Source organism: Pseudomonas syringae group sp. 243L2, from assembly GCF_032587875.1.
GTDB classification, from domain to species: domain Bacteria; phylum Pseudomonadota; class Gammaproteobacteria; order Pseudomonadales; family Pseudomonadaceae; genus Aquipseudomonas; species Aquipseudomonas amygdali.
On sequence record NZ_JAWHPL010000021.1, the window covers coordinates 721,952 to 778,054 of the forward strand.

The 56,103-nt window shown below is 58.7% G+C and carries 57 protein-coding genes and 1 rRNA gene (1 of these 58 running past the window's edge); 15 read left to right on the forward strand and 43 right to left on the reverse strand.

Annotated elements, in window-relative coordinates:
• Positions 1-78: 78 nt before the first annotated feature.
• A 16S ribosomal RNA gene (locus RYB66_RS16185) occupies positions 79-1,617 on the reverse strand.
• A gap of 506 nt (positions 1,618-2,123) precedes the next feature.
• A complete protein-coding gene (tyrS, locus tag RYB66_RS16190) occupies positions 2,124-3,335 on the reverse strand; it encodes a tyrosine--tRNA ligase (RefSeq protein ID WP_010194979.1) in 1,212 nt (403 codons plus the stop codon).
• Between the two features lie 201 nt (positions 3,336-3,536).
• On the opposite strand from tyrS, the gene RYB66_RS16195 reads away from it, so the two are divergent.
• Together RYB66_RS16195 and RYB66_RS16200 are read left to right on the forward strand one after the other, a co-directional pair.
• Positions 3,537-4,955 (forward strand): peptidoglycan DD-metalloendopeptidase family protein, encoded by a 1,419-nt coding sequence (locus RYB66_RS16195; protein WP_005743959.1) that lies wholly within the window; start codon positions 3,537-3,539, stop codon positions 4,953-4,955.
• 3 nt (positions 4,956-4,958) lie between these two features.
• Positions 4,959-6,053: an anhydro-N-acetylmuramic acid kinase gene (locus RYB66_RS16200; protein WP_004663838.1), complete on the forward strand. Its 1,095-nt coding sequence runs from the start codon at positions 4,959-4,961 to the stop codon at positions 6,051-6,053.
• A gap of 62 nt (positions 6,054-6,115) precedes the next feature.
• Here the strand turns inward: RYB66_RS16200 and erpA are convergent, their stop codons facing one another.
• Positions 6,116-6,466, reverse strand: a complete 351-nt coding sequence (erpA, locus tag RYB66_RS16205) for an iron-sulfur cluster insertion protein ErpA (protein WP_002551953.1) — start codon at positions 6,464-6,466, stop codon at positions 6,116-6,118.
• A gap of 99 nt (positions 6,467-6,565) precedes the next feature.
• A complete protein-coding gene (argC, locus tag RYB66_RS16210) occupies positions 6,566-7,600 on the reverse strand; it encodes an N-acetyl-gamma-glutamyl-phosphate reductase (protein WP_004663836.1) in 1,035 nt (344 codons plus the stop codon).
• Between the two features lie 133 nt (positions 7,601-7,733).
• Here argC and hemJ point away from each other — a divergent pair, with 133 nt between their 5' ends.
• From hemJ to coq7, 5 genes are all read left to right on the forward strand, one after another.
• Positions 7,734-8,162, forward strand: coding sequence for a protoporphyrinogen oxidase HemJ (hemJ, locus tag RYB66_RS16215; RefSeq protein WP_004660765.1), 429 nt, complete (start codon positions 7,734-7,736; stop codon positions 8,160-8,162).
• Positions 8,163-8,270: 108 nt separating this feature from the next.
• Positions 8,271-9,179, forward strand: coding sequence for a DUF805 domain-containing protein (locus tag RYB66_RS16220; RefSeq protein ID WP_005743960.1), 909 nt, complete (start codon positions 8,271-8,273; stop codon positions 9,177-9,179).
• A 63-nt stretch (positions 9,180-9,242) separates the two neighbouring features.
• Positions 9,243-10,019, forward strand: coding sequence for an SDR family NAD(P)-dependent oxidoreductase (locus tag RYB66_RS16225; RefSeq protein WP_005743961.1), 777 nt, complete (start codon positions 9,243-9,245; stop codon positions 10,017-10,019).
• Positions 10,020-10,122: 103 nt separating this feature from the next.
• Entirely contained in the window at positions 10,123-10,461 is a 339-nt protein-coding gene (locus RYB66_RS16230) for a histidine triad nucleotide-binding protein (protein ID WP_005758042.1), read from the forward strand.
• Between the two features lie 122 nt (positions 10,462-10,583).
• Entirely contained in the window at positions 10,584-11,231 is a 648-nt protein-coding gene (coq7, locus tag RYB66_RS16235) for a 2-polyprenyl-3-methyl-6-methoxy-1,4-benzoquinone monooxygenase (RefSeq protein WP_004660761.1), read from the forward strand.
• Between the two features lie 76 nt (positions 11,232-11,307).
• Here coq7 and speD read toward each other — a convergent pair whose 3' ends face one another.
• Both speD and RYB66_RS16245 read right to left on the reverse strand, forming a co-directional pair.
• Positions 11,308-12,102: an adenosylmethionine decarboxylase gene (gene speD, locus RYB66_RS16240; protein ID WP_002551946.1), complete on the reverse strand. Its 795-nt coding sequence runs from the start codon at positions 12,100-12,102 to the stop codon at positions 11,308-11,310.
• A gap of 242 nt (positions 12,103-12,344) precedes the next feature.
• On the reverse strand, positions 12,345-12,767 hold the full coding sequence (locus tag RYB66_RS16245) for an OsmC family protein (protein ID WP_005743963.1): 423 nt from the start codon (positions 12,765-12,767) through the stop codon (positions 12,345-12,347).
• Positions 12,768-12,976: 209 nt separating this feature from the next.
• On the opposite strand from RYB66_RS16245, the gene crp reads away from it, so the two are divergent.
• Positions 12,977-13,621 (forward strand): cAMP-activated global transcriptional regulator CRP, encoded by a 645-nt coding sequence (crp, locus tag RYB66_RS16250; RefSeq protein ID WP_005743964.1) that lies wholly within the window; start codon positions 12,977-12,979, stop codon positions 13,619-13,621.
• 11 nt (positions 13,622-13,632) lie between these two features.
• Here the strand turns inward: crp and RYB66_RS16255 are convergent, their stop codons facing one another.
• From RYB66_RS16255 to RYB66_RS16375, 25 genes are all read right to left on the reverse strand, one after another.
• Positions 13,633-14,328: a lipoyl protein ligase domain-containing protein gene (locus RYB66_RS16255; protein ID WP_316894850.1), complete on the reverse strand. Its 696-nt coding sequence runs from the start codon at positions 14,326-14,328 to the stop codon at positions 13,633-13,635.
• A 29-nt stretch (positions 14,329-14,357) separates the two neighbouring features.
• The gene (gene trpC / locus RYB66_RS16260; RefSeq protein ID WP_005781013.1) at positions 14,358-15,194 is read right to left on the reverse strand and encodes an indole-3-glycerol phosphate synthase TrpC; all 837 of its coding nucleotides are present in this window, start codon (positions 15,192-15,194) and stop codon (positions 14,358-14,360) included.
• Positions 15,191-16,240: an anthranilate phosphoribosyltransferase gene (gene trpD / locus RYB66_RS16265; RefSeq protein WP_316895002.1), complete on the reverse strand. Its 1,050-nt coding sequence runs from the start codon at positions 16,238-16,240 to the stop codon at positions 15,191-15,193. The genes trpC and trpD overlap by 4 nt, the downstream gene beginning before the upstream one ends.
• Positions 16,241-16,261: 21 nt before the next feature.
• Positions 16,262-16,861, reverse strand: a complete 600-nt coding sequence (locus RYB66_RS16270; RefSeq protein WP_002551940.1) for an aminodeoxychorismate/anthranilate synthase component II — start codon at positions 16,859-16,861, stop codon at positions 16,262-16,264.
• Between the two features lie 412 nt (positions 16,862-17,273).
• Positions 17,274-17,783: a lysis system i-spanin subunit Rz gene (locus RYB66_RS16275; protein ID WP_005743966.1), complete on the reverse strand. Its 510-nt coding sequence runs from the start codon at positions 17,781-17,783 to the stop codon at positions 17,274-17,276.
• Positions 17,780-18,325, reverse strand: a complete 546-nt coding sequence (locus tag RYB66_RS16280; protein WP_057404118.1) for a glycoside hydrolase family 19 protein — start codon at positions 18,323-18,325, stop codon at positions 17,780-17,782. Before RYB66_RS16280 ends, RYB66_RS16275 begins: the two co-directional genes overlap by 4 nt.
• Before the next feature lie 112 nt (positions 18,326-18,437).
• Positions 18,438-18,983, reverse strand: coding sequence for a hypothetical protein (locus RYB66_RS16285; RefSeq protein WP_057404119.1), 546 nt, complete (start codon positions 18,981-18,983; stop codon positions 18,438-18,440).
• A gap of 10 nt (positions 18,984-18,993) precedes the next feature.
• Positions 18,994-20,868, reverse strand: coding sequence for a hypothetical protein (locus RYB66_RS16290; RefSeq protein ID WP_057403246.1), 1,875 nt, complete (start codon positions 20,866-20,868; stop codon positions 18,994-18,996).
• 10 nt (positions 20,869-20,878) lie between these two features.
• A complete protein-coding gene (locus RYB66_RS16295; protein ID WP_010439013.1) occupies positions 20,879-21,478 on the reverse strand; it encodes a YmfQ family protein in 600 nt (199 codons plus the stop codon).
• On the reverse strand, positions 21,466-22,506 hold the full coding sequence (locus tag RYB66_RS16300) for a baseplate J/gp47 family protein (protein WP_003372716.1): 1,041 nt from the start codon (positions 22,504-22,506) through the stop codon (positions 21,466-21,468). Before RYB66_RS16300 ends, RYB66_RS16295 begins: the two co-directional genes overlap by 13 nt.
• A complete protein-coding gene (locus RYB66_RS16305; RefSeq protein WP_004663819.1) occupies positions 22,496-22,894 on the reverse strand; it encodes a phage GP46 family protein in 399 nt (132 codons plus the stop codon). The genes RYB66_RS16300 and RYB66_RS16305 overlap by 11 nt, the downstream gene beginning before the upstream one ends.
• Complete coding sequence (locus tag RYB66_RS16310; protein ID WP_004660748.1) at positions 22,891-23,403, reverse strand: phage baseplate assembly protein V; 513 nt, start codon at positions 23,401-23,403, stop codon at positions 22,891-22,893. The genes RYB66_RS16305 and RYB66_RS16310 overlap by 4 nt, the downstream gene beginning before the upstream one ends.
• Positions 23,400-24,527 carry a phage baseplate assembly protein gene (locus tag RYB66_RS16315; protein WP_004660747.1) on the reverse strand — a complete coding sequence of 376 codons (1,128 nt, stop codon included), beginning with the start codon at positions 24,525-24,527 and terminating at the stop codon, positions 23,400-23,402. Before RYB66_RS16315 ends, RYB66_RS16310 begins: the two co-directional genes overlap by 4 nt.
• A gap of 3 nt (positions 24,528-24,530) precedes the next feature.
• Complete coding sequence (locus RYB66_RS16320) at positions 24,531-25,916, reverse strand: DNA circularization N-terminal domain-containing protein (RefSeq protein ID WP_316894855.1); 1,386 nt, start codon at positions 25,914-25,916, stop codon at positions 24,531-24,533.
• Positions 25,913-28,072: a phage tail tape measure protein gene (locus RYB66_RS16325; RefSeq protein WP_316894857.1), complete on the reverse strand. Its 2,160-nt coding sequence runs from the start codon at positions 28,070-28,072 to the stop codon at positions 25,913-25,915. Before RYB66_RS16325 ends, RYB66_RS16320 begins: the two co-directional genes overlap by 4 nt.
• Before the next feature lie 130 nt (positions 28,073-28,202).
• Entirely contained in the window at positions 28,203-28,499 is a 297-nt protein-coding gene (locus tag RYB66_RS16330) for a phage tail assembly protein (RefSeq protein WP_003316280.1), read from the reverse strand.
• Positions 28,496-28,843, reverse strand: coding sequence for a phage tail tube protein (locus tag RYB66_RS16335; protein ID WP_003316279.1), 348 nt, complete (start codon positions 28,841-28,843; stop codon positions 28,496-28,498). The genes RYB66_RS16330 and RYB66_RS16335 overlap by 4 nt, the downstream gene beginning before the upstream one ends.
• Before the next feature lie 60 nt (positions 28,844-28,903).
• Positions 28,904-30,400 carry a phage tail sheath subtilisin-like domain-containing protein gene (locus tag RYB66_RS16340; RefSeq protein WP_316894859.1) on the reverse strand — a complete coding sequence of 499 codons (1,497 nt, stop codon included), beginning with the start codon at positions 30,398-30,400 and terminating at the stop codon, positions 28,904-28,906.
• Positions 30,401-30,418: 18 nt separating this feature from the next.
• Positions 30,419-30,607, reverse strand: a complete 189-nt coding sequence (locus RYB66_RS16345) for a DUF2635 domain-containing protein (protein WP_005781028.1) — start codon at positions 30,605-30,607, stop codon at positions 30,419-30,421.
• Positions 30,604-31,194, reverse strand: coding sequence for a hypothetical protein (locus tag RYB66_RS16350; protein WP_005743983.1), 591 nt, complete (start codon positions 31,192-31,194; stop codon positions 30,604-30,606). The genes RYB66_RS16345 and RYB66_RS16350 overlap by 4 nt, the downstream gene beginning before the upstream one ends.
• 46 nt (positions 31,195-31,240) lie before the next feature.
• Complete coding sequence (locus RYB66_RS16355; RefSeq protein ID WP_003372736.1) at positions 31,241-31,579, reverse strand: hypothetical protein; 339 nt, start codon at positions 31,577-31,579, stop codon at positions 31,241-31,243.
• Complete coding sequence (locus tag RYB66_RS16360; RefSeq protein WP_003411734.1) at positions 31,560-31,949, reverse strand: hypothetical protein; 390 nt, start codon at positions 31,947-31,949, stop codon at positions 31,560-31,562. Before RYB66_RS16360 ends, RYB66_RS16355 begins: the two co-directional genes overlap by 20 nt.
• Before the next feature lie 122 nt (positions 31,950-32,071).
• Positions 32,072-33,244 carry a cellulase family glycosylhydrolase gene (locus RYB66_RS16365; RefSeq protein ID WP_316894861.1) on the reverse strand — a complete coding sequence of 391 codons (1,173 nt, stop codon included), beginning with the start codon at positions 33,242-33,244 and terminating at the stop codon, positions 32,072-32,074.
• Positions 33,245-33,246: 2 nt separating this feature from the next.
• Positions 33,247-33,441, reverse strand: coding sequence for a Com family DNA-binding transcriptional regulator (locus tag RYB66_RS16370; RefSeq protein WP_004644430.1), 195 nt, complete (start codon positions 33,439-33,441; stop codon positions 33,247-33,249).
• 272 nt (positions 33,442-33,713) lie between these two features.
• Positions 33,714-34,157 (reverse strand): hypothetical protein, encoded by a 444-nt coding sequence (locus tag RYB66_RS16375; RefSeq protein ID WP_004642425.1) that lies wholly within the window; start codon positions 34,155-34,157, stop codon positions 33,714-33,716.
• Positions 34,158-34,346: 189 nt separating this feature from the next.
• Here RYB66_RS16375 and RYB66_RS16380 point away from each other — a divergent pair, with 189 nt between their 5' ends.
• The 4 genes from RYB66_RS16380 (at position 34,347) to estP (ending at position 37,753) form a co-directional block, all read left to right on the forward strand.
• On the forward strand, positions 34,347-34,958 hold the full coding sequence (locus RYB66_RS16380; protein ID WP_316895004.1) for a LexA family transcriptional regulator: 612 nt from the start codon (positions 34,347-34,349) through the stop codon (positions 34,956-34,958).
• A 154-nt stretch (positions 34,959-35,112) separates the two neighbouring features.
• A complete protein-coding gene (locus tag RYB66_RS16385; RefSeq protein WP_005743988.1) occupies positions 35,113-35,361 on the forward strand; it encodes a DUF1654 domain-containing protein in 249 nt (82 codons plus the stop codon).
• A 121-nt stretch (positions 35,362-35,482) separates the two neighbouring features.
• The gene (locus RYB66_RS16390; protein WP_003316268.1) at positions 35,483-35,725 is read left to right on the forward strand and encodes a pyocin activator PrtN family protein; all 243 of its coding nucleotides are present in this window, start codon (positions 35,483-35,485) and stop codon (positions 35,723-35,725) included.
• 105 nt (positions 35,726-35,830) lie between these two features.
• Positions 35,831-37,753, forward strand: coding sequence for an esterase EstP (gene estP / locus RYB66_RS16395; RefSeq protein WP_316894865.1), 1,923 nt, complete (start codon positions 35,831-35,833; stop codon positions 37,751-37,753).
• 494 nt (positions 37,754-38,247) lie between these two features.
• Here the strand turns inward: estP and trpE are convergent, their stop codons facing one another.
• From trpE to RYB66_RS16440, 9 genes are all read right to left on the reverse strand, one after another.
• The gene (gene trpE, locus RYB66_RS16400; protein ID WP_005743990.1) at positions 38,248-39,729 is read right to left on the reverse strand and encodes an anthranilate synthase component I; all 1,482 of its coding nucleotides are present in this window, start codon (positions 39,727-39,729) and stop codon (positions 38,248-38,250) included.
• Positions 39,730-39,798: 69 nt separating this feature from the next.
• Positions 39,799-40,617, reverse strand: coding sequence for a phosphoglycolate phosphatase (locus tag RYB66_RS16405; protein ID WP_004667099.1), 819 nt, complete (start codon positions 40,615-40,617; stop codon positions 39,799-39,801).
• The gene (gene rpe / locus RYB66_RS16410) at positions 40,614-41,288 is read right to left on the reverse strand and encodes a ribulose-phosphate 3-epimerase (protein ID WP_005733270.1); all 675 of its coding nucleotides are present in this window, start codon (positions 41,286-41,288) and stop codon (positions 40,614-40,616) included. The genes RYB66_RS16405 and rpe overlap by 4 nt, the downstream gene beginning before the upstream one ends.
• Positions 41,289-41,414: 126 nt before the next feature.
• Complete coding sequence (locus RYB66_RS16415; RefSeq protein WP_002551902.1) at positions 41,415-42,236, reverse strand: ABC transporter permease; 822 nt, start codon at positions 42,234-42,236, stop codon at positions 41,415-41,417.
• Between the two features lie 11 nt (positions 42,237-42,247).
• Entirely contained in the window at positions 42,248-43,495 is a 1,248-nt protein-coding gene (locus RYB66_RS16420; RefSeq protein WP_005743992.1) for an ABC transporter permease, read from the reverse strand.
• 77 nt (positions 43,496-43,572) lie between these two features.
• Positions 43,573-44,607 (reverse strand): polyamine ABC transporter substrate-binding protein, encoded by a 1,035-nt coding sequence (locus RYB66_RS16425; protein WP_002551900.1) that lies wholly within the window; start codon positions 44,605-44,607, stop codon positions 43,573-43,575.
• A gap of 82 nt (positions 44,608-44,689) precedes the next feature.
• Entirely contained in the window at positions 44,690-45,814 is a 1,125-nt protein-coding gene (locus tag RYB66_RS16430) for an ABC transporter ATP-binding protein (RefSeq protein WP_005733265.1), read from the reverse strand.
• A 315-nt stretch (positions 45,815-46,129) separates the two neighbouring features.
• Positions 46,130-46,759, reverse strand: coding sequence for a response regulator transcription factor (locus tag RYB66_RS16435; protein ID WP_004660136.1), 630 nt, complete (start codon positions 46,757-46,759; stop codon positions 46,130-46,132).
• Complete coding sequence (locus tag RYB66_RS16440) at positions 46,756-48,804, reverse strand: histidine kinase (RefSeq protein ID WP_316894866.1); 2,049 nt, start codon at positions 48,802-48,804, stop codon at positions 46,756-46,758. Before RYB66_RS16440 ends, RYB66_RS16435 begins: the two co-directional genes overlap by 4 nt.
• Positions 48,805-48,882: 78 nt before the next feature.
• On the opposite strand from RYB66_RS16440, the gene RYB66_RS16445 reads away from it, so the two are divergent.
• Positions 48,883-49,869 (forward strand): alpha/beta hydrolase family protein, encoded by a 987-nt coding sequence (locus RYB66_RS16445; protein WP_005743997.1) that lies wholly within the window; start codon positions 48,883-48,885, stop codon positions 49,867-49,869.
• A gap of 33 nt (positions 49,870-49,902) precedes the next feature.
• Here RYB66_RS16445 and RYB66_RS16450 read toward each other — a convergent pair whose 3' ends face one another.
• From RYB66_RS16450 to RYB66_RS16460, 3 genes are all read right to left on the reverse strand, one after another.
• Positions 49,903-50,670: a TerB family tellurite resistance protein gene (locus tag RYB66_RS16450; RefSeq protein WP_004660130.1), complete on the reverse strand. Its 768-nt coding sequence runs from the start codon at positions 50,668-50,670 to the stop codon at positions 49,903-49,905.
• Positions 50,671-51,342 (reverse strand): N-acetylmuramate alpha-1-phosphate uridylyltransferase MurU, encoded by a 672-nt coding sequence (murU, locus tag RYB66_RS16455; protein ID WP_057404125.1) that lies wholly within the window; start codon positions 51,340-51,342, stop codon positions 50,671-50,673. It abuts the gene before it with no gap.
• 64 nt (positions 51,343-51,406) lie between these two features.
• Positions 51,407-52,432 carry an aminoglycoside phosphotransferase family protein gene (locus tag RYB66_RS16460; protein ID WP_005743999.1) on the reverse strand — a complete coding sequence of 342 codons (1,026 nt, stop codon included), beginning with the start codon at positions 52,430-52,432 and terminating at the stop codon, positions 51,407-51,409.
• Between the two features lie 129 nt (positions 52,433-52,561).
• Here RYB66_RS16460 and RYB66_RS16465 point away from each other — a divergent pair, with 129 nt between their 5' ends.
• Positions 52,562-55,342: an LPS-assembly protein LptD gene (locus RYB66_RS16465; RefSeq protein ID WP_005744000.1), complete on the forward strand. Its 2,781-nt coding sequence runs from the start codon at positions 52,562-52,564 to the stop codon at positions 55,340-55,342.
• Positions 55,323-56,103 carry the 5' portion of a peptidylprolyl isomerase gene (locus RYB66_RS16470; RefSeq protein WP_002551891.1) on the forward strand. 542 nt of this gene lie beyond the right edge of the window, so only the first 781 of its 1,323 coding nucleotides appear in the window; its start codon is at positions 55,323-55,325; its stop codon lies off the right edge, out of view. The genes RYB66_RS16465 and RYB66_RS16470 overlap by 20 nt, the downstream gene beginning before the upstream one ends.

The window sequence follows — 56,103 nt, forward strand, 5'->3', positions numbered from 1 at the left end:
GGGGCGCTGCTTCTAATCGTCTTCTTCAATGAATCAAGCAATTCGTGTGGGTGCTTATGGTGCAGCTGAGTCGTCGATTAAGGAGGTGATCCAGCCGCAGGTTCCCCTACGGCTACCTTGTTACGACTTCACCCCAGTCATGAATCACACCGTGGTAACCGTCCCCCCGAAGGTTAGACTAGCTACTTCTGGTGCAACCCACTCCCATGGTGTGACGGGCGGTGTGTACAAGGCCCGGGAACGTATTCACCGCGACATTCTGATTCGCGATTACTAGCGATTCCGACTTCACGCAGTCGAGTTGCAGACTGCGATCCGGACTACGATCGGTTTTGTGAGATTAGCTCCACCTCGCGGCTTGGCAACCCTCTGTACCGACCATTGTAGCACGTGTGTAGCCCAGGCCGTAAGGGCCATGATGACTTGACGTCATCCCCACCTTCCTCCGGTTTGTCACCGGCAGTCTCCTTAGAGTGCCCACCATAACGTGCTGGTAACTAAGGACAAGGGTTGCGCTCGTTACGGGACTTAACCCAACATCTCACGACACGAGCTGACGACAGCCATGCAGCACCTGTCTCAATGTTCCCGAAGGCACCAATCCATCTCTGGAAAGTTCATTGGATGTCAAGGCCTGGTAAGGTTCTTCGCGTTGCTTCGAATTAAACCACATGCTCCACCGCTTGTGCGGGCCCCCGTCAATTCATTTGAGTTTTAACCTTGCGGCCGTACTCCCCAGGCGGTCAACTTAATGCGTTAGCTGCGCCACTAAGAGCTCAAGGCTCCCAACGGCTAGTTGACATCGTTTACGGCGTGGACTACCAGGGTATCTAATCCTGTTTGCTCCCCACGCTTTCGCACCTCAGTGTCAGTATCAGTCCAGGTGGTCGCCTTCGCCACTGGTGTTCCTTCCTATATCTACGCATTTCACCGCTACACAGGAAATTCCACCACCCTCTACCATACTCTAGCTTGCCAGTTTTGGATGCAGTTCCCAGGTTGAGCCCGGGGATTTCACATTCAACTTAACAAACCACCTACGCGCGCTTTACGCCCAGTAATTCCGATTAACGCTTGCACCCTCTGTATTACCGCGGCTGCTGGCACAGAGTTAGCCGGTGCTTATTCTGTCGGTAACGTCAAAACAATCACGTATTAGGTAACTGCCCTTCCTCCCAACTTAAAGTGCTTTACAATCCGAAGACCTTCTTCACACACGCGGCATGGCTGGATCAGGCTTTCGCCCATTGTCCAATATTCCCCACTGCTGCCTCCCGTAGGAGTCTGGACCGTGTCTCAGTTCCAGTGTGACTGATCATCCTCTCAGACCAGTTACGGATCGTCGCCTTGGTGAGCCATTACCTCACCAACTAGCTAATCCGACCTAGGCTCATCTGATAGCGCAAGGCCCGAAGGTCCCCTGCTTTCTCCCGTAGGACGTATGCGGTATTAGCGTCCGTTTCCGAGCGTTATCCCCCACTACCAGGCAGATTCCTAGGCATTACTCACCCGTCCGCCGCTCGCCACCAGGTACAAGTACCCGTGCTGCCGCTCGACTTGCATGTGTTAGGCCTGCCGCCAGCGTTCAATCTGAGCCATGATCAAACTCTTCAGTTCAAACATCTAACTGGGTTTTGAGAAAACCCTAAACTTGGCTCAGCAATCGTTGGTTACATCTTTGATTTCTCGCGGAGTAACTTGGGTTGCTGATAATCTGTTGACTTCAGTCTGACACCACAAGCACCCACACGAATTGCTTGATTCAGTTGTTAAAGAGCGGGTGGTTAAGAGCTTTCGTCTCAACCGAGGCGCGCATTCTACAGCGTCTCTTGTATCTGTCAAGCGGTTATTTTAAGAAGCTTTCAAAGTTTCCTTTGCAACTTCAACCACTTGCGCTTCGATCAACTCTGCAGTTGCTCATCAGCGGGAGGCGAATTCTACAGCGTTACAACCGCGTGTCAAACTCTTTTTTCTCACCGCTGTCGTTCACTGCAGACTCGACCTCCTTCCTCGCTGACTCTTCACTTCAAACCCTTGTAAACCATTGATCTACAAGGCTTTTTCGTTTCCGTCTGCGCCGGAAGTGGGGCGAATTATAGACAGATCGCAGAGGGCGTCAACCGTTATTTTGAACTTTCTTCAGAAACCAGGGTAACGCGACCGAAAGCCTTCTTACCGGCCTGGCAGACGTGAGTTGCACCTAGCTTGAATACAAAGCCGCGATCCACCACCTCACCATCTATACGCACACCACCAGATGCCAGCAGATCGCGAGCGACCGCAGCGTTCTTTACCAGCCCTGCTTTATTAAGGACGGCCGAGATCGGCATATCCTCTATAGCAGCCACGGAGATCTCCGGCAGATCGTCTGGCAACTCGCCTTCCTTCATACGGTTGCCCGCAGAACGATGCGCATTGGCGGCAGCCTCTTCACCATGGAAACGGGCGACCAGCTCTTCGGCCAGCTTGATTTTGATATCACGCGGATTGGCACCCGCTTCACAATCAGCCTTCAAGCCATTGATCTCTTCCATCGAACGGAAGCTCAGCAGCTCGAAGTAGCGCCACATCAGCGAATCCGGAATCGATACCAGCTTGCTGTACATAATGCCCGGCGCTTCCTGAATACCAACGTAGTTGCCCAGCGACTTGGACATCTTCTTCACGCCATCCAGGCCTTCCAGCAGCGGCATGGTCAGAATGCATTGCGGCTCCTGCCCATAAGCGCGCTGAAGCTCGCGCCCCATCAGCAGGTTGAATTTCTGATCAGTACCACCCAGTTCGACGTCAGCCTTCAAGGCCACAGAGTCGTAACCCTGCACCAGCGGGTAAAGGAATTCGTGGATGGCGATGGACTGGTTGCTTTTATAGCGCTTGTCGAAATCGTCACGCTCAAGCATACGGGCGACCGTGTACTGCGAAGACAATCGAATGAAGTCAGCCGGGCTCAGCCTGTCCATCCAGGTGGAGTTGAACGCCACTTCGGTTTTGGCCGGATCGAGAATCTTGAAAACCTGAGACTTGTAGGTTTCGGCGTAGTCGAGAACCTGCTCACGGGTGAGCGGCGGACGCGTGGCGCTTTTGCCGCTCGGATCGCCGATCATGCCGGTGAAATCACCGATCAGGAAGATGATCTGATGCCCCAGGTCCTGAAACTGGCGCAGCTTATTAATAAGCACCGTGTGTCCAAGGTGCAGATCGGGCGCTGTCGGGTCGAAACCAGCCTTGATACGCAGTGGCTGGCCACGCTTCAGCTTCTCGACCAGTTCGGCCTCGACCAGGAGTTCATCTGCACCGCGCTTGATCAGCGCCAGCTGCTCTTCAACCGACTTCATTTCAGCCCCCAATTCAAAGGGAACCAACCTTACAAGATCAGAGCCCAATTACAAGTTTTGCCCAGCGTTCGCCTGCGAATCAGTGACTGATACGCGGGAAGGGTTGCTTCGAGCAGGTTTTGGTTATATTTTATACAGTTATTTCATCTTCATCATGTCATTCATCTTTTCCATTTCACCTTTTTCAAAGTCAAATTACCTATGAAAGACACACCGCCTAAAGCGCCCCCGCTTTATCCGAAGAGTCACCTGCTCGCTGCAAGCGGCATTGCCGCATTGTTGAGCCTGGCTCTCCTGGTTTTCCCTTCCAGCGAAGTTGAAGCCAAACGAACGAACCTTTCCCTTGATCTGGAGATGCCGGATCAGGACGTACAAGACCAAGACGCTCCAGACGCTGCTCAAGCCACACCTGAAACCACTGAATCGCCATTTGCCCAGATCGACAATGCCGATGACCAGGCTCAAGACACCGCCACAGCACAGTCTGACGCAGAAAAGCCGGCACCAGCCAAAGACCCTAACCATCGGGAAGTGATCGTCAGCAAGGGCGACACGCTTTCGACTCTGTTCGAAAAAGTCGGGCTGCCAGCCGCTACCGTTCATGAAGTACTGGCCAGCGACAAGCAGGCCAAACAGTTCACCAAGCTGCAGAACGGGCAAACCCTGCAGTTCGAACTATCGCCGGACGGCCAGCTCAAGCAACTGCATACCAAACTCAGCGAGCTCGAGACCATCAGCCTCTCGAAATCGGCTTCCGGCTTCGTTTTCAATCGCGAGATCAGCAAGCCCAATGTGCGCAATGCGTATGTGCATGGCGTGATCAACAGCTCACTTTCGCAATCCGCGCAGCGTGCTGGCCTGACTCATAGCATGACAATGGACATGGCCAACATCTTCGGCTACGACATCGACTTCGCGCAGGACATCCGCAAGGGTGACGAGTTTGACGTGGTGTATGAGCAGAAAGTGGTCAACGGCAAAAGCGTCGGCACAGGCAATATCCTTTCCGCTCGCTTTACAAACCGCGGCAAGACCTACACCGCCGTTCGTTACACCAACAAGCAAGGCAATACCAATTACTACACTGCTGACGGCAACAGCATGCGCAAGGCATTCATCCGCACCCCGGTAGACTTTGCCCGCATCAGCTCCATGTTTTCGATGGGTCGCAAACACCCTATCCTCAACAAGATCCGTGCGCACAAGGGCGTCGACTATGCGGCGCCACGCGGTACGCCGATCAAGGCAACCGGCGACGGCAAGGTTCTGCTCGCTGGCCGTCGCGGCGGTTACGGCAATACCGTCATCATCCAGCACGGCGATACCTACCGCACTCTGTACGGTCACATGCAAGGCTTTGCCAAAGGCATACAAACCGGCGGAACCGTTAAGCAAGGTCAGGTAATCGGCTATATTGGAACTACCGGCTTGTCTACCGGCCCGCACTTGCACTATGAATTTCAGGTCAATGGCGTTCACGTAGACCCGCTGGGCCAGAAGCTTCCGATGGCGGATCCGATCGCCAAATCCGAAAAACAGCGGTTCATGCAACAAAGCCAGCCGTTGATGGCGCGCATGGATCAGGAAAAGGCCACCACGCTGGCCTCGAATAAAAGGTAATCCATGGACTTCTTCTATATAGGTGTGATGTCCGGCAGCAGTCTCGATGGGATTGATATCGCCCTTTTGAAGCAGGATGACCGCTCAAGGCTTCTGGCTACTCACTACATCCCGATGCCGGAAGATCTGCATGCCGAACTGCTGGGGCTTTGCTCCAGTGGCGTCGATGAGCTTGCACGTGCAGCAATCGCCGAGCAGAAGTGGTGCAGGCTGGTCGCACAGGGCGTGCAGACCTTGCTGGAAGATCAAAACATGGTGCCTGCTCAGATTCGCGCCATTGGCAGCCACGGCCAGACTATTCGTCATGAACCTGCGCGCGGCTACAGCATTCAGATCGGCAACCCGGCGCTGCTGGCAGAGCTGACAGAAATCACCGTGGTAAGCGATTTTCGTCGTCGCGACATCGCCGCAGGCGGACAGGGTGCGCCGCTCGTGCCCGCCTTCCACGAAGCACTGTTCGACGATAACAAAGACCACCGCGCTGTATTGAACATCGGCGGCTTCAGCAATCTGAGCCTGATCGAATCCGATCGCCCGGTCGAAGGCTTCGATTGCGGTCCAGGTAACGTGCTGCTGGATGCCTGGATACAATCCCAGCGCCATGAAAGCTACGACAAGGACGGGGAATGGGCGGCGAGCGGCGAGGTTGATCAAGCGCTTCTCCAGAAACTGCTCAGCGATCAGTTTTTCCTGACCAAAGGCCCAAAAAGCACCGGTCGGGAAGTGTTCAACCTGGGTTGGGTGCACCATCATCTGTTCCAGCTGCCAACGTTGACACCTGAAGACGTGCAAGCCACGCTGCTGGAACTGACTGCATTGACCATCACAGAGTCCCTGCAATCGGCACAAGCGATCACCAAGGAGCTTCTGGTCTGTGGCGGCGGCGCACATAACAAGGCGCTGATGAAACGCCTTGCAGAGCTATTGCCTGACACCGAGGTCAGCAGTACCGAGAAGTTTGGCGTGGACCCTGACTGGGTTGAGGCCATGGCATTTGCCTGGCTGGCTCATTGCTGCCTCGAAGGCGTACCGGCCAACCGCCCAACGGTAACCGGCGCTAAAGGCAGACGTGTTCTGGGCGCGATCTACCCCGCCTGACGTCGTGCCTGAACGCAAAACGCCGCTCAATGAGCGGCGTTTTTGTTTACAACAAGCTTCAATCAGATCGAGAACGACGAGCCACAACCACAGGTCGTGGAAGCATTCGGGTTTTTGATCACGAATCGCGAACCCTCAAGTCCTTCCTGATAATCGACCTCTGCGCCAGCCAGGTACTGGAAGCTCATCGGATCGACAACCAGACTTACGCCCTCGCGCTCGACGATAGTGTCATCGTCGGCCACGTCTTCATCAAACGTAAAACCATACTGAAAACCTGAACAACCGCCACCTGTAACGAATACACGCAGTTTGAGACGATCATTGCCCTCTTCGTCGACCAGGGTTTTCACCTTGTGCGCTGCATTCGGAGTGAACTCCAAAGCGGTAGGCGTGAAGGATTCGACACTCATGTCAGATATCTCCCGGCGTTAGCCGTCGTAATGCGTAATGACGGCATTATCCGCTTCTCCTAGAAAATCGGTCAACTATTTGCTGGACGGCGGCAGTGCTTACGGCATCATGCCCGCGTGAGACAAACCGGCGCGCTCATCAAGACCAAACAGGATGTTCATATTCTGAACCGCCTGACCTGACGCGCCTTTGACCAGATTGTCGATAACCGACAGCACGACAACCAGATCGCCGCCCTGCGGACGGTGCACCGCGATGCGGCAAACGTTGGCTCCGCGCACACTGCGGGTCTCGGGATGGCTGCCAGCGGGCATTACATCCACAAAAGGCTCGTCGGCGTAGCGCTTCTCGAACAGCGCTTGCAGGTCCACCGAACGATCAGCGACTGTCGCATAGAGGGTGGAATGAATGCCACGAATCATCGGCACCAGATGCGGAACAAACGTCAGGCCGATATCACCGCCCGCAGCGCGACGCAGGCCCTGAGTGATTTCAGGCAGGTGACGATGGCCCTTCACGGCGTAGGCCTTGAAGCTTTCATTGGCTTCCGAATACAGAGAACCAATGCTCAGGCCACGTCCGGCACCGCTCACGCCGGATTTGCAGTCGGCAATAAGGCGAGTGTTGTCGGCAATGCCCGCCTCAAGCAACGGCAGGAAACCCAATTGTGTGGCTGTCGGATAGCAACCCGGCACGGCGATGAGCCGAGCATTCTTGATCTGTTCGCGATTGACTTCCGGCAATCCGTAAACCGCATCCTGCAGCAGCTGCGGAGCACCGTGCGGCTGGCCATACCATTTGGCCCACTCGACCGGGTCCTGCAGACGGAAGTCGGCAGACAGGTCGATCACCTTGGTGCCTGCCGCAAGCAGTTCACCGGCCAGTGCATGAGCGACACCGTGGGGCGTGGCGAAGAACACCACGTCACAGGCACCCAGGGTTTTCACGTCAGGTACGCTGAAAGCCAGGCCGTCGTAGTGCCCGCGCAGGTTCGGGTACATCTCGGCGACTGGCATGCCGGCCTCCGAGCGCGAGGTAATGACCACTACTTCTGCCTGCGGATGCTGTGCCAACAGACGCAGCAGCTCGACCCCGGTGTAACCCGTGCCGCCGACAATACCGACCTTGACCATAACCTGCCCTCAACGAAACAACTGGAAAGCGGTCGATAATAGGAGCCTATCGCCTCTGCGACAACCGACAACGTGACGTACGGACGCACAAGACACTACTATTCGGCCACCGTGAACCTGGGAATAATCAAAAATGCTCTATCTATGGGTCAAAGCGCTGCATGTCATTTCAATGGTCTGCTGGTTTGCAGCCCTGTTCTATCTACCAAGACTGTTCGTCTATCACTCGATGAGTGAGGACACGGTCAGCCGCGAGCGCTTCATGGTGATGGAACGCAAGCTCTACCGAGGCATCATGACCCCGGCGATGATCGCAACGCTGGTCTTCGGCGGCTGGCTGATCAGCTTTGACGTCAGCGGCTATTTCAGTCAGGGCTGGATGCACGCGAAGCTGGCACTGGTGTTCCTGCTGATCGGCTATCACCATGTCTGTGGCGCACAGGTCAAACGCTTTGCCCGTGGAGAGAATGGCCGCAGCCATGTGTTCTATCGCTGGTTCAACGAGATTCCTGTGCTGATCCTGATCGCTATCGTCATTCTGGTCATCGTCAAACCCTTCTGACCGGAAAGCATTCGGCCTCTCCAGTAACACACCAGGGCGCTCGGCTTTACGCAATGTGTAACGCAAGCGCCCGGTACTGTCCCCAACCACAAGACAAGGAAGCCCTGTATGGCCGATTCCCTCTTCAAGATTGTATTTGAAGGACAGGTGCGTGAAGGCGTCGAGCTTGATACCGCGAAGGCCAACCTTGCGGGGTTGTTCAAAAGTGAAGCTCGCGCAGTGCAAAAGTTGTTCAACGGCCAGCCCGTTGCGCTCAAGCGCGGGCTGACCCATACGGATGCTGAGCGCTACCTGAAGGCACTTAATGACGCAGGCGTCGAAGCACGCATCGAACCTGACAGCGACATCAGCCTGAGCCTCAATGAAATAGCCAGCGCGCCGCCACAAAAACCCGCGCATCTGGAAATATCGCCCTATGCGCCGCCCAAAGCACAGGTTGGCGGTGATCAGCCAGAGCATTCGACTCTAAAAGTCCTGAGCATAAATGGGCGCATCGGGCGTTTGCGCTATCTGGCCTGGAGCCTGGTATTGAGCGCAGCGGCACTGGCGCTGGTTGCCGTGTGCCTGCTGACGATGAACGAGTCACTGGTCGCTGGCGGGCTGCTGAGCGCAGTGGTGCTCGTAGTGTTTGCAGTCATCGGTGCACAGATCGGTATACAACGGCTGCACGACCTGGGCTGGTCGGGCTGGCTTTTACTGCTGACGATGGTGCCCTTCATAGGCAGTGTCTTCCCGTTCCTCATGGTCCTGCTGCCGGGTACAAAAGGCCCCAATCAGTTCGGCCCACCGCCACCGCCGAACTCGAAAGGCGTAAAGACGCTGGCCGTTCTGTGGTTGTTGCTGCTACCGATTATTCTGATCGGCCTCACTGCCGGAGGCGCAGGAATGCTGCGCGACGAGCTGGAATTGCAGACCGACGAGTACGAGCAATCCCTCCCGTACGACGATGAACAAGACCAGGACAGTGCCTTGATCGTGCCGGTGGATGTCAACAAAGAGCTCAAAGAAACACAGTGACACGTAATAGACTGCTCACGGTTCGGCAGACTGCCGGGCGCAATATGCTCAATGGAGAAATGCATGACCCGTTACGCCCTGATCACCGGCGCGTCCAGCGGCATAGGCCTGGCGATGGCCGAAGCGCTGGCACGCCGTGGTCGCAGCCTGATTCTGGTCGCCCGTCAGCGCGACCTGCTGGAAACAATTGCACTGGAATTGACTCAGCGTTTTGGCGTGGAAGTGCTGTTTCGTGCATGCGACCTGGGCGAACCGCTGCGACTCTCGGGCTTCCTGCTGGAGCTGGAAGACGGCGCGCATCAGATTGACCTGCTGGTCAATGCAGCGGGCATCGGCACGTGCGGACCTTTTCTGGCGCAGGACTGGAGCGCCGAGCAGGACCTGATCGACCTGAACATCCTCGCTCTGACGCGCCTGTGCCATACGGTCGGCAACCTCATGGCCATTCAGGGTGGTGGGCAGATACTCAATGTCGCCTCGGTGGCGGCGTTCCAGCCAGGGCCGTGGATGAGCACCTACTACGCGAGCAAAGCGTATGTGCTGCATTTTTCCGAGGGGCTGCGCGAGGAAGTGAAGAAGGCCGGGGTGAAGGTCTCGGTGTTGTGCCCCGGCCCGACCCGAACGGCTTTTTTCCGTACCGCGCAGTTGCAGGTCAATGTCGACAACCTGATGAGCCCCGAAGAAGTGGCCCTGTATACCGTTCGCGCACTGGCAAAGGACCGTGCAGTGATCATCCCCGGCTTCAGCACCCGTCTATGGACGCTCAGCCCGCGCCTGGTCTCGCGCTGGCTGGCCCGCCAGATCAGCGGCTACATCAACAGGAAGTACTGCCCACGCTGACAGACAAACGACTGGGCGAGCGGCGTCTCGCTCAGTACACTCAGGCGCACTGCTGCACAGCGATACCCTGCGACGACCATCAACCGACAAGGAGCAAACGGCTGTGGAAACTTTGTTTACCAAGATCATCAATCGGGAAATTCCGGCGAAGATCATCTACGAAGATGACCAGGTACTGGCTTTTCACGACATCGCCCCACAGGCACCCGTGCATTTTCTGGTTATCCCGAAAAAGCCCATTCGGACCCTGAACGATCTGACCGAAGAAGACAAAGGCCTGGCGGGGCATATCCTGTTCACAGCGCAGCGTCTGGCTATTGAACTGGGTTGTGAAGAAGGCTTCCGCGTGGTCATGAACTGCAATGATCTGGGCGGACAGACCGTTTATCACATTCACATGCATGTACTCGGTCAGCGTCAGATGAACTGGCCGCCGGGCTGATCCCGCGTTTCCGGGCTTTGCAGCCGGTCAGCGGCCGTTATGTTCGCTGGCCGGTCGACACAAGCCCCTGCTGCCTGCGGCCGATTCGGGTAAACTGCCCACATGATCTTCCGGAGGTGCCCATGGCTACCGAACGTCACTATTCCCCCCTCGACCGTCTGCTACTGCAAGCCGATAGCGCAATGCGCACATTGCTGCCATTGAGCGCACATCCGCAGCGCCCCTCCCCTGCGGTTGTCCAGCCCGATCACAAGATGAGCGACGTCGACACACGCCACGTTGCAGGCCTGATGCGCATCAACCATACCGGTGAAGTCTGCGCCCAGGCGCTGTACCAGGGGCAGGCGCTGACAGCGAAGCTGCCCAAGGTGCGCAAGGCGATGGAGCATGCGGCTGAAGAGGAAATCGATCACCTTGTGTGGTGTGAACAGCGCATTCATCAGCTTGGCAGCCATACCAGCGTGCTGAACCCGCTGTTCTACGGCCTGTCCTTCGGGATCGGTGCGGTAGCCGGCGTTATCAGCGACCGGGTCAGCCTGGGTTTCGTCGCGGCGACAGAGGATCAGGTCTGCAAACACTTGAGTGAGCACCTTGAGCAATTGCCGAGCGAAGACGGAAAGTCGCGGGCCATTCTGGAACAGATGCTTAATGATGAAGAACACCATGCCGAGTCAGCGCTGGAAGCAGGCGGCTTTCGCTTCCCGGCACCGGTCAAGTTTGGCATGAGCATATTGGCCAAGGTAATGACCAAGTCGACTTATCGCATCTGACGACGCATCAGGACGGATAAGGACGAATAAAAAAGGCGCCTGCATCAGGCGCCTTTTTAATGTCCGAAATCCGGGCTTATACGGCTACGTTACGGCCGTAGAAGATTTCCAGCATTTCGTGTTTGACCTTGGCGGTCACTTGTTCGCGCTGCTCGGCAGACAAGTTGCTGGTCGCGTCGCCGAACAGGTAGTTATCCAGTTCGAACTGCTTGAGCAGCATCTTGGTGTGGAACAGGTTTTCCTGATACACGTTCACGTCGGTCATCTGGTAACCGTTGCGCGTGTCTTCGGACAGGTAATTCTGGATCGAGTTGATTTCATGATCGATGAAGTGCTTCTTGCCTTCCACGTCACGGGTAAAGCCGCGCACGCGATAATCGACGGTCACAATATCCGACTCGAACTTGTGAATCAGGTAATTCAACGCCTTGAGCGGTGAAATAACGCCACAGGTCGACACATCGATATCCACGCGGAACGTGGCGATGCCATCTACCGGGTGAATTTCCGGGTAGGTATGGACCGTGATGTGGCTCTTGTCCAGGTGCGCCAGGATGGTTTCCGGCAGTGGACCTGGCGACTCTTCGATCTGGCTTTCGGTAGGCGTCACCGGCTGCTCGGAGATCAGAATGGTCACACTGGCACCTTGTGGATCGTAATCCTGACGTGCAATGTTCAGGATGTTGGCACCAATGATATCGACAACATCAGTCAGAATCCGCGTCAGGCGTTCTGCGTCGTACACACTGTTGATGTATTCGACATACGCCTGCTGGTCCTGCGGGGTTTCCGCATAGCAGATGTCATAAATGTTGAAGCTCAAGGTCTTTGTCAGGTTATTGAACCCGTGGAGCTTGAGTTTGCTTTTCACCGTTAAAAACTCTCTATATGGGTGCGGCGCCAGCCGCGTGATCAAGCATGCCCGTCAGTTGAGTCCGGCTCATCTGCGTAGGACGGTTAACACCTCTTCGCGTTGGCGATTTTGGTTGTCTGTTCGGGCCGCCAGCAGAAAACCAGTACATGCTGCGCCCTGAAAAAGTGGCGCATTATGCAGACGTCCGAAGCCGTCTGCCAGAGTGTGCGCCGTTTTTATGATCGTTGGATGTCTGGCGTTCAGGTCAACTCGATAATTTCATAATCGTGAGTGATCTCCACACCCGCGTTTCCGAGCATTATAGAAGCAGAGCAATACTTCTCCGCTGACAACTCGATAGCCCGTTTGACCTGAGCTTCTTTCAGGCCGCGGCCCTTGACGACGAAGTGCAGGTGAATTTTGGTGAACACTTTCGGATCTTCATCCGCGCGCTCGGCGTCAAGAAATGCCTCGCAGCTTTCCACTGGCTGGCGCGACTTCTTCAGGATGCTCACCACGTCAAAGTTGCTGCAGCCGCCCAGACCGATCAACACCATTTCCATCGGGCGTACACCCAGGTTGCGGCCACCGCTTTCAGGCGGGCCGTCCATCACTACCACATGACCGCTGCCGGATTCGCCGAGGAACATGGCTTCGCCAGCCCATTGAATGCGTGCCTTCATCGCCAGGACTCCACTGTAAAAAAGGGGTCGCCAGCTTAGCACAGCGCCAAACGCTGCCTGGACGCATTGGAAAAATGCTTTTCGTAGGAAACGCGTAGGAATATTCGCAAATAGCTTCCTACACGTCTGGAAAAGCTGGTGAGAATGCAGGCGCAGCCGATACCTACAGGTATGCCATTTGGCCATACACCTTATTTCGGAAGTCACGCATGGTCGCAATAACTTTTACGCCCAAAGCAAACAGTCTCGACAAGCTGCTGCCCCATGCGGAACGCCGCCGCTGCCCCGCCAAAAGCAACATCATCAATGCGGGTGATCGCTCTGAGTCGCTGTTTCTGATCTTGAAAGGCTCAGTCACGGTTCTGATCGAAGATGACGAAAGACGCGAGATGATCGTCGCCTATCTCAACAGCGGGGATTTTTTTGGTGAACTAGGTCTGTTTGAGCAGCCGGGACGCGAATCCGTGCGCAGCGCATGGGTGCGAGCCAAGACCGAATGCGAAGTGGCCGAGATTTCATACGGCGCCTTCCGCGAGCTGACCCGCCAGGAGCCGGAAATTCTCTACGCTTTGGGCAGTCAGATGGCCGAGCGCCTGCGCAACACCACACGCAAGGTCGGTGATCTGGCGTTTCTCGATGTCACCGGGCGAGTAGCTCGCACGTTGCTTGAGCTGTGCAAGCAGCCAGATGCAATGACCCACCCGGACGGGATGCAGATCAAGATTACCCGCCAGGAGATCGGACGCATCGTAGGCTGTTCAAGAGAAATGGTGGGGCGCGTGCTCAAAGCCCTGGAAGAGCAGAGCCTGGTCAACGTCAAGGGAAAAACGATGGTGGTGTACGGTACGCGCTGAACCTCTGCCAGTCAGAGTTCAGCGAGTAGCTGCCGATAGGCCTGCGCCAGGCGAGACAGAACGTCGACATCCGGAAACACTTCGTGCAAGGCAACGTGGCTTTCGGCCCGAATACGTGGCTCAAGCTCACAAAGCTCGTTGAAGCGGTTGACCGCTCCCGCCATCTGTACACGTTCATCATCCAGCAGCAATGCGCCGTGGGCCAACACCACAGGACGCGTTCCGCCCTGACTCTGCCGCCAGCGCTGGGCTGTTCCGACCATCTTGCGACCATCAAGGTTGACGTTGAAGCGGCCGTCACAGAATGCACCTGCCACTTCGCCCAATGAAGCCTGGCCGCCCAATTCGACCAGCAGGTCGAGCAGCGGCTGGCACAAGCGCAGGTAGGCGGTTTCTATGCGGTCACGATCAACATCAGCAGCGGGCTGTGCATAGACCAGCGCGATATTCACCGTGGAAGAGGATTGTGGCACCGGCTCACCACCGGTTTCACGCAACAACACGGGCCATCCATTGTCAGCCAGAGTCTCGCTGGCCTCGACAAAACCCGGCAAGCGGCTCATGCGCCGCGGCATGACCAGCGCCCGATCAGTAGGTCGCCAGAACAGCAACCCATGATCGGTAGCGCCGGAGCACACAGCCGCCAGAAGGTCCTGCTCGGCCTGCAAGCCTTGTTCGACGCAGATGTCGATGATCGAGTCTTGCATGCCGGACCTCAGCGTGGTGTTCAGTTCAGTCAGTCGATGGACGGGCCGCTCGCCGCAAGCTTGCGCTCCGGAAAGAACAGCCGCTGCAACTCGGCGCCCGGGTGTTCGGCGCGCATGAAAGCTTCGCCCACCAGGAACGAATAGACATCGTTGATTTCCATCAGCTCGACATCCGCACGATTGAGAATGCCGCTTTCGGTGATGACCAAGCGATCACGCGGGATGCGCGGTAGCAACTCCAGCGTGGTTTCCAGGCTCACTTCAAAGGTGTGGAGGTTGCGATTGTTGACACCCACCAGCGGTGTATCAAGCGTCTTGAGTGCGCGCTCCAGCTCGTCGCCGTCGTGCACCTCGACCAGTACGTCCAGCCCGACACGCTTGGCAACGTCGGCCAGCTCAGCCATTTGCGCGTCTTCCAGTGCCGACACGATCAGCAGAATGCAGTCAGCGCCCAACGCGCGAGCCTCGACCACTTGATAAGGATCGATCATGAAATCCTTGCGGATCACCGGCAAATTGCACGCCGCCCGCGCTTCCTGAAGATAGGCATCGGAACCCTGAAAGAAATCGACATCAGTGAGCACTGAAAGACAGGTAGCGCCTCCCGCCTGATAACTTCTGGCGATCTCGCCCGGCAGAAAATTCTCCCGGATAACGCCTTTGCTTGGAGACGCCTTTTTGACTTCTGCGATGACGGCAGGCAGCTTCAACCTGGCCTGAGTGATCAGCGCGTTGGCAAAGCCACGTGGCGCATCGACGCTGGCGACCTGTTGTTCAAGTTCGGCGAGGCTGACAATTGCTCGACGGGCCGCAATTTCCTCGGCCTTTCGGACAAGAATCTTTTCCAGTACGGTTGGCACGCTCATGCTTCGTTCTCCTGTTTGAATACTGCCGTGAAGGCACCCAACTCTTCCAGCTTTTCCCGCGCAAGGCCGGTGTGCAGGGCATCGTGTGCCAAGGCCACACCCTCTTTCAGGCTGGTCGCATGATCGGCAGCATAGAGCGCGGCACCGGCATTAAGCACGATCATTTCCGCGGCTTTCTGCCCGTTCTCGGTCATGCGTCGCCCAAGCGCATCACGAATCAGTTCCAGCGAAACTGCCGGACTTTCCACAGCGAGGCCATACAGACTCTGGCTTTTGATGCCCAGGTCTTCGGGCTGTACCCAGTATTCAGTCACTTCGCCATTTTTCAGCTCGGCAACGAAGGTCGGCGCGGCCAGACTGAACTCGTCCAGGCCGTCCTGCGAGTGCACCACCAGCACATGCTTGCTGCCCAGCCGCAGCAGCACTTCGGCCAGCGGCCGGCATAACGCCTGATTGAACACGCCGACGATCTGGTGGCGAACCCCGGCCGGATTGGTCAGCGGGCCGAGCATATTGAACAGTGTGCGCAGCCCCAGCTCGCGGCGCGGCCCGGCTGTGTGCTTCATGGCCGTGTGATGAGACTGGGCGAACATGAAGCCGATGCCCACGCTGTCGATGCAGCGAGCCACCTGAACAGGCGTAAGGTTCAGATAAACCCCGGCGGCTTCCAGCAGATCGGCGCTGCCGCTCTTGCCCGACACTGCGCGGTTACCGTGTTTGGCCACCGTGCAGCCAGCAGCTGCGATGACAAAAGCCGACGCCGTGGACACGTTGAAAATATTTGCGCCGTCACCGCCAGTGCCAACGATGTCTACAACGCCATCCAGTGTTTTCAGCTCGACACTGCTGGCCAGCTCACGCATGACCGAAACAGCACCGACGATCTCATCGATGGTTTCACTCTTCATGCGCATGCCCATCAGAAACGCACCGATCTGCGCTTCGGTGCATTGGCCGGTCATGATCTCGCGCATGACGTCGCGCATCTCGTCAGTGGTCAGGTCCAGCTGGTTGACCACGCGGTTCAGCGCGCTTTTGATGTTCATGGGGGTAGTCATAAAAAATCCTTAGCCCTGACGATGGCCGCCGCTCTGCTTGAGAAAGTTGGCGAACAGCTCGTGGCCCTGCTCGGTCAGAATCGACTCAGGGTGAAACTGTACCCCTTCCACGTTCAACGTTTTGTGACGCAGGCCCATTATCTCGTCAACCGAGCCGTCTTCCAGCGCAGTCCAGGCGGTCACTTCCAGGCACTCGGGCAAGGTATCGCTTTTTACCACCAGCGAGTGGTAGCGGGTTACCACCAGTGGATGATTAAGGCCTTCGAACACGCCGCCGTCCTGATGCACCACCGGGCTGGTTTTGCCGTGCATCACCTGGCGCGCACGCACCACATCGCCACCAAAGGCCTGCCCGATGGACTGATGCCCCAGGCACACACCCAGAATCGGCAGTTTGCCCGCGAAATGTTTGATCACTTCAAGCGAGACACCGGCTTCATTGGGTGTGCACGGGCCAGGCGAGACCACGATGCGCTCAGGGTTCAGGGCTTCGATCTGTTCAATGGTCAGTTCGTCGTTACGAATGACTTTGACATCAGCCCCCAGCTCACCGAGGTACTGCACGACGTTGTAGGTGAACGAATCGTAGTTATCGATCATCAGCAGCATTTTGCTATCAACCTTTTGATTTACTGACTTGATTCAGGCCTTCCGGATTCCACTTCGCCCATGCGTCCCCTCTTCAGCCACAACGCTGGGGGTGACAGAGGCAAAGGCATCATATATCGAAGGCATACAGGTACGGGTCCGGCAGGGCCGGCAAGGAAATAGTCAGGCGCGCCAACGCCAACGGGCGTGAGCCTTGACAACGCGCATCAAGAGTTTGCTGACAGTCGTCACGGAAGGGGTCTCATCGGTACGTTTCGGGACATTAGCGTACCGAACCGACCGGTGCAATATGAATGTACCGGGCTGCGCCGATTGAAAAGCGGTTAAAGGCTGAAAAGAGGGCCGCGCCTCCTTGTGGAGGCGGGATTGAGGCAGGGGCACGATGGCCGAGGGTGGGGAGCCGAGAGGAACATCAGTGCGCAATCTCGCGCACGTAGGCTTGGCAGGCCTTCAAAGCGATCAATCCCTGATCGCCGTAGTCGGTGATGGCGACAATTCGTCCAGCAGCCGCTGGGTCAAGTTCGCCTCGTGGGCCTCCATGAACCACGCCGCCGGAACCGGAGGCGGTTGGCATTCCATCGCCAGCGGTGGGGCTGGCAAGGAGGACTGACAGCCGCAGATCAGCGGTAGCCAGACGATCACGCAAGCGAGCCTGAGAAGTCTGTGCATCGCTCAATTCCTTATGAATGGTTGTATCGTTATCTTGCAGACGGAGTTCCAGCGCCCGCCTTCGTGCTTGTTCAGCGTTCTGCCAGTCGACGACCGCCAGCGCCGCCTGCTCGCGCTCTTGCTGCCAAGCCAGCGTTTGCGTAGACAGTTGCAGACCATAGTGAGCCGCCTGCCACTGCCAGGCGGCCCATGTACCCAGCCCTGACCCCAGCACGAATGCGAGGATCAGGAATCGCATATCCAGCACTTTCACGGCAGCACCTCCAATGCCCGCTGGTAAAGCGCCTGCCGATCCGCCAGGCCGTTGGTACCGCCGTTGATGCGGCGGGTGATCATCAGAAAATCACCCTTGTCTGCCAGCGCATTGAGGTTGGCCCGATCCCAGAACCACGCCGCCGACATGGCGGCATGCTCCGGCTGTTCAAGTAGTTGCGGCTGGCGCAACAAGTCCAGCCCCAGCGCCTCCCCGCACGCTTCGTAGTTAGCCCGCCCCGTCAACTGAATCAGCCCGCGCCCTCGGTACAGTTGACCGTCGCCATCTGCCTCTGGCGTGTTGCCCAGACGCAGCGCCAACTGCCCGGTGTCGTACTTGGCCAGATAGCTGTCGCTACCCAGCTCGCGCACATAACGAAGCTGCCCGGATTCATGCCCGATCTGAGCGATGAACCCAGCGATACGCAGGCGGGTGTTGATGGTGTAGCGGGTCATGGCGGTGTTGAGAGCAGGAACAAAAACGCCGGCTTTAGGGCCGGCGTTGGGGAGGATTTGCAGTAGTTGTTGCTGGTTGATAGGCATCGGTCCTCCTATTAGGGGTTACAGGACTAACCCGCCCCCTGAGTCGATAAAGTTCCCCTGTTTAAAAGCAAGTTGAACGGCAGATAAAACAACGCCCCGTCAGTGCGGGGCGTTATGGCTTGGGCAGTTCGTCTTCACTTACGCCTATTGATAACAGCGGTGCTGCAGACGGTTTAACATATACAAATGGCGTCGCAGGCGGCACCGGCCAATCGAACGACATTGGATAGCCTGGCAATGTCTCGAGTTGGGCAAGTTGCACTCGATACAGGCGTAGCGCGTCGAGCTCGGCGTTTACAGCAGGCAGTGATTTACGCTGATCGTCAGTGGCCATATCCAACGTTATGGCATCTTGCAACATATCCAGATCGGCAACCAATCCGTTGATTTTCGCAGAGACCTCGGCCGAGTAAATACCACGCTGGCACATCACCTGCGCCTGAACCATCTGCTCGGTGGGTTCGAGAATCTCGCCAAACTCGCCTGCAACTGCACGGTTGAAAAGATCTACACCGTGTGGCTCAGGGTCATGGGCAGAGGCACCAAAAGGCACCTCACCGAAAACATCCTTTGTTTCCTCGAAAATCACCGACAGGACGATGGAGGTATGGGCCAGATCGGACCAGCGAGGGTTTCGTGCACTTATTACTGTGTTCATATAACTACCTTTATCCAACTCGTTGAAAGAGTGTACGTTCGCTGCCCGAAAAAGCGCCGTGTGCACGCCAGGTGCCTCCGCCAATAAGGCCAGAATTGTTACCGGCACCATCGCTACCGTTTGTAGAGCTATAGATCAGGTTGGTGCCGGATACCATGCCTCCCTGATTAACCAGCCCTTGGGAATTGATGACACGTGCAAATGCATAGGAGCCGATGCCACCGAGCCCCAGTGCGGCAACTTTTGCGGGCAAATTCTGATCGTTGATCATGTCGCCAAAGTCAGAGCTGTCGACCTGAAGGCGCAAACTACCGGCACCGTTGTAGCCAAGGCGAACCTTGTTAGCGGACATGTTGGCACCGCCGCCCTGCTCGACTGGCGTGTAGCCAAGACGCGGTTGCAGGTAATAGACCTGACCGTCAGAGGCTCTGCGCATATAAGGCAGGTTTACGTCATTACCGGCAAAGCCGAGAACAGTTATGGAGTCCGCTGTGGGTCGCTGCGCATCACGAGCATCCGTCTCGGCCTTGGTATAAGCATCGGTGATGCCATATGCAGCAAGCGTGGTGCCCCAGTTGGCCTTGCCGTTGGGATCAAAGTTAGCCGCATACCAAACGCGTCCCAAATCGGTAGCGTCCACGGTCAATTTGAGGCCGTTATCAGACCAGCCTATCTTCACAACGTTATTGGATTGACCTGTGCCTGTACCTTGCTGGACGGGCGTGTACCCCAACTTTGTCTGAAGCCAGCTAATAGCAGAGTCTGCAACACGCCGCATGTAGGGTTGCCCTAGATCCCCACTGGCCAGCCCTACATAAGAGATAGCGTCCGCCAACGCCCTACTGGCCAGTCGCGTATCCACTTCGCTTTTGGCATACACCTCTGCCTTGGTATAGGCGTCAGTAATTTTATAAGACGCCAGCGTAGTGCCCCAGTCAGCTTTGGTGGCTGGATTAAAGTTGTTCGCATACCAGATATTGCCAAGATCAGTAGCGTCGACCATCGCCTTGAGGCCGTTATTCGACCAGCCGATCTTTACCTTGTTGTCGAGCTGGCCTGTACCACCGCCTTGTTGTACCGGAGTAAAACCCAGGCTCGGTTGCAGGGAAACCAAGGCGCCATCGGACTCACGGCGCATGTAAGGCGCATCAGGCTTGTTATTGGCCAGTCCTACATAGGTAATGGAATCGCGCAGCGGCCGCTGAAGATCGCGCAGATCGGCCTCGGCCTTGGTGTACGCATCCGAAATACCATTACCGCTGAGTGTTGTCGGATTGCTCCCCTCTTCCACCTGCCCATATTTATTGACCTTGACCCTCGTGTAATCACCCGCGGCCACACCACTGCGTCCCAGCAGACGCTCGAACGCAAGGTCAGTTGTACCCAGCACCGGCACTGTCGTATTGACCAGTTGCCATACGGTGCCCGCGTTCTTCGTGCCGGCTTGCACCGGCACCATATGACCCGGCGTGCATTCGGTGCTTTCGTTCGCATCCTGCGCACGAGCCCAGGCGCCTGCCGCGGCCACATAAATCCAGTTCTGCGACGCAGTGTCCTGATTCTTGACCAGCACCCGATCGCCGGCCACCAGTGTGACGTCATCGATGGTCTGCAAACCGCTCAGCCCAATGGAGACTGTCGTGGCGCAACGCACCGATTTTTTGTAATCGGATGCTGCCAGGCCAAGAATGGCCCGGTGCAATTGAGTGACATCTTCCTCATTCGGCACAAGGCCAGCGCCGAGGATGACGTTCAAAATCTCCTGCGTCACCGAGTTGCCCCACTGCGCCGGGATCAGCGAACCAGGTGTGCCGGTTGCTGGGTTTTCATCTACAAACTTGCCGCTTGCCAAGCCTACGCCCGGCACACTCTTGGGATAATCCACATTGTGTTCCTCAGTTGAAGTTTACGAATTCGACGCTGTGCGCCGGTGCTGCTCGACGGATCAAACATTCGATTGCGAGCCCGGGATTCACCCCGAACCGCTCGCCCCAGTAGCTGGCCCCGAAGCGTCGGCCCAGCCGCTGGCGACCGCCGGTGTTCAGGGTCCACATGAACTGCGCATTCCAGGTGCCGAAGTGCGCCTGGCCAAAACGCGAACGCCCCATACGGGGCGCTCGGTGTTCGGTCACGGTGGCATCGGGGTAGCCCTGGCTGATGGCAATGTCGATGTAGAACGCCGCGTTCTGCCCTCCTGTCGCCACAAGCCGCTGGCGCACCGACAGACGCCGGTCTGCAAACAACGGTTTGAGCCCCAGGCACGGATCAGGCAGGTTCATCACCCGCTCCCAGTCCGGTACCAATTCACTGACGGTTGCAGGGTCCATCTCGTTGAGCAGGTCGAACGCGCGGCCATCGATGCGTGCGAACTCGCGGGACAGGCCGGTAATGACCTGCTGCAATTCCGGCACCCGCTCCGGATCCCACGCGGGACCAGGTGGCAACAGCGCCTGCAGTTGTCCGGCGTAATGTTCGGCAGTTCTTATGACGACCATTGAATACCCCCGAACGTGAGCAACTGGTTGGCCGCAGCAGTAACGTTGGCCACGGGTGAAACCAGCACATGATCGGTTTCGCCTGTCGCGCGGCTGATGGCCTCGGCGATGTGCGTGAGCAACAGGGTTTCGCCCAGTCCGCCCTCACGGTTGTGCAGGTCCAGCAGTTGCGCTTCGACCGCCGCCCGCACGGCGGAGGTATCCGGTGTGAGCCGGATGGTGTAGACCACCGGTTTCTGCACCGGCGCCAGCACATACACGTCTGCGGTGACCGGACGCAGCGGCTCGATATACGCAGCGACCGCAGCCAGCTGCTCGGCGTCAGGAATGGGATCGGCCTGGTCGTCACGCATGAAGAACACCGCCACCGTCCCCGGCCCCATGAACCGGCGCACACACCAGGCGCGCGTCACGCCCGGCACTTCCAGCGCCCAGGTCACGTAATCATCCTGATTGCCGCCATGCGGGATGACCCGGTAGGAGCGCACTACACGCGCACGCAACGACTCGATACTTTCCTGCGAGATGCCGCCGGAAAGTCCGTCGGCAATGACGGTGAAGGTGCTGTCGATGCCTTCGACCGGTTGCACGGCAGTCATGACCAGACCGGCATCCGCATTACCCAGAACACCGGCATCGACCGCTTCGACCGTGGTGGTGTTATTGCCCGCAACCGTGGTGACGCCTTTGGTCACGCGGTAGAAGCGTCCATCACTGAACTGCAGCACAGTGTCCGCATCCAGCACCGCGCCGGCTGCAGCGGTAAAGCGCACCGTGCCGGTAGCGGCCTGTGCCACCTTGCGCGGTTGCCTCAGGCGCAGGATGGCTTGCCGCTCAAGGGTCTCCTCGTCGGCGGTGTCCGGCAGAATCTGGTCGGCGATCCAGTCCTGATAGCCGTACAGTCCGTAGGCCGCGCCGCTGTGCGCACGGGACAATACCCGAGCATCGGACTGACGCAGCGCTTCGTCGGCGAGGTCGACCTGGGTTCGGTTGATCAGCGCCGGTAACGTAGGTGTTTCAAACGGCATAAATCACCTGCCACTGTTCAGAAGGGTTGAAGCGCACGATCTGACCGTCCGAAACGACCAGCTCGACGCCCAGGTTCAGGCGATTGCTCTGAACCTGTTCGGTAAGGATGTTGATGTTGCTGACCTGACCGTCATCGATCAGCCAGGCAAGCGCTTCGCGCGCATAGAACTCGGCGTCGCGCTGGGTCTGCGCAGTGAGCCGGACCCTGCGCAGCAGCCACAGCCTGGAGCCGATACGGTCATTGGCCTGTGCCGGGTAGGTGTCGCCCCACCAGCCATAGCGCTCGGCATCGTCGAACGGGTCGTCCGCTTCGGCACGCCGCCAGGTGAACAGGCTGATGACCACCGAGCGCAGCAAGGACGCCTGCAGAGAGCCTTCAATAATCATCCGGCACCTCCAGCGGGCGGTCCGCTCTGGCCGTTACCTGCCTGAACACCGCCATGCAGATGGCTGATCTGACTGATGCCAGCGGCAAGCTGGTCGCCTTTGGAAACAATCTTTCCGGTCTGGGTGATCTGCGGTGTGTCGAAGTTCACCGCTACCGCGGCCTTGATGTTCAAGGTGTCGGTTTCAATGTCGATGACCTTGCCGCGCTTGAGGTGAATCTTGTCGCCCTCGTCGGTATAGATCGCCACTTCGCCCGACTCCAGGCCCTTGAGGCGATAGCGCCGGTCGGCCACCACCAGCAGCAGACCGTGCGACCGGTCGCCACCAATGAAGGCGGCGATGCCCTCGGCGCCGGCCAGCGGGTTGCTGGTGAAGCCATAGGGTTCGAAGTGCTCCATGTCGTCCTTGACCTCTCCGGCGGTGAGGCGCATTTGCAGCGCCTGCATTTTGCTGCTGGCCCTGGCGAGCACCACCGTGCCGCGCACCAGCATGCGATTGAGTAAGCTCATGAGGTTGTTTCCTCGTCGATGGGCAGCAGCCAGGAGTAAGCGTCCTGATTGACCTGCACCTTGCTGCGCTTGTTGGGGTCACCTGGCTCGGCCTGGAAACCTTCAGGCGGACCGACCACCAGCGTGGTGATCGTGCCTTGGTCGCTAAGCGAGTAGGTCACGGCTGAAATCAGCATGTTCCGGCTCGTAAAACCGATGACCGGATCGATCACCCGGACCATGGTGTTGTGCCGCCAGAGCGCCCCGTTGGACTGCCGCCAGCCCTGGACCTTGTAGGTGGTGAGCAGTGCCTTGCCGGCCCGCTGACCACGCTCCCAATTGGCGCGACTCAAGGCGAGCTTCGGTGTGATCGGCGCATCCTCATGAACGACCAGTACGCGAAGACGCTTTTTATGCGCAGGGTCGTCATGCCGGTCATCCGTGACTTCTGCCGAGACCTCCGACGACTCCTTGCCGAACGTCTGGTCATTACCGGTCTGTTGACCAATGACCCGGTATTCGGAAAAAAGCCCGGAAAAGTCCCGCGCGATGACGGCGCTCAACACATTCTTGCCGAGTTCGAGCGCGTCTGCGCTCTGCCCGCGACTACCCGGCCTGGCCAGCACCACATTGCCGTATTCGTCATCGGTGGAAAAAATCCGGAACAGGGTCAGCAGCCGGTCAATGGACTTGAACACGGTTTCGGCAGGCTCGATGGTGTGATCGGCCATCTTCGAGGTCTCCGGTATTTCGCTGATCACCGACAAACCATAAGGAGCAGCCAGCGCTTCAACGATCTTCAACACCCCCACCTCCTTCCACTGGCTCGGCCTGTTGATGGCCGAGCAGTCGATGAGGTCGGCGGTTTTCGAGCGTCCGGAAATCTTTAGCGTGATTTGCTTGCCGTCATAGCTGATCGGCGCGGCAAACACCCAGCCGGTCAGAATCAACTCGCCGCCGATACGCACCTCGCACGCTGCGCCGGGCGTGATCGGATGCGAGATTTCAGTGCCCGGCCACTGCCAAGTAATGCTCACGTCAAAGCTGCGCGCCTGACGCTCGATCCCGGCAGAGATTTCCACCGACTTCCAGCCGGCATAGTCGTGCTCGTCAACCGTCAGGGTGACAACGTTAGGGTCGATCATGGGTCACTCCTGTGCGATCTTCAGCGTGCCTGGCGGTACGAAACCCGGGTGGGCCAGCCGATTGCGCTGCACCATTTCCTGCGCCCGGCTGGCGTCACCGAATCGGCGATAGGCCAGCACCAGCGCGGGCAAAGGCTCAGAGACCTTCATGTCCACCAGACGTACACCGGAGGCCGCCACCACGTTGAGGTGCCTGATCAACGCCTGACGCAACGTGTTGAGCGCCAGGTAATGTTCGGGATCGGCTTTCAACGACGCTTCCCAGATGGCCGAACTCAGCGTGTCGCGCAGTTCGATGACGTCATCGGCAACCGGCACATCCACGCGTTGCAGCGCTTGCGTCACCTGCTGATCAAGCGAGGGCACCACGTTGAGCGGCGTGACCGTCGTCGCAATCGGCATGCTCGCGACGATTCTCGCCACCTTGACCAACAGCGCATCCTGAACCAGGTTGGCAGTGGCCTGAGCCGTCACACTGGTATCACGACCGCTGCCCTGGCTGACCAGATTGATACCGGACACCGCCTCTGCCTGTTGTGTGGCCTCGGAAATCACAGACCGGTAATCGACCGTTTCAACAGAAGACGTCCCACCGTTGCCGCTGGACCTTGATGCAATGCTGTTGGACGTGCCGCCGCTATTGCCGCTCGCGGAAGCGCTTGCTGAACTGCCGGTGACCGAGCTGCCGGAACTGCTGGTGCCGCTCGCTCTTCTGGCTCGTTGGCTGTCACCGTCGAAACTGGCGAAGAACGTGGTAAACAGCGTGCTGACCGTCAACGGCGCATTGACCAGCGAATGCACCAGCGCGGTGACATCCGAATAGATCGCCATAAACGGTACGAACTGCCGCTGAATGGTCGCGAACACACCCGACAGGGCGCTGCGCAGCGCCTGAATGTTGATACGTACCGCGTCCACTGTGACCATCACCGAGCGGTAGCGCCTGAGCGCCGAATCCAGCAGGCTCTCGGACGCGCTCAGCAACTGCCGTCGCGTATTGAGCGTCGACACGGGAAACTTGAGCGGGTTGGCCGGATAGAATTTCAGGTCCAGCCGGACGAGTCCGCCTTCGCTCAGGTTGTGTGTGACGCCGCACTCGCCAACCTGAACCTGCACGCGACCCAGCCAGGGATGTACCAGCTCGCCGGCACCTTCCTGCTCCAGTGCCTGCAGCAGTCTGTCTCGCTGTTCGAAACAGTCGGGACCGACAATGAACCCCGTCAGCGTATGCACTTTCGACTGTTTGCCCAGCGACTCGAAATAAGGCTCGTCGCGTTGTGGAAACTCATGCAACTGCCCCTTGCGGCCTGCCGGAACGACGGCTTTTTCAATGAAAAAACCGACGCCCCGAAAAGACGCTGGCAGCAGGCTGTCACGCCATGTACTCATGATCCGGCTCCTGCGCCGAGGGTTCGATAACCGACGTTTGGCGATATCGTCAAACCCGGCTGGTTGGTTTGCACTTGCCCGGCACGCATGCCCGGCGGCGCGTTTTCAAAGCGAATGTTGAGCTCGCCTTCAAGTCGCGGACCGGCCACGCCTGCGCCCTGCTGCAACAACAGGCTGCCGGGCGCCAGCGGGGTGGGTACGCCGAGCAATTGGCTGGTCGACGGCACGCCAGTGGCCTGATTGAGCAACTGCTGATTCATGCGAACGTTCTCGACGGCACCGGCCGCCAGAAACGCACCGGTCCCGCCGCCCGGCCCTGCATTGCGTATCCGCTGTTCTTCCGCGAACTGATTGGCCTTCTCGGTTGCCCGCTGCAGGACGGTCTTATCAGTGTCGCCACCAAACCAGCTCATGATCGGTTCGATGAATGGCTTGATGTCCGCCCACAGACCTGCGAACCAGGTTTTGATAGGCTGCCAATTCTCGATGACCATGCCCAGCGGCGAAAAACTGAACAGCGTTGCCAGCACATCGGTAAACGGCTGCGCCTCGGCCTTGATGGTTTCCCATAGCCCGGCGAAGTACTCGGAGATTGGCTGCCAGTTGGCCACGACCATGCCCAACGGCGTCCAGGCGAACAGCGTCTGCAGGAAGTCGAAAAACGGGGTTGCCAGCGCCTTGATAACGTCCCAAAGCGCAGCAAAGAACTCGGACAGCGGTTGCCAGTTGGCGACGATCATACCGAGCGGCGTCCAGGCGAATACCGCCTTTAGTACGTCCCAAAGCGCCATGGCCGGACCACGAATCGCTTCCCAGACAGCTTGAAAATAAGGCGCGACGGTCGACCAGTTGGCAATCAGAAGACCTGCCGCCAGCGCCAGGCCGCGCACGATCAGGGCCAGCGGTGACAGGCCCATCACCGCGCTAAGTACGCTCATGGCGGTCGTCGCGGTCATGACCGCAACTTGCAATACACCGAACGCAATCGCAGCGGCCACCACACCCTTGATCACGCCAGGGTGTTCGGCCGCCAGCGCGGCGACCTGAGAAATCATCGGCCCGATCACGGCCATTGCTTCGTTCATCGCCGGCAGAAACATACTGCCGATGTTGATGCCCAGACGATCGACACGGTTGGTCATCTCTTTGATGGCCGTGGCCGTGGTCTGTGAGTTGTCGGCGAATTCCTTCTCGATAGTGCCGCTGTCCTGCACGCCCTCGCCGACCTTGGCCAGGTTGGACCTGAGCACATCCAGATTGGCCAGCAGTGGCGTGATAGCACCCAGCGATTCCGCGCCGAACAATTGCGTGATGACATCCGACTGCTTGCCAGGGTCAACACTGGAGACCGCCGTCAGGACCTTTTCAATGGTCCCGGACGGGTCGCTCTGCATGCCCTGGGTCAGCTGATTGACGTCGAGCTGCAACGCTTCGAACGCCCCGGCTTTCGCCGCGCCACCTTCGGTCAACGACTGCATGAATCGCTTCATACCGCTGGCGGCCACATCGGCCGGCACATCGACGCTGGCCAGCGTGGCGCCCATTGCCGCCAGTTGCCCGGAGGCCATCCCCGCAACCGGCCCAAGCGGGCCCATTGCAGTCACCATGGTGGCGATTTTCTTTTCCAGGTTGTTGCCGCCGAGCACGTTGATCTTCTCGGACAGCGCCGCGACTTGCGGTTGAGTCATCTGGAACGATGAGCGCCACGAGGCCATCATGTCGCCCGACTCGGCCGCCGTCTGATCGAATGCGACACCCATTTTCACGGCATCGCTGGCAAACCCGGTCAGTTCTTCACGCGGTACATTGGCCTTGGCACCGGCAGCAACAATCGCCGCGATGCCATTGGCGCTTTCCGGCAGCCGTTCACTGAGGTCCAGAATGTCGGAACTCATCTGCTGGAACTGTTGCGGTGTTTCAAAGGTGACCGACCGTTTCACGCCGGCCATGCTGGTCTCGAAACCGATCGCTGCCTTTACCCCGGCAATCAAGGGCTCTGCCAAAGCATTGTCCTTGATCATCTCGCCCACTTCGACGTTCCCAAGACCAGAGCCTTTAAGCCTGGTCTCGAAGCCTTCAACGTTGTTGCGGATGGTTCCCAGCGTTGGAGACAGCTTGTCGACGCCGGTAATCAGCGTCTTGATAGTGTCTGCCATCACTCCCCCTGCAGGATCTGGTTGATGCGTTGCGTCTGCAAGATCGACTCGGTGATGACGTCCAGCTCCCTGGACATCATCAGTTCGGGATCGGTCTTCCAGAAATACGCGAGGTCGTAAACGACGGCGATCAGTCCTTCGAGGTTGCTGATGCCGCTGCCATGAAAAAACTCGCAACCTTCCAGCTCAACGTATTGATGTCGCACAGGTCCATCTGATTGACCGACGAGGGCGGGATGCCGGCGCAGACGGCGATGTACTTCGCCGCCACGTCCAGATCCAGGGAAACTTCCTCGTTCTTGTCGATCCTGTACGGCAGAGCCTTGATGGCCCGCGCTTCCTGCGCCGTAGGGCGCCGGAAGGTCAGTTGCGAAAGGGTTTCGCCGTGCGCTTCGATCGGGCTGGCCAGGTCGATGACTTCACTCATTGCCAGCTCCCCTGATTGCCGTCGAATTGCAGTTCGATGGTGCCGTCGTCAGCCTTGCTGCTCGGCTCATCGACCAGGTAGGCGCCTGACAGGACGTAGGTCTTGCCGTTCTTGAACTCACAGGTGATGGTCATGTCCACACCGGTAGTGAGCAGCTTGAGCGGCAGATCCGCGGTATGCACGGCGGTGAATTTCAACCAGGCGGCCTTTTCGGTTTCCTTGTAGTAACCAGGCACGACGGTCTCGCGCTTGATGTTCATCAGAGGCGCTTCGCCGCCGCCGCTGATGGTCAATTGGGTGCCATCCACTTTGATGTAGCAGGTACCCGCAACTTTCTGACCCATGTTGTTTATCTCCAGAATGAAAAAACCCGCACGAGGCGGGCTTGAAAGGGTTGGTTAGGCTTATGCCGCTTCGTCGTACTGCAAGCGGAACTGGTTGAGCAGCGCGAACACGCGCAGGCCGTTGATGTAGTCAGGCGGGAACATCACGTTCACGCGGCTTGGGTCATTGCCGTCACGCTCGACAATCAGGTGCTGGGCGAACGTTTCGGCGTTCTCCACATGACCCTCTTCTTCAAGACGTGCGTATTGCGCAATCAACTCGCCACGGATGGTGCTCGGCGTGATGATCGGCTGGCCGGCACCGAAGCGCGTGCCATCGTTGGCCAGCTTATGGCGACCGTACTTGCTGGTGATGATGCCTTGCAGACGACGGATGATGAACGCCGACTGGTGCATGGTTTCACTGTCCAGGTACGAGTTGTCAGCCTGGCCGTAAGCGTTCTTCTGGTAGGTGGTGATCGAACGCTGAATGCGTACGTAACCGCCTTCGTAGTACGCCGTGGCGATGCCGTAACGCAGCAGCGACTCACGCTCGGTCAGGGTGAAACGCTGACTGGCCGGTGCCGGATCGATACCAGGCATGGTGCCGCTCTGGGTCGGACGGCTGGCGTCGGCAGAAATGAACACCGCCGTGCGCGCAGCCAGGGCAGCGGCTTGCAGCCAGACCGGTTGCGGCACACCGTTTTCGACACCCTGCAGGGTGATGTGCTGATCGTTGCGCAGTTGGCCTGCGGCCACCAGCGTACCGACCGTGCCGCGCTTGGCGCTGTAAACGTGGCCGTACAACTGGCGCGCCCAGCTCCAGCGACCGTTGCTGTCGTCCATTGCCGCTTTCCAGGCATCCAGCGTGGCGGTGTCGGTCCAGGGCATGCAGATGAACTCGAACGGCTCATCGCCCAGCGCAGCCAGTGCCTTGAGCTGATCAGGTGTACCCACGCCGCCGGTCATGGCCGTGACTGCCGCCGTCAGGCCAGCCGGAATGACTTCGCCATTGGTCTTGCCCTGGCGATTGAATTCCAGCTGGATGTCATTGCCGCTTGCCCCGCTCCATTTGCAGGAAAGGGTCAGCACACCCGCTTCGACAGCCGCGGTGACCGGCAGGTCAGGCGTGGCATTGATCTTCACCGACAGTGCAGTGGCCGCCTGGGCAGCGGTTGCGCCATTAACGACAGTGGCCTGCACTCGCATGCCGCCGACATACAGGTTCAGCAGACCGGCTTCGGTCGCCGCCCCGCTGAGGGTGACTTTCGCGCCGGCCTTGGCGCCTTCGGTATTGAGCAGCGGCAGGCACCAGACTTCGCCGGTGGGGTCCGCCTTGCGCCAGGTTTCATACATCGAGGCCAGCATGGAGCCCTGACCGCCGATGTTTTTCGCCAGCGCCACGCTCGGCACCAGCACCAGAGAACCCAGTTCGGGGCCGGACACATCGTCGTTGACCTGCGCAACGATCAGTCGACGCATGCTGGCCGACGCGCTGTTGGCGGCCGAATTGTCCATCTCCGCATAAAACAGCGGCACGCGAACATCGGATGGAATGTTGTTAAAGCTGATAGCCATTGTTTGGCTTCCTCTTGGTTAAGCCGTGAAGGCTTGATGGGTGGTGGTGGATTGCTCGGTTTGAAGGGTGATATCGCCGTCGTTCTGACGACGCTGCCACCAGGCGTTGAAGGTCACCTGCCGACCTTCGACGGGCAGCAAATCGCCCGCCTCCGGATCCGGCACAGTGCGGCCCTCGACCGGTACTACAGTGATGCGTTGAGTCATGGTGTTACCTCTATTGTGAATTTCGCTTCGATACGGCCATCAGGGCCGGGGGATTTCAGGTTCGGATCTGCGGGGTCAACGCAGTCCATCTCGAGGGTGGCGCCGGTAAATCCGGGCAAACCGTCCAGATACGCCTCATGCCAGGTCTCGGCAGGCTGATCGGAGGTGTTGCGGCCCAGTTGAAACTGCGCTGCAAACCCGAAGCGATACGTCACCCGGTCGCCGCTGATCTGCACCAGCGCGCCACCGGTGTACTGCATCGCGTCGTAATCGCGATCCGGGTTCCAGCCCACCAACGCTCGCCACAACTCAGCGCGCAGGGTGTGCAGTTGCTCACTGGCTTCCTGCCCGCGCTTGTCCCCGCCGTCGAGCACCACCACCACGTCAATCCGGTCGGTGATGTTCTGGCGAATAACGTTCTGCAAATCGTTGGCGGTGGACTGATCGCCAGTGGCAATGACGTACGCCGACGGGTGGGCGAGCTGATCACCGAGGGCGACCGCCGCCCAGTCGATACCGGCACTGATTCGCCCGGCAAAGCTCGGGCAGGTCGCCTGCAAGTGGGCAACTATCGGGGTTATCTTCATGAGGGGTTCCGCGTGTGTTGAAGGTTGATTGCGGCGTGGGAAACGCCTACTGGTTCGCCTTGCCCAACGCCTCATCAGCCTTGTCTGCAGCACGGCTGGCCGTGTGAGCGGCCTGATTGGCAATTGATGCAGCACTCTCGACCTTGTCTGCCGCCTGGGTGGTGGTTTCGGCCAGCCTGTCCAGGCGCCGGTCGCGCTTGCCCAGCGCTGCGTCGTAGGCATTGCGAACCTCGGCCAGCTGCTGCGTATGCTCGGCATTCGCCGACCACTGCCCGGCCTGAAAACCGAGCATCAGGCAGCCAGCGATCAGCAGTACGGAAATCAGCCAGACCTCCAGGCGCCGCCACCAATGGCGAGCGATGAAATCAATTGCGCATCTGTGCATCGTTTGCACCTCCGAGTTGGGATCGCAGCCGGGCTATTTCGGCGCTTTGCGTGGTGACCTTGTCGGTGAGTTGAACGATGTGGCTGGTGAGGGCTTCGATCTTGCCCTCCATCCGCCCAACGGCTGCGGCGAGCTCGTTGCGCTCCTTGGCGAACTGATCAGCCCGCGCTTCGGCTTCCTTGCGCGCCTGGCGCTCGGAGTCGAGCAGCTCATTGAGGCGGCGCACCGTACCGATGTCCGCGTTGTCCATCGCCCGGTCTGTTGCATCTCTGGAAAGAAACTTGCGCAGCCAAAGAAAGCCGCCAAGCAGAATTGTGCCCGTGCCGCCCAGCCAGGTAGCTGTGCCTGGGCCTAGGTCGGTTGGGTCCATTGGTGCTCCGTAATAGGGTGGTGGACTCTCAAGGCCCTCGAAAATCGAAAGCCTGAATAAACTGGAAAGAGCCCCTTGATGCGGGGCTCCGTTGTTGGGTCAGAACGGAATGACTTGCACCGTCATGCCTGTGCATAACCCCACAGGGCAATGCGCTCGGCAAAGTACGGTGTGACCAGTGCGACGGTCTCCGCCTGATTGCTGGCCTCCAGGCTCATCTTTTCGCCATCGGTGCCTGGCCCTGTGACCCACAGTGTCACTGGCACTTTTTCCGCCTTCGCTTTATCGAGCAGGTTTTTCAGCGCGGTGCGACCGGCAGCCGTTGGCGGAATACCTGTTTCGCCGATAAATGCGGCCATCTTGTTGGTCTTGGCATAGGTCAGAAACGGACCCACGATTTCATCGCGCAGAACGGTCGGCGAGATCAGGTCGTTGTTATTGGCGTAGGTACCGCTGGAGCTTTTATCGTAATCGCCGTAAGCATGGGCTTCCCAGACAATTGCATTGGCCGGGTCGACGATTTTCGACTGAAGGTTGGCAGAGACGGTGGCCCAGTTTCTGGCGCTTGCAAACTCAAGCCCACAAATGAACACCGGCTTTTTCGAGCTGTTGCGCAACGCCTGCAGCACGGTATTCATCGTGCTGATGTACAGCGCCTCAAGAGCAGGGAACGTAATGTAGTCCTTGGCACCCACCGTAGTATTCGAATACGGCTCGTTACCCAACCCCCAGCCCAACACCATCGGATCGTCGCATTCGGTGACCAGCTTCTGGTGAAAGTTGGCCAGGTGAACGGCGCTCCAGAAAGTGCCGTTGACACCGTTCCCATCCTTGATCAATACCGACTCGGTTGCCTTCCAGCCGTTCTGATTACCGGCCTCCGCGGCAGGAAGAATGCGCCCGGTCAGGTTCCCGTTTGCATCGGTTTCGTAGCGATGCAAACGCATGTAGTGGTGCGGATCAGGAATGATTCTGGCCTCGCCATTGGAGTCTTCACGAATCCAGCCAAGCATTTCTTTCCAGCGCTTCACGAAGTCGGTATTCAGGTTCGCCCCTTGACCTGGCAGGCCGTCCAGAGTCGACAGTTGAATAGCGCGCTGAAGTTCGAACGGGAAACGGATCAGACGCACGCCCCGATTCTTGACCCAGGTTGTGATGGTTCCACGATTGGGCCACTGATAATGAGTCCCTGCCTCGCCAGGCACGATCTGCCCGGCGTTAGCCACTGAACCCAGGTTGATACCTACCAGCGGAATATTCTTGAGCTGGCTGACAGCAGAACTGCTATTGGACATGATTAATACCTCTGATTAGCACCGCGAGGCAGCAACGACGCTGCTGTACCTCTGTCGCTCAACGGCGATAACTCGAGGCGCGCGGCCTTCACATGATTCAACGTTCCGCAGCGGGAACATTTGATCTGGAGCTCTGTGTACTCACCCATGCGGGCCAGCAGTTTCTTGCACTGCCCGCATCGAAAGTCCTTCAACATGTGCACTGGCCTCCGTGTGCCTGACCCAATGAAAAACCCCGCCGAGGCGGGGTTTGAGGTGGGTCGCGAGTGACCGGTTGTGGCTGTTGATCAGCCTGTTTCCGGCTGCTGCCCTGAGGCGCAAATCGCATATCGTGGGACCTTTTTACCCCCCTCCGGAAAGGCTGGGAAGGGGCAGTTTCGGGGTGGGTCGAGTTTGACCGGAGTTCAACACGAGTTCGGCCACAGCTGTGCAATCGACCCGGATAAACGGCGTGAAACCGTGTCTTCGTTCAGCCCTGTGCAGCTTTGTTGGCGACGGCGTTGTTGCTTCTGGAAGCGCTGCGCTCAGCGAGAATTGCCAGCACTTGCTGGTGAAGCTTGTTGATCCAGTTGCGATAGGTGCGGTCTGCGCCTTCATTGATGCCCACCAGACGCATCTGCTCGCGCACCGGCAACGACTCGACATAACGCAATGTCGCCAGTTGGGCCAGTTCAGGCCCGCGGCTCTTTGCAGGGCTGCGCGAAAGCTGCGCCACAGCCGCCTCGACTTCGCTGCTTATATAGTCCAGGCCGCTGCCATTACCCACCAGTGCGCGCGAGCCGGGTGTGCGACGCGGAATGTACGCGCCCCATTCCATGATCCCGGCCATCGGGCTGCTCAGTCCGCCGCCCAGGCCAATGCGCATGCGCTGTTCACCCCAATGCTGCATCACGGCTTCTATTTTCTCGATCATCGTGTCTCTCCTGTAGGACCTTTCTGAAACGCTGCGCAACGTCTTTCGCTGCGCAGAACCAAGGCCTTACAATACATTTTGTATTTTTATGACACAACGAAGCATTACATTATGTATATTGCTCAACACCCTACAGCCTGTATGATTCGACGCATGAACAGAAAATGGTATGAAGTCGCAAGACAGGTCATGGAAACCCAGCAGATCAGCCAGGAAGAGATGGCTGAGCGAATGGGCGTGACGCCCGGCGCGGTAGGGCATTGGCTGAATGGCAAGCGTGAGCCGAAGATCGAGGTTATCAATCGGTTCCTGACCGAGCTCGGCCTGCCGATTCTCACCACCTCCATTCCGGCCAGCGAGCCCGGCATGCACAACGTGGAGCCCATGGTGCAGCCCTCGCGTTTCTATCGCTATCCGGTCATCAGCTGGGTAGAGGCCGGTGGCTGGAGTGAAGCCGTCGAGCCCTACCCTGCCGGCTATTCGGACACCTTCGAGATCAGCGACTATAAAGCCAAGGGCAGAGCCTTCTGGCTGGTGGTCCGTGGCGATTCGATGACCGCACCCGCAGGCCAGAGCATTCCTGAAGGCATGTTGATTCTGGTCGACACCGGAATCGAGCCCACTGCCGGCAAGCTGGTCATCGCCAAACTGCCGGAAAGTAACGAGGCCACTTTCAAAAAACTGGTCGAAGACGCCGGACGTTACTTTCTCAAGCCGTTGAACCCCGCCTACCCGACCCTTGCGGTGACCGAGGAGTGCAAACTGATCGGTGTCATCAGGCAGATGACGATGCGTCTCTGACCCCCGGCATGCAACGTCCAAGCCCCGATAACCGGGGCTTTTTCATGCGCCACTGTTTCGTCCCGGGCAGGTGTCCGTGTAGGAAACATTTGTAGCTTGCGTGAGAAACACCCCTCAATTACTGTATGCACATACAGTAAAAAGGAGTTCACTCATGCTCAAGCAGTTCCCCGACACCTCGCAACATGACGCTTACCTGGCCTTGGCACAGCGCATTCAGGACGCTATCACCAGTGACAAGGCGCAGATCGAGCATCAGGTCCTGCTGATCAGGGAGCCTGGCGAATCGGTGGCTCACTGGGAGAGCATCATGGATCAGATCAGCGAGGCCGAAGGTATCAGCGTCACCCGCAACCCTGAAAACGGCACTGCTCGCGTGTCCTGGTACATCGATTCCCTGTGAGACGAACAATACAAATCGTATTTAAAATACAAACTGTATTGTCACAAAGCGCTACATATCGTATTGTTTGTCTGCACCCCATCTCGGGAGTACTCACATGCAAACCACAGGGAGTCATGGAATGAACGAAATACTGGATCAACTTCGCAAAGAATTCGCCACGCCGTGCCCTTCGCTGAGCGCCGTCAGAGAGCGTTATTTTTCGCACCTGTCGAACGACAGAAATCTGCTGCGCAAGATCAACGCAGGACGCATCGACTTGAAGGTCAGCCGCACAGGCGGCAGTCGTCAGGGTCACCCCTTCGTGTACCTGCATGACCTGGCCAACTATCTGAGCGCCATCGTGACCAACAGGGCTGCCTGAGGTCAAAAAAGCACCGTCGCAGCGCGATAATGTTCATCAAACTTTGCAGCTATGAAAAATCTTGCTACGTTTCCGGTACAAAACAAAAACAATCGGGATCCGTTCATGACCAAGACATCGAGGCGCTGGCCCTTCGCGGCCTGCCTGTTATCGCTTGCCTGCGGCACCGCTGCTGCCGCGCCCTATTCGACCATGGTGGTGTTCGGTGACAGTCTGGCCGATGCCGGGCAGTTTCCGGATACCGCAGGGCCCAGGGGCTCTACGCTAAGGTTCACCAATCGTGTCGGCCCCACGTATCAGGACGGCAGCGGTGAAGTGTTCAATCTGAACTCATCGACGCTGATTGGCAGAATGCTCGGTGTTCCGGCAGGAGATCTGGCGGCCTCCACGTCGCCAGTCAATGCTGCGCTGGGCGCCCCGGATGGCAATAACTGGGCAGTCGGAGGCTATCGGACCGACCAGATTCTTGAGTCGATCAACTCGCAATCCACCGTTGTCGACCCGAACACAGGCACACTGCTGCGCAGCCGGACCGGCTACCTGCCCGCAAACGGTTTTCGCGCCGACCCCAATGCGCTTTATTACCTGACCGGAGGCGGCAACGACTTCCTGCAAGGTCGCGTGGTGAGTGCCAGCAGCGCAGCGCAAGCCGCCAATCAGCTGGCTGACAGCGCGCAAGCCCTGCAACAGGCCGGTGCGCGCTACATCATGGTCTGGTTGCTACCGGACATCGGTAAAACGCCAGCCTTGAGCGGTTCGCCACTGGCTTCGGCCACCTCGGCACTCAGCGCGGGTTTCAATCAGCAACTGGTCAGCCGACTGGCGCAGATCAATGCCCAGATCATTCCACTGAATGTTCCATTGCTGATCAATGAAGTCCTCGCTGAACCGGCACGCTTCGGGTTCGATCCCAACGAGAACCTGGTCAGTACCTGCTTCAGTGGCGACAGCTGCACAGAAAGCGCAGCCAACGGCAGGTCCAGCGCGACGCCGAATCCGAGCCGAGTGTTTTTCAACGACCGCGTCCACCCGACCGAGGCCGGACAGAGGTTGCTGGCCGACTACGCCTACTCGCTGCTTTCGGCCCCTTGGGAAATAACCCTGTTGCCGGAGATGGCCAATGGCACGCTGCGGATGCATCAGGACGAGATTCGCGCGCAGTGGCTGAGCGACTGGGGCAACTGGCAAGGCGTCGGCCAGTGGCAGAGCATCATCGCCGCAGGCGGTCAGAAAATGGACTTCGACGCGCAGGACAGCTCGGCCGATGCTGATGGAAGAGGCTACAACCTGACCATCGGCGGCAGCTACCGATTTGCCGAAAACTGGCGCACCGGCGTTGTTGCCGGAGCGTATCGGCAGAATCTTGAGGCAGGCCCCAGGGACTCGGACTACAAACTCAACAGCTACATTGCCACCGCGTTTCTACAGTATCAGGCCAACCATTGGTGGGGTGATCTGGCGGTTTCAGGCGGCAAGCTGGACTACGAAAATGCCGAGCGCAAGTTCGCACTGGGGGTCAGCGAGGGTCAGGAAAAAGGCGATACCGACGGTGAGATGTGGGCGGCCAGCGGTCGAGTCGGCTTCGACATCGCGGGGGCTGCCAGCCGCTGGCATCTGTCGCCTTTTGTCAGCGCCGACTACGCGCACATTGATGTCGATGGCTACTCGGAAAAAGGTGATCGTTCGACGGCACTGACCTTCAGCGACCAGACCCGCAAGTCGCGGCGTGCAGGCGTGGGTGTGCAGGGCAAGTTCCAGGTGACACCGAGCACACAGGTATGGGGAGAAGTTGCCCATGAACGGGAGTTCGAGACCGATCAGCAGGACGTGACCATGGCGCTCAACAGCGTCCAGTCAGTGGGTTTCACGCTGGAAGGTTACACACCGCAACGCGACCTGAATCGGGCAACGCTGGGCGTCAGCCAGAAGCTGACTCAAGACCTGACACTGCGCGGAAACTACAACTGGCGCAAGAACGACGACGTGACCCAGCAAGGGGTGAATGTTGCGTTGAGTATGAGTTTCTAGAGAGTCTGCTGGGCAGCCTCACTATCGTGCGTGGCGCTTTTTCGGGGTTTCACTATCGTGCGGCATGCCGTTCTGGACGCTCTGCGTCCTATCCTGAGAACTGCGGCGCGGTGCAAATCTCTGACGCGGAGCGTCACCCAAGGCATTCCCACGCTGGAGCGTGAGGAACGATGATCTCAACTATCGTGCGACGCTCCGCGTCGCATGCCGTTCTGGACGCTCTGCGTCCTATCCTGAGAACTGCGGCGCGGCGCAAATCTATGACGCGGAGCGTCACCCACGGCATTCCCACGCTGGAGCGTGAGGAACGATGATCCAACGATAATCTCAACTATCGTGCGACGCTCCGCGTCGCATGCCGTTCTGGACGCTCCGCGTCCTCTCCTGAGAACTGCGGCGCGGTGCAAATCTGTGACGCGGAGCGTCACCCAAGGCATTCCCACGCTGGAGCATGAGGAACGATAGCTATCTAACTACCAGAGCAGCACGCCTGCTCAACCCTCGGCAGGCTGCGACGCCAGGGCAACAGCGCGGAACATGGCGCGGCGCTTGTTCAGGGTTTCTTCCCATTCCAATGCCGGCACCGAGTCGGCAACAATGCCGCCACCGGCCTGCACATGCAGTTCGCCGTTCTTGATCACCGCAGTACGAATCGCGATAGCCGTGTCCATGTTGCCATTCCAGGCCATATACCCCACGGCGCCGCCATAGACACCGCGCTTGACCGGCTCCAGCTCATCGATGATTTCCATGGCGCGAATTTTCGGCGCACCGGACAAGGTGCCAGCCGGCAGAATCGCCCGCAGTGCGTCCATTGCCGTCAGCCCGTTTTTCAATTGACCGGTGACGTTGGAAACAATGTGCATCACGTTGGAATAACGCTCGATAACCATCTTCTCGGTCAGTTTGACCGTACCGATCTCGGACACCCGCCCAACGTCATTACGGCCCAGATCGATGAGCATCAGGTGCTCGGCGATTTCCTTGTGATCGGACAGCAGGTCTTCTTCCAGCGCAAGATCGGCCTCTTCGGTGGCACCGCGAGGGCGAGTACCGGCGATTGGACGCACCGTAATCAGGTTGTCCTCGACCCTTACCAGCACTTCCGGCGAACTGCCGACGACATGGAAGTCGCCGAAGTTGAAGAAGTACATGTAAGGCGTCGGGTTGAAGCAGCGCAGCGCCCGATACAGATCGATGGGCGCGGCCTTGAAATCGATGGACATGCGTTGCGACGGCACAACCTGCATGACGTCACCCGCGAGGATGTACTGCTTGATCGTGTCGACCGCAGCCTCGTAATCATCCTGAGTAAAGCTGGAGCGAAACACCGGGTCGGCAGCCGGAGGCCGGTCCAGATCAAGACCGCGGCGCGGCGTGATCGGCTGACGCAGCTTGTGCATCAGTTCATCAAGCTGCGCGACGCCACGTGCGTAGGCATCCTGCTGCGCCGGATCGACCAGCACGATGGCGTGCATCTTGCCCGCCAGGTTGTCGAACACCACGACCGCGTCAGACACCATCAACAGGATATCCGGCACGCCCAGCGGGTCCGGGTTCGGGCAGTTGGCCAGACGCTTCTCGACATAGCGCACACAGTCGTAGCCAAAGTAGCCGACCAGCCCGCCGTTGAAGCGTGGCAGCCCGGCAATCGTCGGTACGTTGTAGCGCGCCTTGAAGGTCTCGACGAAGTCCAGCGGGTCTTCGACATCCAGGCTTTCGATCTCGACACCATCGTGGGTCACGCTGACGTGATGGCCATGAACGCGCATCACGGTGCGGCATGGCAGGCCGATGATCGAATAACGCCCCCACTTCTCGCCGCCCTGAACCGACTCCAGCAAGTAGGAGTTGGGCTGATCGGCAAGCTTGAGGTAGATCGACAGCGGCGTATCGAAGTCGGCCAGGGTTTCGCGGGCAAGCGGGATGCGGTTGTAGCCTTCGGCGGCCAAACGCAGGAATTCTTCACGGTTCATGAGCAACCTCGTGGTTTGAGGAAAAACGGTCAGTCAGGCAAACGTGCCGGCAGGCCGGCCAGGATCAAGTCAGGCGCGCCAACGCCAGCGGGCCAGGGCCTTGATGACTTTCATCCAGAGCTTGCGAGTGACCACCACGATGGATTCTCTTGAGGAGGGACGTTTGATGTCGGGCAACAGTATCTCAGCGTCCATGTCCAGGCAACCGGGAATCAGTTTGCGCAGATCATCGATGACCATCGCCGGGTTTTCCTCGGCAATCGGCCGCCCATGGTTGTAGCCATAACTCAACGCGACGCAGGCCACACCGGCCGCCTTGGCAGCCTGTACATCACTGCGCGAATCGCCAACGAACAGCGCTTGCGAGGCAGGCACACCCGCCATTTTCATTACAAAAAACAGCGCGGCAGGGTCAGGTTTTTTCTGCGGCATGGTGTCACCACCGATGATCCAGCGAAAGAAACGCCCCAGTTTCATCTCATCCAGCAGCGGCGCGACAAAGCGCTCCGGTTTGTTGGTGATGAGGGCCATTTCGACGCCCATCTTCTGCAGCCATTTCAGGGTTTCACGCACGCCGGGGTAGACCACGGTGAACTCGTGCTTCTGAGCGTAGGCACGCATGAAGATCTCCAGACCCTGCTCAGCCAGTTCATCATCGACGCCACTGTGGTCGAGGTGGTTGGCCAGCGCGCGGCGTACCAGCACCGGTGCGCCATTGCCGACCCAGGCGCGGACCGACTCAAGCCCGGCTATTGGCCGGCCAAGTTCAGCCAGCATGGTATCCACCGCTACTGCCAGATCAGGGACCGAGTCCACCAGGGTCCCGTCCAGGTCGAACATGATCAGCTTGGGCAACTTGCCTGCAAACAGCTGCTCAAAGCCGCTCATGCGCGGGATGCTGCCAGTTCTGCACGCATTTTCTCGATCACTTCCCGGTAGTCCGGCGCGTTGAAAATGGCCGAACCGGCAACGAAGGTATCAGCACCTGCCGCTGCGATCTCACGGATGTTGTTGACGTTTACGCCACCGTCGATTTCCAGACGGATGTCACGGCCCGACGCATCGATCAACGCCCGCGCTTCACGCAGCTTGTTGAGCGTGCCGGGAATGAACTTCTGCCCGCCGAAACCCGGGTTGACGCTCATGAGCAGGATCATGTCGACCTTATCCATCACGTACTCCAGCAGGTTCAGTGGAGTTGCCGGGTTGAACACCAGCCCCGCCTTGCAGCCGCCTTCACGGATCAGTTGCAACGAACGATCAATGTGCTGGGTCGCTTCCGGATGAAAAGTGATGTAGGTGGCACCGGCCTCGATGAAATCACCGATGATGCGATCCACCGGACTGACCATCAAATGCACATCGATCGGTGCAGTAACGCCATATTTGCGCAACGCGCTGCACACCATCGGACCAATGGTCAGGTTCGGGACGTAATGATTGTCCATCACGTCGAAGTGAACGAAGTCGGCGCCGCTGGACAGCACATTGTCGACTTCCTCACCCAGACGGGCGAAGTCAGCGGAAAGAATCGATGGGGCAATAACGAAGGGCTGCATGACGCACCTGTTTGAGCAGAATCACGGTGCGCGGATTGTACGCCAAGCTTCGCCTGGAGCGGTAAGCCTCAAGCTGCACGCCAATGGATTCACCTTGGCTGGCAGCTTGAAACTTGCGGCGCCCGGTTATTGAGCCGTTCGGAGTTTTTCACTGCGCCCGCGTAACCACTCCAGCACCAGCAGCAACAGCACGGAGAAGCCGATCAGCAAGGTCGCGGCGGCAGCGATGGTCGGGCTGAGGTTTTCGCGAATGCCGCTGAACATCTGCCGAGGCAAGGTCGCCTGCTCCGGCCCGGCGAGGAACAGCGTCACCACCACTTCGTCGAACGAGGTCGCGAAGGCGAACAACGCACCGGAAATCACCCCTGGCGCAATCAACGGCAGGGTCACACGACGGAATGCAGTCAGCGGCGATGCACCGAGGCTGGCGGCAGCGCGTACCAGATTGTGGTTGAAACCCTGCAAAGTGGCCGACACGGTAATGATCACGAACGGCACGCCCAGTACCGCGTGGACCAGAATCAGCGAGGTGTAGCTATTGCCCAGGCCCAGTGGCGCGAAGAACAGGTAACTGGCGACACCGACGATAACCACTGGCACCACCATCGGCGAAATCACCAGCGCCATGACCAGCGCCTTGCCGGGAAAGTTGCCACGGGTCAGGCCGATCGCCGCCAGCGTGCCGAAGCCCATCGCCAGCAGGGTCGCGGCTGGGGCGACGATCATGCTGTTCTTCAGCGCACGCATCCACTCGGCGGAGTTGAAGAAGTCCTGATACCACTGCAACGAGAACCCTTGCAGCGGATAGACCAGAAAGCTGCCTGAATTGAACGACAACGGCACGATGACCAGCACCGGTAACACGAGAAAGAGCAGCACCAGCGCACAGATGATGCGCAGGGCGTAATACCAGATGCGTTCGATCGGCGATGTGTAGGGGTTCAACATGGTGACACTCCTCAGCTCAGACGCAGGCGGCTGGCGCCGACCAGCCAGCTATAAATCAGGTACAGCACGATGGTCGCCAACAGCAGCAGCCCGCCGAGCGCGGTGGCCATGCCCCAGTTGATGCTGGTGTTGGTGTAGAAGGCGACGAAGTAGCTGACCATCTGATCGTTCGGGCTGCCCAGCAAAGCCGGGGTGATGTAGTAGCCGATCGACAGAATGAACACCAGCAGACAGCCTGCACCAATCCCGGCGTAGGTCTGAGGGAAGTACACGCGCCAGAAACTGGTGAACGGATGGCAGCCAAGTGAAATGGCGGCACGCATGTAGGTCGGGGAGATGTTCTTCATCACGCTGTAGATCGGCAGGATCATGAACGGCAGCATGATGTGAACCATCGAGATGTATACGCCCACCCGGTTGAAGACCAGTTCCAGCGGCTTGTCGATAATGCCCATCGCCAGCAAAGCGCTGTTGATCAGACCGCTCGACTGCAACAACACGATCCAGGCAGCCACACGTACCAGAATCGAGGTCCAGAACGGCAACAGCACCAGAATCATCAGCAGGTTGCTCTGCCGCGCAGGCAGGCTGGCCAGCAGGTAAGCCAGCGGATAAGCCAGCACCAGACAGATCGCGGTAATCACCAGGCCCATCCAGAAGGTACGGGCGAAGATATCCAGATAGATCGCCTGATCCGGGGTCGCAGGCGCGACTTCCCCAAGGTCGTCGATACGATGGTCTACCGCCGCCAGCAGGTAATACGGGGTAATGCTGCTGGTATTGCGGCGCACCGCCTGCCAATAGGCCGGGTCACCCCAGCGCTCGTCCAGCGCTTCGAGCGCTTCTTTATAAGAGGCCGGTTCAGTCTTGAACGGCAAGGCGCGAGCGGTCTTGCTCAGCAGGCTGCGATAACCGGCCAGTTCCATGTTCAGACGCTTGGACAGATCGCCCAGCGTGGAATTCTTGCGTGTTTCGGCCAGGTCCAGGCTCATTGCCTTGTAGACCGACTCGGGCGGCAGCCCTTTTCCATCCCACTTTTGCACTTCGACCACAGTGGTCGGCAATGCGGCGACGACTTCGGGGTTGCCGACACTCTTGTAGAGCAGCGCAGCAATCGGCACCAGAAACACTAACAGCAGGAAAATCACCAGCGGAGCGATCAATGCCTGAGCCTTCCAGCGGTTGACCCGCTCGGCGCGAGCGAGACGTTGCTTCAAGTTAGGGCTGGCGCCTTCAGTCAGGGGCACGGCGATGGCCATAGCGAACTCCGGAATCTTTCAACGAGAGGGCGCTCCCTACAGCAGAGAGCGCCCGGATCTGACGTGATGCAGCCTGATTACTTGGCAGCCCAGGCAGTGAAACGCTGCTCAAGGGATTCGCCGTTGTCGGTCCAGAACGCTACGTCCATCTGCACCTGATCCTTGATGTTCTCAGGCGTGGTCGGCATGTTCTGCAGGGTTTCCTTGTCCAGCAGCTTGACCGCCTGGGTATTGGCCGGGCCGTAGGCGATATTCTGCGAATAGGTCTTCTGCTGCTCGGGGCTCAGCATGTAGGCGATGAACTTCTTCGCGGCATCGGCGTTTTTCGAGCCCTTCGGGATGGCCCAGGCATCGAAGTCGTACACGCCGCCAGTCCATACGACCTTGAGGTTGCTTTCCTTCTGCACAGCAGCGATCCGGCCGTTGTAGGCCGAGCTCATCACCACGTCACCGGAAGCGAGGTACTGCGGCGGCTGTGCGCCTGCTTCCCACCACTGAATGTTTGGCTTGAGTTCATCGAGCTTCTTGAACGCGCGGTCCTGGCCGTCTTTGCTGGCCAGCACTTTATAAACGTCTTTCGGCGCAACGCCGTCAGCCATCAGGGCGAATTCCAGGGTGTACTTGGCGCCTTTACGCAGACCGCGCTTGCCTGGGAATTTCTTGGTGTCCCAGAAATCGGCCCAGCCGTTTGGAGCTGTGGCGACCTTGTCGGCGTTGTAGGCCAGCACGGTGGACCAGACGAAGAAACCGGCACCGCAGGTGGTGATGGCGCCAGGCACGAAATCAGCGGCATTGCCCAGTTGTTTCGGGTCCAGCTCCTCAAACATGTCCTCATCGCAACCACGGGCCAGTTCCGGCGATTCGACTTCTACCAGGTCCCAGGAAACGCTCTTGGTGTCGACCATGGTTTTGACCTTGGCCATTTCACCGTTGTATTCACCGGCGATGATCTTGCCGTTACCGGCCTTTTCCCACGGCGCGTAGAACGCCTTTTCCTGAGCGGCCTTGTTGGCACCGCCAAAGGAGATGACGGTCAGGTCGGTGGCAGCCATGGCCTGCGCGGCGCACATCAGGCCCAACGTGATAGCGGTGAACTTCAAAGACTTCAACATAGGTTCTTTTCTCCACGAGCAGTGTTGGTAAGCGATTGGGATGGGCGATCAGGTCGCCTCTGTTATTGCTTTTATTGATAGATCAATGCACTTGCTGCAAGGGGTCGAGCGCGCGGACGTGCTCGACTTGCCAGCCGATCGGCACGACATCGCCCACGCTGAGCGTCGGGTCCAGTTCAGCAATCGGCTGTTTGACGAAGAAGTCGTTCTTGCCGGCTACCTCCAGACGCACGCGAACGTGGTCGCCCAGGTAGATGAACTCGGCTACGCGGCCGGAAAAACGGTTTGCACAATTCTCGCTGCGACCATTGAGGTTGATGCGCTCAGGGCGGATAGAAAGGGTCACCGGGCCGCCAGGCTGGCCGACGTTGATCGCCAGCGCATGCACTTTTTCGCCGCGCTCAAGCTCGACGACACAGCGGTCGCCATCCTGACTGACCAGACGTCCGTTCAGCCGGTTGTTTTCGCCAATGAAATTGGCCACAAAGGTGTTCTTCGGCTCTTCGTACAGGCTGCGTGGCGGTGCGATCTGCTGGATCTCGCCCTGATGGAAGACGGCGACCCGGTCGGACATGGTCAGGGCTTCACCCTGATCGTGGGTCACGTAGACCACGGTCACACCCAGGCGCTGGTGCAGGTGCTTGATCTCCATCTGCATGTGTTCGCGCAGCTGCTTGTCGAGGGCGCCGAGCGGCTCATCCATCAGCACCAGTTGCGGTTCGAACACCAGCGCACGCGCCAGCGCCACGCGCTGCTGCTGGCCACCGGACAACTGCGCCGGGTAGCGATGCGCAAAGGTGTCCAGCTGGACCATGCCCAGCGCCTTTTTAACTTTCTCGCCAACATCGGTCTTGCTCATGCCACGCACTGACAACGGGAACGCCAGGTTCTCGGCCACCGTCATGTGTGGAAACAATGCGTAGTTCTGGAACACCATGCCGATGTCGCGCTTGTGCGGCGGCACATTATTGATAGCGCGGCCACCGAGGAGGATTTCACCAGCCGTCGGGGTTTCGAAACCTGCCAGCATCATCAGGCTGGTGGTCTTGCCCGAGCCGGACGGACCGAGCAGCGTCAGGAATTCACCCTTGCGAATATCCAGGTTAAGGTCTTTGACGATCAGTGCTTCGCCGTCGTAGCTCTTCTGCACACCACGAAAGCTGACCAGAACATCATTTGCTCCAGCGCTTGTATCGACGTCGCTCATTACCCACACCTTTGTTTTGTCTGCGTGGGCTCAAGCCTAGAGCAGCCTGAATGCCCCGCAAATCGGCAGCCGGGAGAGAATCGCCTAGGCAGGCTGGAAGGCTGGGGGTAGGGATTGCCCTACAGCGATGGCGCGATTGAGTATGTGAGTGAGCCTGATCGTTGCGCACGCCCCAGCGTGGGAATGCAGTGCGTGACGCTCTGCGTCACAAAAGAGGACGCAGAGCGCCCAGAACGGCATGCCGACGCGGAGCGTCGCACGATAGTTGTGAGTAAGGCACCGACCCGACACTCAACTGGAGTGTCGTTTTCAGACTCAGAGCAGTTTGTGCTCCATCGCGTATTTGACGAGATCGGCCAGTGAGTTGAGTTTCATTTTCTGCATCAGCCGCGCCTTGTGGGTACTGATGGTTTTGCTGCTCAGTGCCAGTTGCTGGGCGATGTCGTTAACGTTGGCGCCCTGCGCCAAGCGCTCGAACACCGAGAACTCGCGCTCCGACAACAATGAGTGCAAAGGCCGGCTATCGGTCAGGCCCACTTCAAAGACCATGCGGTCGGCGAGGTCCGGGTCGATATAGCGCCCGCCTGCCGCTACCCGACGAATTGCCGTCAGCAGCAGCGCCGGGTCGCTGTCCTTGGTGGCATAACCTGCGGCGCCGACTTTCAGCGCACGTGCCGCCATCTGTGCTTCATTGTGCATCGACAGCACCAGAATGGCGGGCGGACTGGCCAGTGCGCGAATTCGCGGAATCGCCTCAAGACCATTGACGCCGGGCATGGAGATATCCAGCAACACCACTTCGCAGGCCACATGACGCAAGGTTTCGAGCAGCTGCTCGCCATTGCTGGCCTCACCGACCACTTGCAGGTCTCTGGCCAGACCGATCAACTGCTTGATCCCTTCACGCACGATGGTGTGGTCTTCGGCTACCAAAACACGAATCACTGGCTTCGCTCCTGTGCGACGGGGTCCAACGGGATGTAGGCGCGCAAGGTTGTGCCCTCACCGGCATCGCTGTCCAGCTCCAGTCTGCCGCCGAGCATCAGCACCCGCTCGCGCATCCCGACCAGACCGAATGAAACCACCCTGCCCGACTCGACGACAAACCCCTGCCCGTCATCGGCGATGCTCATGCACATCATGCCATCCTGCAACGTCAGGCTGATTTCCACCGTGTGCGCCTGGGCGTGGCGCATGACGTTGGTCAGCGCTTCCTGGAGAATCCGGAACATGCCAGTGGCTCTGGCATCGCTAAGCACCGGGAGGTTGTCCGGCACCTGCACCAGGCAAGGGATTTGCGTGCGCGCCTCGAAACGGCGTGCCTGCCACTCGATGGCCGACGCAATGCCGGCGTCGAGAATCGGTGGCCGCAATGCCGTGGCAACATCACGCACCAGTTGAAACAGCTGAGCGATGAGACGCTTCATGCTGTCCAGTCGCTCACCAAGGCCGGGGTCCAGGTCAGCATAGGCCAGTTCGCACATTGATGTTTCCAGCTTCAGCACCGTCAGCATCTGCCCCAGCTCGTCATGCACCTCGCGAGCAATACGCGCCTTCTCTTCTTCACGCACGCTTTCCAGGTGCGCTGATAATTCACGTAACTGATCATGCGCACGGCGTCGTTCGCTGGCATCGCTGAGAAACACCACCAGGTATTCCGCCTCGTGAAAGCGCAGGAAGCTCAACGAGACATCGGCAGGCAGAAGACTGCCATCAGCGCGCAGACAATGGGCCTCGAACACCTGCGGGCTGTCTTCGCGGGAACGCGCGTTCTTCCACAGGTTGAGCCAGCGGTCCATGTGCAGACCGGGCTCGAAATCAATCAACGGGCGCTCGACCACCTGTCCCGGCGCGTAGCCGAGCATGGATTCCGCCGCCCGGTTGGCGTAACGCACACGACTGTCCCAATTGACCCAAAGGATGCCGACAGTGCTCTGGTCGATGGAGAATTGCGCCAGACGCAGCGCCTCCTCCCCCTCGACGCGACGGGCGAGTTCTTCTCGCGCGCAAAGCAACTCCTGCTCCTGCGCCTGCTGCTGGCGACGCTGCCAGACCACGATGGCGAAACAGGCCAGCAACATTACCAGCAGCAGAATGCACAGGTTTTTCCAGAGCTTGGTCGACTCGATGAAATGCGATGGGGTGAGTGGCATCCAGCGCGCGTGCAGTTGCTCCAGCTCTTTGGCAGGAATCGCGCGCAACGCTTCGCTGACAATGGCGGCCAGCTCCGGCATGTCACGGCGTGAAGCCACGCGCAACAATTGCGGCAGCCCGATATCCCCCACTATCGCAAGCCCGGCAAACTCCGGCTCGCGGAGCAAACGGCTGAGCTGCGCCTCGTCCACCACGGCATACCGTGCCTGCTGACTGAGCAGCAATTGCAGCGCCTGACGCTCCAGCGGCACGCCTTGCAGGTTCAGGTGCGGAAAGTTGCTGCGCAGGTAATCAGCGGCAGGGCCTGGCATGCGCACAGCAACCCGCGAAAGGCTGTCGAGTTTCTCGAGGTCCACGGCAGTGCTGCCGTCACGTTCGCCGATCAACAGTTGCGAAACACGCAGATACGGATCGGAAAACAACCACAGACGCAGGCCCGCCGGGGTCTGCATCAAACCAGGCGCAACATCGATTTCACCATTGGCCAGAGCCTTCTCAAGCGCCGCCTGATCAGGAAAGTTCCGCCACAGCAACTCGACCGGCAGCGTTGCTGCCAGCGCGTTCATCAGGTCGACGTTAGCGCCGGACAACTGCTGCAAACGCTGATCGAACTGGGCGTAAGGCGCGCGCAGTACCAGGCCAATACGCAATGGGCCATGCTGATCGAGCCAGCTACGCTGTGCTGAACTCAACTGCGCAGGTTCAGGCGTTTGTGGCTCGTCAGCCTGCGTATTCGCCATCTGAACCATCAAGAGCAAAGCCAGGCAGCCGATAAAGCCGGTGCGCAGAAGACCAATCATCAATGTGTCGCTCTCGTGTGTTCGTATGACGGCCATATGCCGCGCAGGCTCAGGCCTGACAAAAGCCGATCAACCCATTAGGCTGCCGGGATAGTTTCTGGCTTGGAATATCCGATGTCCTACACCTTTCGCGCAACGTTTCCTGCATTGTTTCTGTCATTGGTCCTGCCTTGCGCATTGCCTGTGCTCGCAGCCGATCCGGCCCCGGCCAAGGACGCGGCTGCCGAAGCGCCAGCAGAACGGGCACCGCTGCTCAGCCGCTCGCAGGAAGACGCGATAGCGCTGGAGCGTCAATTGCCTCGCGAGGATCAGCAGCAACTTCAGGCGGGTGACGAAAGCTTTCTCGCGCTCTGGAAGCCTGCAAACAGTGACGAGCCCCAGGGCGCGGTGATCATTGTGCCTGGCGACGCCGAGTCACCGGACTGGCCGGATGCCGTCGGCCCGCTGCGCAGAAAATTTCCGGATGTCGGCTGGTCAAGCCTGAGCATCACCCTGCCGGATGCGATAGACAACAGCCTGGTGCCACGCGAGCCCGACGCCGCCTCGACCGACGCGAACGCTGCCAAACCCAAAGAATCCCCCAAGGACGCCAGTGCGAAAGCGCAAGACCCGGCAGCTGAAGCCGAGGCTCTGGCTGCCGCAGCAACCGCAAAGGCAGCTGCCGACGAGGAACTCAACAAGGCTCAGGCCGAGCGCATCTTCGCGCGGATCGAAAGCGCGATCAGCTTTGCGCAGCAGAACAAGGCTCGCAGCATCGTATTGATCGGCCATAGCAGCGGTGCCTATTGGGCAGCCAGATTCCTCAATGAACGCACATCGCCTGCCGTGCAGAAGCTGGTGATGCTTGCTGCGCGCGAGCCGGTCAATGCTGCGCCTTCGCTGCTGGACATGGTGCCTCAGCTGAAAATAAAGACCGCCGACTTCATCTACAAAAACTCGCCGGACCAGGCCGCCAAAGCACGTCTGCAGGCCAGCAAACGCGCCAAAGGCCCCGGTTTTACGCAGATTGGTCTGATCAATATCGTGGGCAATGAAGATACCGAGCAAGAACAACTGTTCCGCAGGGTTCGTGGCTGGATAGACGCCAAGGAAGAAAAATAAGCTTCACGCCAAGCACCCGACGCACGAGCAGGCTCAGTTGAACCCGCGTCGGGCCTTTACCACCCGATAGGCGTTATGCAGCTGGCTGGTCTTGTCGGTAGCCACCCGCACTTGCTGAGGGTTGGCACCCGAACCGGCAACCTTGTCAGGGTGATGCCGACTGAGCAGCCGACGGTAGGCGCGCTTGATGCTTAAAGGATCGGTGTCCGGTTTTATTCCCAGAAGCGTCATCGCGCTTTTGTAGTCATCACCGCTACTGACCGGCGAACGCTTCATCGGGTCGTGATCGGCAGCCAGCGCTTCGACTTGTGGTCCTGTCCAGCCCAGCCACATGCCCCATACTCCGATCAGCTCGCGCTCGACCCGGGAAGCCTTGCCATCCGCCCAGGCCATGCGCCAGCAGGCACGCAACAACTCCTCGGCGGTGTCCGGCTGCCCGTGCAGACCGCGCAAATAACTGCGCAGGCCGTCGGCACCGTCACGACCGCGTTTGAAGGCGTTGATGGCGCGCAACTGATCCGCCTCGTTCAGGTTCAGACGGCGCATTTCGGTACGGGCCTGATTAATATGACTGGCCAGGACACGTCCGTCACTCTTGGCCAGACGGCCCAGCAACACAAACAGCAGCCCATCGGCGGGTATCGCCGCCCGCCCGCCCAGACGCTCGCGCAGATGCGCCCAGCTCTGCAGCTTCAGGCGACGATCCAGCGCCTGCCCCAATAGAGCACCCAGCATTGCGCCCGGGATGCTGGCAATTGCATAGCCGACACCCGCGCCGATCAATGTGCCAGGCCAAAGCATTCAGCGGGTCTCCGCAAGCAACTGCTCGACTTCAGCCAGACGCTCGTGCGTGCCGACATCGACCCACCGCCCTCTGTGGTGCTCTCCCGTTACCAGGCCTTGATGCATGGCCTCACGCAACAACGGCGCAAGCTTGAACGCACCGGGCTCACAGTTGGCAAACAACTGTGGATGCAGGATAGCGATACCGCTGTAGGTGAGCCGCTGACCTGCCGAATCGTCATCGCGTACCTGACCGTCGACCAACGAGAAATCGCCAGTGGGGTGATGTGCCGGGTTATCGACCAGCACCAGATGCGCGAGATCGGCTAGCGGCACGCGCAAAGCGCTGAAGTCATAGTCCGTCCAGATATCCCCATTGATCACCACAAACGGCTCAACGCCAAGCAATGGCAAGGCCCGATGAATCCCGCCGCCTGTTTCCAGCGGCTGGCCTTCGGGGGAATAACGGATGCTCAGGTCGAAACGCTGACCGTCGCCCAGATAATCCTCGATCTGCTGCCCCAGCCAGGCATGGTTGATGACCAGCTGGTGAAACCCGGCTGCGCGCAGGGCGTTCAGGTGGTACTCGATCAACGGCATCCCCCCGGCACGCACCAACGGTTTGGGCGTGTGCAGGGTCAACGGGCGCATTCGCTCGCCTTTACCGGCGGCGAGAATCATGGCTTTCATGCAGTCCTCTTCAACACAATCAGGTTTCTTTCAAAATAGCCATTTTCAGGCCGTCGCTGGCGTATCAGACAGCGGTCTCTACCGGTTGCTGCAGACTGGTGAGCAACTGCCCGAGTTGAGCCAGCTCGGGGCGACGCGACAAAACTGCCTCTATATAAGCGAAAAAGCGCGGGACGTCTTGCAGATAGCGCGGTTTTCCATCGCGGTGACAGATGCGGGCAAAAATACCGATCACCTTCAAATGGCGCTGAACACCCATCAGATCACTGGCGCGCTCAAAGGCTGCAAAATCTTCCTGCACCGGGATACCAACTGCACGCGCCTGATCCCAGTAGATTCTGAGCCAGTCGCTGACGCGTTCTTGTGGCCAGCTCAGGAACGCGTCCTTGAACAGGCAGGTCACGTCATAGGTGACCGGGCCGTAGACAGCGTCCTGAAAATCCAGCACGCCTGGATTGGGCTCGCTGATCATCAGGTTTCGCGGCATGTAGTCGCGATGCACCAGCACTTTGGGCTGCGCCAGAGCGCTGTTGATCAACAACTCGCTGGCCTGCCGCCAATCGCTCAGTTGCGCCTCGTCCATCTCAATACCCAGGTGGCGCTTCACGTACCACTCGGGGAAAAGCTCCAGTTCACGGCGCAACAACGCGACGTCATAGCTGGGCAGCGGCGCGTCCATCGGCAATTGCTGATAGGCCAGCAGCGCCTGGACTGCATCGGCGAACAAGGCATCGGCATTGTCAGCGTCAATCACATCCAGATAGGTCTGACGGCCAAGATCATTGAGCAGCAAAAAGCCTTGCGTCAGGTCTTCGGCATAAATTTCTGGAACATTAATGCCCGACTTTTTCAGTAAATGAGCGATATCCACAAACGGTTTGCAGTTTTCCTGCGGTGGCGGCGCGTCCATCACAATAAAAGTTCGGCCAGCGCCCTCCCAGCGAAAATAACGACGAAAACTTGCGTCACTACTGGCCGCAGTCAATGTAGCCGGGGGTACAGCGCCCCAATTTTGCGCCGCAAACAGCGCTGGCAACTGCTCATCGAGCCAAACTTTCAGGGATTGCAGGCGTATATCTTGATCTGACATTACAAGGGTCTCCGACGGCGCTAGCCGTCAAGCGGGTCATGCTTTATTATCCGGAATCTTTTTCAGCCCATCGAGAGGCGTGCGGCCCCCCCGCGGGCAGATGGCGCGCAGGAAGCCCGGACTAATAAGATGGCATTGAAATCCCCCGCGTTTCGTAAAAAATTTCCGTTGCTCGTAACCGGCAGTCTGCTGGCGATGCAACCTCTGGCCACTCAGTTCGTGGTCGCCGCGGAACAGTATGACTGCTCAGTCTCTGCTTCGGGTGCCTGGAACTGTGCGCCGAAATCCAATGCTGCTGCAGTGGACCTGCCTCCGCGCCCCGTGCATGACACGACGTCGGTCAGTTCCAACGGCACAGTCACCTCGCAAGGCACCTCTTCGGGTGAGCAGGTTGCGGGTACGCAACTGGTTACCGAAGCCAAGGGCAAAGGTCTGAGGTCGCGTAGTGCTGACTACAGCCACCTTGATTGGGTTCCTCGCGAAAAGCTGACCGCAGCACAACTGGCCGAGACCGGTCCGTATTGCTCGGGTGCCTACGTCGAGCCGATCCGCCCAGGCATGGACGACAAGACGCCGATGAAAGACGCGCCTATGTTCGTGGGTGCCAAGGCTTCGCGTTACGAACAGGAAGCGCAGGTCGCGACGCTGGCAGGTGATGTCGTGTTGCGCCAGGGCAGCATGCAGGTACAGGCCCAGGAGGCCGCGCTGCATCAGGCCGAGAACCGTGGCGAGCTGAACGGCGATGTCCGTCTGCGCGACAACGGCGCGCTGATCGTCGGTGACAAGGCCGAGTTGCAACTCGATACCGGCGAAGCCCGTGTCGACAATGCCGAGTACGTCCTGCACAAGTCGAACATTCGCGGTAACGCCCTGTATGCCAAGCGTGCAGAGAACGCGATCATCCGGCTCAAGGACGGCACCTACACCACCTGCGAGCCGAACAGTAACGCATGGACGCTCAAGGGCAACAACATCACGCTGAACCCGGCCACCGGCTTTGGTACAGCGACCAACGTTACCCTGCGGGTCAAGGACATTCCGGTTCTGTACACGCCGTATATCTACTTCCCGATCGACGACCGTCGCCAGTCCGGCTTCCTGCCGCCGACCATTGCGGCAGGCGGCGATAACGGTTTCACGCTCGTTACTCCGTACTACTTCAACCTGGCACCGAACTACGACGCCACGTTGTACCCGCGTTACATGGCTGACCGCGGCCTGCTGATGGAAGGCGAGTTCCGCTACCTGACCAAAGGCAGCGAAGGCCAGTTTGGCGGCGCGTACCTGAACGACGAGAATGACGACCGCAAGCTGCAGTCGGACTACGACAAGACTCGCTGGATGATCAACTGGCAGCACAAGGGCGGACTTGATACGCGCTGGCTGACCCAGGTTGATTACACCGACATCAGCGACCCGTATTACTTCCAGGATCTGGAAACCGATCAGATCGGCGTTAAACGGACTGACTTCCTCAACCAGCAGGGCTCTTTGACCTACCGTGGCGACAGCTACGCGGCAACGCTCAACGCTCAGGCTTACAAGCTGGCTACGGTTGCCAACATTACGCCTTACAACCGCCTCCCGCAGTTGACGCTTAATGGTACGTTGCCTTACAACCCGGGCGGGCTGAAGTTTGATTATCAGACTGAAGCCGTTCGCTTCGAACGTGACCTGCGCAGCGGCGCGTTCATTGATGAAGATGGCAACTCCGAGACACGCCTGGACAACAACATCTCCGGCCTTGCCCGGGCAAACGGGGACCGCCTGAATCTGGCGCCGTCCGTCAGCCTGCCAATGAACTGGACCTATGGTTTCCTGACACCGAAGCTTAAGTACGTCTACACCCAGTACGCGTTGGACCTGGACAGTCAGGGCAAAAGCTCGCTTCTGGCTGGCGAGGAATACAGCAGTAGTCAAAGCCGCAGCGTGCCGATCTTCAGCGTCGACAGCGGCCTGTACTTCGACCGTAACACCAACTGGTTCGGCAAGGATTACCGTCAAACCCTGGAGCCGCGCCTGTTCTATCTCTATGTACCCGAGAAAGACCAGACCGACATCCCGGTATTCGACACCAGCGAAAGCACATTCAATTATGCCTCGCTATTCCGTGACAACCGCTTCACCGGTTCCGACCGCATCGGCGACGAGAACAAGCTGTCGCTGGGTATCACCAACCGCTGGATCGAAGACAACGGCTTTGAACGTCAACGCTTCAGCATCGGTCAGGCGCTGTATTTCGAAGACCGCAAGGTGCAACTGCCTGGCGTTGTGTTTGCTGACCGTGATGATGCGCGTGCCAACGTTTCGCCTTACGCACTGGAATACGAATACCGCTTCAACCGCGACTGGCGCTTCAACTCCGATTTCAACTGGGATCCGGACAGCAAGAGCACCCGTTCGGGCAGCGCAATGTTCCATTACCAGCCTGAAGACAACCCGAACAAGATCGTCAACCTCGGCTATCGCTATCGCAACGACCAGATTCGTTACGACGAAAGCACTGGCCGCTGGATCGTGGGCGGTGGCGACTACGGACGTCCGGGTGATGCCAACTACGTGAAGGACTACTACAAGATCCAGCAGCACGATTTCTCGGTCATCTGGCCAATCGTGCCGCAGTGGAGCCTGATCAGCCGCTGGCAGTATGACTACAACCGTGAGCGCACCATCGAAGCTTTCGGCGGGTTCGAGTACGACAACTGCTGCTGGAAAATGCGTCTGGTCAACCGCTATTGGGTCGACTACGACGAGTTCAGTCAGGCAGCGCCTCAGAACGAGAAAGGCGACCGCGGCATATTCCTACAAATCGTGTTGAAGGGGCTCGGCGGTGTAACTGGCGCCAAGGTAGACAGCTTCCTCGACAAAGGCATTCAAGGTTATCGTGAACGTGAAGACCAAGCTTTCTGATTGTCTGCGCCCGCTGATGCTGGGCGCGTTACTCCTGAGCGGTGCAGTGCATGCTGCGGTTCAACCTCTGGACAGTGTCGTGGCTATCGTCGACAACGATGTGATCATGAAAAGCCAGATGGACCAGCGTGTACGTGAAGTTCAGCAGACCATTGCCAAACGTGGCTCTGGTGTACCGCCTGCAGAAGCCCTGCAACCACAGGTTCTGGATCGTCTGATCCTGGAAAACCTGCAGCTGCAGATGGGCGAACGGTCCGGCATTCGTGTCTCCGACGACGAACTCAATCAGGCCATTGGCACCATTGCCCAGCGCAACAACATGAGCGTGGAGCAGTTCCGCGCCGCGCTGGCTCATGACGGTTTGTCCTATAACGATGCACGCGAGCAGGTGCGCCGGGAAATGATCATCAGCCGTGTGCGTCAGCGCCGGGTGGCCGAACGTATCCAGGTATCCCAGCAGGAAGTGAAAAACTTCCTCGCCTCCGATCAGGGCAAGGCTCAGTTGTCTGAAGAGTTCCACCTGGCCAACATCCTGATCGCCACGCCTGACAGCGCCTCTTCGGATGCCATCCAGGCTGCAGCGGTCAAAGCCAAGGGCATTTATGACCAGTTGAAGAAAGGTGCTGACTTCACTCGACTCGCAGCCACCACCTCCTCCAGCGAAAACGCACTGGAAGGCGGCGACATGGGCTGGCGCAAGGCTGCGCAACTGCCACCGCCATTCGGTGACATGCTCAGCGCAATGCCTGTCGGCGACGTGA

What these genes read in the sequence shown, in the direction of transcription:
- RYB66_RS16360 (WP_003411734.1), bottom strand. Translation starts at nt 31,949, where the DNA reads ATGGACCCAACCGACCTAGGCCCAGGCACAGCTACCTGGCTGGGCGGC.
- RYB66_RS16330 (WP_003316280.1), bottom strand. Translation starts at nt 28,499, where the DNA reads ATGAGTGAAGTCATCGACCTGGCCAGCCCGATCGAAGCGCACGGCGAA.
- RYB66_RS16390 (WP_003316268.1), top strand. Translation starts at nt 35,483, where the DNA reads ATGAACGAAATACTGGATCAACTTCGCAAAGAATTCGCCACGCCGTGC.
- RYB66_RS16430 (WP_005733265.1), bottom strand. Translation starts at nt 45,814, where the DNA reads ATGAGCGACGTCGATACAAGCGCTGGAGCAAATGATGTTCTGGTCAGC.
- coq7 (WP_004660761.1), top strand. Translation starts at nt 10,584, where the DNA reads ATGGCTACCGAACGTCACTATTCCCCCCTCGACCGTCTGCTACTGCAA.
- RYB66_RS16220 (WP_005743960.1), top strand. Translation starts at nt 8,271, where the DNA reads ATGGCCGATTCCCTCTTCAAGATTGTATTTGAAGGACAGGTGCGTGAA.
- RYB66_RS16370 (WP_004644430.1), bottom strand. Translation starts at nt 33,441, where the DNA reads ATGTTGAAGGACTTTCGATGCGGGCAGTGCAAGAAACTGCTGGCCCGC.
- RYB66_RS16440 (WP_316894866.1), bottom strand. Translation starts at nt 48,804, where the DNA reads ATGGCCGTCATACGAACACACGAGAGCGACACATTGATGATTGGTCTT.
- RYB66_RS16445 (WP_005743997.1), top strand. Translation starts at nt 48,883, where the DNA reads ATGTCCTACACCTTTCGCGCAACGTTTCCTGCATTGTTTCTGTCATTG.
- RYB66_RS16200 (WP_004663838.1), top strand. Translation starts at nt 4,959, where the DNA reads ATGGACTTCTTCTATATAGGTGTGATGTCCGGCAGCAGTCTCGATGGG.
- RYB66_RS16380 (WP_316895004.1), top strand. Translation starts at nt 34,347, where the DNA reads ATGGAAACCCAGCAGATCAGCCAGGAAGAGATGGCTGAGCGAATGGGC.
- RYB66_RS16460 (WP_005743999.1), bottom strand. Translation starts at nt 52,432, where the DNA reads ATGTCAGATCAAGATATACGCCTGCAATCCCTGAAAGTTTGGCTCGAT.
- RYB66_RS16270 (WP_002551940.1), bottom strand. Translation starts at nt 16,861, where the DNA reads ATGCTGCTGATGATCGATAACTACGATTCGTTCACCTACAACGTCGTG.
- RYB66_RS16325 (WP_316894857.1), bottom strand. Translation starts at nt 28,072, where the DNA reads ATGGCAGACACTATCAAGACGCTGATTACCGGCGTCGACAAGCTGTCT.
- tyrS (WP_010194979.1), bottom strand. Translation starts at nt 3,335, where the DNA reads ATGAAGTCGGTTGAAGAGCAGCTGGCGCTGATCAAGCGCGGTGCAGAT.
- RYB66_RS16350 (WP_005743983.1), bottom strand. Translation starts at nt 31,194, where the DNA reads ATGAAGATAACCCCGATAGTTGCCCACTTGCAGGCGACCTGCCCGAGC.
- RYB66_RS16345 (WP_005781028.1), bottom strand. Translation starts at nt 30,607, where the DNA reads ATGACTCAACGCATCACTGTAGTACCGGTCGAGGGCCGCACTGTGCCG.
- trpC (WP_005781013.1), bottom strand. Translation starts at nt 15,194, where the DNA reads ATGAGCGTGCCAACCGTACTGGAAAAGATTCTTGTCCGAAAGGCCGAG.
- RYB66_RS16465 (WP_005744000.1), top strand. Translation starts at nt 52,562, where the DNA reads ATGGCATTGAAATCCCCCGCGTTTCGTAAAAAATTTCCGTTGCTCGTA.
- RYB66_RS16420 (WP_005743992.1), bottom strand. Translation starts at nt 43,495, where the DNA reads ATGGCCATCGCCGTGCCCCTGACTGAAGGCGCCAGCCCTAACTTGAAG.
- RYB66_RS16315 (WP_004660747.1), bottom strand. Translation starts at nt 24,527, where the DNA reads ATGATCGACCCTAACGTTGTCACCCTGACGGTTGACGAGCACGACTAT.
- RYB66_RS16310 (WP_004660748.1), bottom strand. Translation starts at nt 23,403, where the DNA reads ATGAGCTTACTCAATCGCATGCTGGTGCGCGGCACGGTGGTGCTCGCC.
- RYB66_RS16375 (WP_004642425.1), bottom strand. Translation starts at nt 34,157, where the DNA reads ATGATCGAGAAAATAGAAGCCGTGATGCAGCATTGGGGTGAACAGCGC.
- RYB66_RS16335 (WP_003316279.1), bottom strand. Translation starts at nt 28,843, where the DNA reads ATGGGTCAGAAAGTTGCGGGTACCTGCTACATCAAAGTGGATGGCACC.
- RYB66_RS16300 (WP_003372716.1), bottom strand. Translation starts at nt 22,506, where the DNA reads ATGCCGTTTGAAACACCTACGTTACCGGCGCTGATCAACCGAACCCAG.
- trpE (WP_005743990.1), bottom strand. Translation starts at nt 39,729, where the DNA reads ATGAACCGTGAAGAATTCCTGCGTTTGGCCGCCGAAGGCTACAACCGC.
- RYB66_RS16255 (WP_316894850.1), bottom strand. Translation starts at nt 14,328, where the DNA reads ATGCAAGACTCGATCATCGACATCTGCGTCGAACAAGGCTTGCAGGCC.
- RYB66_RS16285 (WP_057404119.1), bottom strand. Translation starts at nt 18,983, where the DNA reads ATGAACACAGTAATAAGTGCACGAAACCCTCGCTGGTCCGATCTGGCC.
- RYB66_RS16355 (WP_003372736.1), bottom strand. Translation starts at nt 31,579, where the DNA reads ATGCACAGATGCGCAATTGATTTCATCGCTCGCCATTGGTGGCGGCGC.
- RYB66_RS16305 (WP_004663819.1), bottom strand. Translation starts at nt 22,894, where the DNA reads ATGATTATTGAAGGCTCTCTGCAGGCGTCCTTGCTGCGCTCGGTGGTC.
- RYB66_RS16405 (WP_004667099.1), bottom strand. Translation starts at nt 40,617, where the DNA reads ATGAGCGGCTTTGAGCAGCTGTTTGCAGGCAAGTTGCCCAAGCTGATC.
- RYB66_RS16245 (WP_005743963.1), bottom strand. Translation starts at nt 12,767, where the DNA reads ATGAAGGCACGCATTCAATGGGCTGGCGAAGCCATGTTCCTCGGCGAA.
- murU (WP_057404125.1), bottom strand. Translation starts at nt 51,342, where the DNA reads ATGAAAGCCATGATTCTCGCCGCCGGTAAAGGCGAGCGAATGCGCCCG.
- RYB66_RS16195 (WP_005743959.1), top strand. Translation starts at nt 3,537, where the DNA reads ATGAAAGACACACCGCCTAAAGCGCCCCCGCTTTATCCGAAGAGTCAC.
- RYB66_RS16415 (WP_002551902.1), bottom strand. Translation starts at nt 42,236, where the DNA reads ATGTTGAACCCCTACACATCGCCGATCGAACGCATCTGGTATTACGCC.
- crp (WP_005743964.1), top strand. Translation starts at nt 12,977, where the DNA reads ATGGTCGCAATAACTTTTACGCCCAAAGCAAACAGTCTCGACAAGCTG.
- RYB66_RS16340 (WP_316894859.1), bottom strand. Translation starts at nt 30,400, where the DNA reads ATGGCTATCAGCTTTAACAACATTCCATCCGATGTTCGCGTGCCGCTG.
- RYB66_RS16225 (WP_005743961.1), top strand. Translation starts at nt 9,243, where the DNA reads ATGACCCGTTACGCCCTGATCACCGGCGCGTCCAGCGGCATAGGCCTG.
- erpA (WP_002551953.1), bottom strand. Translation starts at nt 6,466, where the DNA reads ATGAGTGTCGAATCCTTCACGCCTACCGCTTTGGAGTTCACTCCGAAT.
- RYB66_RS16320 (WP_316894855.1), bottom strand. Translation starts at nt 25,916, where the DNA reads ATGAGTACATGGCGTGACAGCCTGCTGCCAGCGTCTTTTCGGGGCGTC.
- rpe (WP_005733270.1), bottom strand. Translation starts at nt 41,288, where the DNA reads ATGCAGCCCTTCGTTATTGCCCCATCGATTCTTTCCGCTGACTTCGCC.
- RYB66_RS16295 (WP_010439013.1), bottom strand. Translation starts at nt 21,478, where the DNA reads ATGGTCGTCATAAGAACTGCCGAACATTACGCCGGACAACTGCAGGCG.
- argC (WP_004663836.1), bottom strand. Translation starts at nt 7,600, where the DNA reads ATGGTCAAGGTCGGTATTGTCGGCGGCACGGGTTACACCGGGGTCGAG.
- trpD (WP_316895002.1), bottom strand. Translation starts at nt 16,240, where the DNA reads ATGAACATCAAAAGCGCGCTGAACCGCGTGGTCAACCAGCTGGACCTG.
- RYB66_RS16450 (WP_004660130.1), bottom strand. Translation starts at nt 50,670, where the DNA reads ATGCTTTGGCCTGGCACATTGATCGGCGCGGGTGTCGGCTATGCAATT.
- hemJ (WP_004660765.1), top strand. Translation starts at nt 7,734, where the DNA reads ATGCTCTATCTATGGGTCAAAGCGCTGCATGTCATTTCAATGGTCTGC.
- RYB66_RS16385 (WP_005743988.1), top strand. Translation starts at nt 35,113, where the DNA reads ATGCTCAAGCAGTTCCCCGACACCTCGCAACATGACGCTTACCTGGCC.
- RYB66_RS16365 (WP_316894861.1), bottom strand. Translation starts at nt 33,244, where the DNA reads ATGTCCAATAGCAGTTCTGCTGTCAGCCAGCTCAAGAATATTCCGCTG.
- RYB66_RS16280 (WP_057404118.1), bottom strand. Translation starts at nt 18,325, where the DNA reads ATGCCTATCAACCAGCAACAACTACTGCAAATCCTCCCCAACGCCGGC.
- estP (WP_316894865.1), top strand. Translation starts at nt 35,831, where the DNA reads ATGACCAAGACATCGAGGCGCTGGCCCTTCGCGGCCTGCCTGTTATCG.
- RYB66_RS16425 (WP_002551900.1), bottom strand. Translation starts at nt 44,607, where the DNA reads ATGTTGAAGTCTTTGAAGTTCACCGCTATCACGTTGGGCCTGATGTGC.